The organism is Achromobacter sp. RW408, from assembly GCF_003184165.1.
GTDB lineage: Bacteria > Pseudomonadota > Gammaproteobacteria > Burkholderiales > Burkholderiaceae_B > Achromobacter > Achromobacter xylosoxidans.
The window spans coordinates 599896-654768 of record NZ_QHHO01000047.1 but is presented as its reverse complement, the minus strand read 5'-3'; the positions used below and the strand labels follow the sequence as shown (position 1 = coordinate 654768).

58 protein-coding genes and 1 tRNA gene (1 of these 59 only partly in view) are annotated in these 54873 nt (G+C 67.9%); 25 read left to right on the top strand and 34 right to left on the bottom strand.

Annotation, left to right across the window (positions count from 1 at the left end):
- On the bottom strand, positions 1-354 hold the 5' portion of the coding sequence (locus tag DK459_RS19165; RefSeq protein WP_054444337.1) for a SpoIIE family protein phosphatase. The gene continues 1650 nt to the left of window position 1, outside the view; only the first 354 of its 2004 coding nucleotides appear in the window; the start codon lies at positions 352-354; the stop codon falls past the left edge of the window.
- Positions 355-523: 169 nt separating this feature from the next.
- On the opposite strand from DK459_RS19165, the gene DK459_RS19160 reads away from it, so the two are divergent.
- Complete coding sequence (locus tag DK459_RS19160) at positions 524-2932, top strand: MFS transporter (protein ID WP_233256827.1); 2409 nt, start codon at positions 524-526, stop codon at positions 2930-2932.
- Between the two features lie 78 nt (positions 2933-3010).
- Here DK459_RS19160 and alr read toward each other — a convergent pair whose 3' ends face one another.
- Together alr and DK459_RS19150 are read right to left on the bottom strand one after the other, a co-directional pair.
- Positions 3011-4156: an alanine racemase gene (alr, locus tag DK459_RS19155; protein ID WP_110134980.1), complete on the bottom strand. Its 1146-nt coding sequence runs from the start codon at positions 4154-4156 to the stop codon at positions 3011-3013.
- A 130-nt stretch (positions 4157-4286) separates the two neighbouring features.
- Positions 4287-4718 (bottom strand): ATP-binding protein, encoded by a 432-nt coding sequence (locus DK459_RS19150; RefSeq protein WP_006388679.1) that lies wholly within the window; start codon positions 4716-4718, stop codon positions 4287-4289.
- A 196-nt stretch (positions 4719-4914) separates the two neighbouring features.
- On the opposite strand from DK459_RS19150, the gene DK459_RS19145 reads away from it, so the two are divergent.
- The gene (locus DK459_RS19145; RefSeq protein WP_006388680.1) at positions 4915-5250 is read left to right on the top strand and encodes an STAS domain-containing protein; all 336 of its coding nucleotides are present in this window, start codon (positions 4915-4917) and stop codon (positions 5248-5250) included.
- 16 nt (positions 5251-5266) lie between these two features.
- Here the strand turns inward: DK459_RS19145 and DK459_RS19140 are convergent, their stop codons facing one another.
- On the bottom strand, positions 5267-5503 hold the full coding sequence (locus DK459_RS19140; protein WP_006388681.1) for a hypothetical protein: 237 nt from the start codon (positions 5501-5503) through the stop codon (positions 5267-5269).
- 234 nt (positions 5504-5737) lie between these two features.
- Between DK459_RS19140 and DK459_RS19135 the strand changes: the two genes are divergently transcribed.
- The 3 genes from DK459_RS19135 to DK459_RS19125 all read left to right on the top strand — a co-directional run bounded on the left by DK459_RS19135 (position 5738) and on the right by DK459_RS19125 (position 8651).
- On the top strand, positions 5738-6673 hold the full coding sequence (locus DK459_RS19135; RefSeq protein ID WP_006388682.1) for a membrane protein: 936 nt from the start codon (positions 5738-5740) through the stop codon (positions 6671-6673).
- Positions 6674-6757: 84 nt separating this feature from the next.
- Positions 6758-7636: a carboxylating nicotinate-nucleotide diphosphorylase gene (gene nadC, locus DK459_RS19130; protein WP_006388683.1), complete on the top strand. Its 879-nt coding sequence runs from the start codon at positions 6758-6760 to the stop codon at positions 7634-7636.
- A 28-nt stretch (positions 7637-7664) separates the two neighbouring features.
- The gene (locus tag DK459_RS19125; RefSeq protein ID WP_110134979.1) at positions 7665-8651 is read left to right on the top strand and encodes a tripartite tricarboxylate transporter substrate binding protein; all 987 of its coding nucleotides are present in this window, start codon (positions 7665-7667) and stop codon (positions 8649-8651) included.
- Between the two features lie 75 nt (positions 8652-8726).
- On the opposite strand, the gene DK459_RS19120 is transcribed toward DK459_RS19125, so the two are convergent.
- Entirely contained in the window at positions 8727-9404 is a 678-nt protein-coding gene (locus tag DK459_RS19120) for a tellurite resistance TerB family protein (protein ID WP_020925192.1), read from the bottom strand.
- Between the two features lie 179 nt (positions 9405-9583).
- On the opposite strand from DK459_RS19120, the gene DK459_RS19115 reads away from it, so the two are divergent.
- Complete coding sequence (locus tag DK459_RS19115) at positions 9584-9982, top strand: OsmC family protein (RefSeq protein ID WP_070540354.1); 399 nt, start codon at positions 9584-9586, stop codon at positions 9980-9982.
- Between the two features lie 73 nt (positions 9983-10055).
- Here the strand turns inward: DK459_RS19115 and fabI are convergent, their stop codons facing one another.
- The 3 genes from fabI to gloB all read right to left on the bottom strand — a co-directional run bounded on the left by fabI (position 10056) and on the right by gloB (position 13214).
- On the bottom strand, positions 10056-10841 hold the full coding sequence (gene fabI, locus DK459_RS19110; protein WP_006388687.1) for an enoyl-ACP reductase FabI: 786 nt from the start codon (positions 10839-10841) through the stop codon (positions 10056-10058).
- A gap of 125 nt (positions 10842-10966) precedes the next feature.
- The gene (locus DK459_RS19105) at positions 10967-12385 is read right to left on the bottom strand and encodes a transglycosylase SLT domain-containing protein (protein ID WP_006388688.1); all 1419 of its coding nucleotides are present in this window, start codon (positions 12383-12385) and stop codon (positions 10967-10969) included.
- Between the two features lie 7 nt (positions 12386-12392).
- Entirely contained in the window at positions 12393-13214 is an 822-nt protein-coding gene (gene gloB, locus DK459_RS19100; RefSeq protein ID WP_020925188.1) for a hydroxyacylglutathione hydrolase, read from the bottom strand.
- Positions 13215-13234: 20 nt separating this feature from the next.
- Here gloB and DK459_RS19095 point away from each other — a divergent pair, with 20 nt between their 5' ends.
- From DK459_RS19095 to DK459_RS19065, 7 genes are all read left to right on the top strand, one after another.
- Positions 13235-14014 carry a class I SAM-dependent methyltransferase gene (locus DK459_RS19095; protein WP_020925187.1) on the top strand — a complete coding sequence of 260 codons (780 nt, stop codon included), beginning with the start codon at positions 13235-13237 and terminating at the stop codon, positions 14012-14014.
- A 49-nt stretch (positions 14015-14063) separates the two neighbouring features.
- Entirely contained in the window at positions 14064-14525 is a 462-nt protein-coding gene (gene rnhA / locus DK459_RS19090; protein ID WP_020925186.1) for a ribonuclease HI, read from the top strand.
- 240 nt (positions 14526-14765) lie between these two features.
- On the top strand, positions 14766-15854 hold the full coding sequence (locus DK459_RS19085; protein ID WP_006388692.1) for an efflux RND transporter periplasmic adaptor subunit: 1089 nt from the start codon (positions 14766-14768) through the stop codon (positions 15852-15854).
- A 29-nt stretch (positions 15855-15883) separates the two neighbouring features.
- Positions 15884-19000, top strand: coding sequence for an efflux RND transporter permease subunit (locus DK459_RS19080; protein ID WP_110134978.1), 3117 nt, complete (start codon positions 15884-15886; stop codon positions 18998-19000).
- A gap of 4 nt (positions 19001-19004) precedes the next feature.
- Positions 19005-19727, top strand: coding sequence for a DNA polymerase III subunit epsilon (gene dnaQ / locus DK459_RS19075; protein WP_020925183.1), 723 nt, complete (start codon positions 19005-19007; stop codon positions 19725-19727).
- Positions 19728-19787: 60 nt separating this feature from the next.
- Positions 19788-19862 (top strand) — tRNA-Val (locus DK459_RS19070).
- A 372-nt stretch (positions 19863-20234) separates the two neighbouring features.
- Positions 20235-20402, top strand: coding sequence for a hypothetical protein (locus tag DK459_RS19065; protein WP_006388695.1), 168 nt, complete (start codon positions 20235-20237; stop codon positions 20400-20402).
- A 27-nt stretch (positions 20403-20429) separates the two neighbouring features.
- Here the strand turns inward: DK459_RS19065 and DK459_RS19060 are convergent, their stop codons facing one another.
- The 5 genes from DK459_RS19060 to DK459_RS19040 form a co-directional block, all read right to left on the bottom strand.
- Positions 20430-20897 (bottom strand): YaiI/YqxD family protein, encoded by a 468-nt coding sequence (locus tag DK459_RS19060; protein WP_006388696.1) that lies wholly within the window; start codon positions 20895-20897, stop codon positions 20430-20432.
- A complete protein-coding gene (locus DK459_RS19055; RefSeq protein WP_006388697.1) occupies positions 20897-21160 on the bottom strand; it encodes a hypothetical protein in 264 nt (87 codons plus the stop codon). The genes DK459_RS19060 and DK459_RS19055 overlap by 1 nt, the downstream gene beginning before the upstream one ends.
- 42 nt (positions 21161-21202) lie before the next feature.
- The gene (locus DK459_RS19050) at positions 21203-22705 is read right to left on the bottom strand and encodes a TAXI family TRAP transporter solute-binding subunit (protein WP_053496850.1); all 1503 of its coding nucleotides are present in this window, start codon (positions 22703-22705) and stop codon (positions 21203-21205) included.
- On the bottom strand, positions 22702-23910 hold the full coding sequence (gene gltS, locus DK459_RS19045; RefSeq protein WP_006388699.1) for a sodium/glutamate symporter: 1209 nt from the start codon (positions 23908-23910) through the stop codon (positions 22702-22704). Before gltS ends, DK459_RS19050 begins: the two co-directional genes overlap by 4 nt.
- Before the next feature lie 148 nt (positions 23911-24058).
- Positions 24059-24562, bottom strand: coding sequence for a GNAT family N-acetyltransferase (locus DK459_RS19040; RefSeq protein WP_006388700.1), 504 nt, complete (start codon positions 24560-24562; stop codon positions 24059-24061).
- Between the two features lie 268 nt (positions 24563-24830).
- On the opposite strand from DK459_RS19040, the gene DK459_RS19035 reads away from it, so the two are divergent.
- Positions 24831-25883, top strand: a complete 1053-nt coding sequence (locus tag DK459_RS19035) for a glycosyltransferase family 2 protein (RefSeq protein ID WP_006388701.1) — start codon at positions 24831-24833, stop codon at positions 25881-25883.
- Positions 25883-27472 carry a glycosyltransferase family 39 protein gene (locus DK459_RS19030; RefSeq protein ID WP_053496846.1) on the top strand — a complete coding sequence of 530 codons (1590 nt, stop codon included), beginning with the start codon at positions 25883-25885 and terminating at the stop codon, positions 27470-27472. The genes DK459_RS19035 and DK459_RS19030 overlap by 1 nt, the downstream gene beginning before the upstream one ends.
- Here DK459_RS19030 and DK459_RS19025 read toward each other — a convergent pair.
- Positions 27429-27824 carry a GtrA family protein gene (locus tag DK459_RS19025; protein ID WP_006388703.1) on the bottom strand — a complete coding sequence of 132 codons (396 nt, stop codon included), beginning with the start codon at positions 27822-27824 and terminating at the stop codon, positions 27429-27431. The two genes, DK459_RS19030 and DK459_RS19025, sit on opposite strands and share 44 nt — an antisense overlap.
- A 36-nt stretch (positions 27825-27860) precedes the next feature.
- Between DK459_RS19025 and DK459_RS19020 the strand changes: the two genes are divergently transcribed.
- Complete coding sequence (locus DK459_RS19020; protein WP_110134977.1) at positions 27861-28676, top strand: ChbG/HpnK family deacetylase; 816 nt, start codon at positions 27861-27863, stop codon at positions 28674-28676.
- A 51-nt stretch (positions 28677-28727) separates the two neighbouring features.
- On the opposite strand, the gene DK459_RS19015 is transcribed toward DK459_RS19020, so the two are convergent.
- Positions 28728-29591: a LysR family transcriptional regulator gene (locus DK459_RS19015; RefSeq protein ID WP_035183741.1), complete on the bottom strand. Its 864-nt coding sequence runs from the start codon at positions 29589-29591 to the stop codon at positions 28728-28730.
- 111 nt (positions 29592-29702) lie between these two features.
- On the opposite strand from DK459_RS19015, the gene DK459_RS19010 reads away from it, so the two are divergent.
- Complete coding sequence (locus tag DK459_RS19010; RefSeq protein ID WP_006388706.1) at positions 29703-30188, top strand: multidrug/biocide efflux PACE transporter; 486 nt, start codon at positions 29703-29705, stop codon at positions 30186-30188.
- Here DK459_RS19010 and DK459_RS19005 read toward each other — a convergent pair.
- The 9 genes from DK459_RS19005 to DK459_RS18965 all read right to left on the bottom strand — a co-directional run bounded on the left by DK459_RS19005 (position 30163) and on the right by DK459_RS18965 (position 38641).
- A complete protein-coding gene (locus tag DK459_RS19005) occupies positions 30163-30813 on the bottom strand; it encodes a GntR family transcriptional regulator (protein ID WP_006388708.1) in 651 nt (216 codons plus the stop codon). The genes DK459_RS19010 and DK459_RS19005 overlap by 26 nt on opposite strands.
- Positions 30813-31778, bottom strand: coding sequence for a branched-chain amino acid ABC transporter permease (locus DK459_RS19000; protein WP_006388710.1), 966 nt, complete (start codon positions 31776-31778; stop codon positions 30813-30815). Before DK459_RS19000 ends, DK459_RS19005 begins: the two co-directional genes overlap by 1 nt.
- Before the next feature lies 1 nt (position 31779).
- A complete protein-coding gene (locus DK459_RS18995; protein WP_006388713.1) occupies positions 31780-32682 on the bottom strand; it encodes a branched-chain amino acid ABC transporter permease in 903 nt (300 codons plus the stop codon).
- Positions 32683-32794: 112 nt separating this feature from the next.
- A complete protein-coding gene (locus tag DK459_RS18990) occupies positions 32795-34000 on the bottom strand; it encodes an ABC transporter substrate-binding protein (protein ID WP_054448766.1) in 1206 nt (401 codons plus the stop codon).
- Positions 34001-34086: 86 nt separating this feature from the next.
- Positions 34087-34806, bottom strand: coding sequence for an ABC transporter ATP-binding protein (locus DK459_RS18985; RefSeq protein ID WP_049053528.1), 720 nt, complete (start codon positions 34804-34806; stop codon positions 34087-34089).
- Positions 34799-35554: an ABC transporter ATP-binding protein gene (locus tag DK459_RS18980; protein WP_006388718.1), complete on the bottom strand. Its 756-nt coding sequence runs from the start codon at positions 35552-35554 to the stop codon at positions 34799-34801. The genes DK459_RS18985 and DK459_RS18980 overlap by 8 nt, the downstream gene beginning before the upstream one ends.
- 70 nt (positions 35555-35624) lie before the next feature.
- Complete coding sequence (locus tag DK459_RS18975) at positions 35625-36536, bottom strand: dihydrodipicolinate synthase family protein (RefSeq protein ID WP_020925171.1); 912 nt, start codon at positions 36534-36536, stop codon at positions 35625-35627.
- Between the two features lie 258 nt (positions 36537-36794).
- Positions 36795-37682, bottom strand: coding sequence for an alpha/beta hydrolase (locus DK459_RS18970; RefSeq protein WP_006388720.1), 888 nt, complete (start codon positions 37680-37682; stop codon positions 36795-36797).
- A gap of 71 nt (positions 37683-37753) precedes the next feature.
- On the bottom strand, positions 37754-38641 hold the full coding sequence (locus tag DK459_RS18965) for a LysR family transcriptional regulator (protein ID WP_020925169.1): 888 nt from the start codon (positions 38639-38641) through the stop codon (positions 37754-37756).
- Positions 38642-38737: 96 nt separating this feature from the next.
- Between DK459_RS18965 and DK459_RS18960 the strand changes: the two genes are divergently transcribed.
- Positions 38738-39142, top strand: a complete 405-nt coding sequence (locus DK459_RS18960; RefSeq protein WP_024067732.1) for a CidA/LrgA family protein — start codon at positions 38738-38740, stop codon at positions 39140-39142.
- Positions 39132-39824 carry an LrgB family protein gene (locus tag DK459_RS18955; RefSeq protein WP_006388723.1) on the top strand — a complete coding sequence of 231 codons (693 nt, stop codon included), beginning with the start codon at positions 39132-39134 and terminating at the stop codon, positions 39822-39824. Before DK459_RS18960 ends, DK459_RS18955 begins: the two co-directional genes overlap by 11 nt.
- A 51-nt stretch (positions 39825-39875) precedes the next feature.
- Here the strand turns inward: DK459_RS18955 and DK459_RS18950 are convergent, their stop codons facing one another.
- Both DK459_RS18950 and DK459_RS18945 read right to left on the bottom strand, forming a co-directional pair.
- Entirely contained in the window at positions 39876-40520 is a 645-nt protein-coding gene (locus DK459_RS18950; RefSeq protein ID WP_006388724.1) for a LysE family translocator, read from the bottom strand.
- Positions 40517-41443, bottom strand: coding sequence for a DMT family transporter (locus DK459_RS18945; RefSeq protein WP_110134976.1), 927 nt, complete (start codon positions 41441-41443; stop codon positions 40517-40519). Before DK459_RS18945 ends, DK459_RS18950 begins: the two co-directional genes overlap by 4 nt.
- 172 nt (positions 41444-41615) lie before the next feature.
- Between DK459_RS18945 and DK459_RS18940 the strand changes: the two genes are divergently transcribed.
- The 4 genes from DK459_RS18940 (at position 41616) to fusA (ending at position 46358) form a co-directional block, all read left to right on the top strand.
- Positions 41616-43013 (top strand): PLP-dependent aminotransferase family protein, encoded by a 1398-nt coding sequence (locus DK459_RS18940; RefSeq protein WP_085941815.1) that lies wholly within the window; start codon positions 41616-41618, stop codon positions 43011-43013.
- A gap of 57 nt (positions 43014-43070) precedes the next feature.
- Positions 43071-43415, top strand: coding sequence for a TIGR01244 family sulfur transferase (locus tag DK459_RS18935; protein ID WP_006388727.1), 345 nt, complete (start codon positions 43071-43073; stop codon positions 43413-43415).
- 87 nt (positions 43416-43502) lie between these two features.
- Positions 43503-43967 (top strand): universal stress protein, encoded by a 465-nt coding sequence (locus DK459_RS18930; RefSeq protein ID WP_006388728.1) that lies wholly within the window; start codon positions 43503-43505, stop codon positions 43965-43967.
- 279 nt (positions 43968-44246) lie between these two features.
- Positions 44247-46358 (top strand): elongation factor G, encoded by a 2112-nt coding sequence (gene fusA / locus DK459_RS18925; protein ID WP_006388729.1) that lies wholly within the window; start codon positions 44247-44249, stop codon positions 46356-46358.
- A gap of 70 nt (positions 46359-46428) precedes the next feature.
- On the opposite strand, the gene DK459_RS18920 is transcribed toward fusA, so the two are convergent.
- On the bottom strand, positions 46429-47385 hold the full coding sequence (locus DK459_RS18920; RefSeq protein WP_233256826.1) for a DMT family transporter: 957 nt from the start codon (positions 47383-47385) through the stop codon (positions 46429-46431).
- Positions 47386-47628: 243 nt separating this feature from the next.
- Between DK459_RS18920 and DK459_RS18915 the strand changes: the two genes are divergently transcribed.
- A complete protein-coding gene (locus DK459_RS18915; RefSeq protein ID WP_006388732.1) occupies positions 47629-48099 on the top strand; it encodes an Lrp/AsnC family transcriptional regulator in 471 nt (156 codons plus the stop codon).
- A 12-nt stretch (positions 48100-48111) separates the two neighbouring features.
- Here the strand turns inward: DK459_RS18915 and DK459_RS18910 are convergent, their stop codons facing one another.
- Positions 48112-48921: an alpha/beta fold hydrolase gene (locus tag DK459_RS18910; RefSeq protein ID WP_026382459.1), complete on the bottom strand. Its 810-nt coding sequence runs from the start codon at positions 48919-48921 to the stop codon at positions 48112-48114.
- A gap of 143 nt (positions 48922-49064) precedes the next feature.
- Here DK459_RS18910 and DK459_RS18905 point away from each other — a divergent pair, with 143 nt between their 5' ends.
- Positions 49065-49562, top strand: coding sequence for a YbaK/EbsC family protein (locus tag DK459_RS18905; protein ID WP_024067738.1), 498 nt, complete (start codon positions 49065-49067; stop codon positions 49560-49562).
- A 53-nt stretch (positions 49563-49615) separates the two neighbouring features.
- Here the strand turns inward: DK459_RS18905 and DK459_RS18900 are convergent, their stop codons facing one another.
- The 6 genes from DK459_RS18900 to tolA form a co-directional block, all read right to left on the bottom strand.
- Entirely contained in the window at positions 49616-50416 is an 801-nt protein-coding gene (locus DK459_RS18900) for an ABC transporter ATP-binding protein (protein WP_024067739.1), read from the bottom strand.
- A complete protein-coding gene (locus tag DK459_RS18895) occupies positions 50413-51456 on the bottom strand; it encodes an iron ABC transporter permease (protein WP_006388736.1) in 1044 nt (347 codons plus the stop codon). Before DK459_RS18895 ends, DK459_RS18900 begins: the two co-directional genes overlap by 4 nt.
- On the bottom strand, positions 51456-52148 hold the full coding sequence (gene ybgF, locus DK459_RS18890) for a tol-pal system protein YbgF (RefSeq protein ID WP_110134974.1): 693 nt from the start codon (positions 52146-52148) through the stop codon (positions 51456-51458). The genes DK459_RS18895 and ybgF overlap by 1 nt, the downstream gene beginning before the upstream one ends.
- An 85-nt stretch (positions 52149-52233) precedes the next feature.
- Positions 52234-52734 carry a peptidoglycan-associated lipoprotein Pal gene (gene pal, locus DK459_RS18885; RefSeq protein WP_006388738.1) on the bottom strand — a complete coding sequence of 167 codons (501 nt, stop codon included), beginning with the start codon at positions 52732-52734 and terminating at the stop codon, positions 52234-52236.
- A gap of 31 nt (positions 52735-52765) precedes the next feature.
- Complete coding sequence (tolB, locus tag DK459_RS18880; RefSeq protein WP_006388739.1) at positions 52766-54088, bottom strand: Tol-Pal system beta propeller repeat protein TolB; 1323 nt, start codon at positions 54086-54088, stop codon at positions 52766-52768.
- Between the two features lie 16 nt (positions 54089-54104).
- The coding region (gene tolA, locus DK459_RS18875; protein ID WP_110134995.1) for a cell envelope integrity protein TolA at positions 54105-54873 on the bottom strand (769 nt) is incomplete at its 5' end.

Below are 54873 nucleotides of genomic sequence, written 5' to 3'. Positions count from 1 at the left end.
TTTCAGGCGATTGATCCAGGCGCGCGCCATGCCCTTGGCCGCGCCGGGCGTCATGATGCCGCGCTCGGCCATGTCGGCATAGGCGTTCAGGGCCGCGGCCACCACCGTGCCGCTCTGCATCAACTGCCGCCGGCCGCTGCGCACCGTGGAAATCTTGTCCGCCAGCAGGGCGCCCCAGCGCGCCTCGGCATCCCGCAGCACCAGTTCCATCACGTTGCTGACGGCGTGGCGCTCGCTGTTGACCACCGTGCGCGTGACATTGCGCTGGGTGGTCAGCATCACGAATGCCGCGACCGCCAGGAGCAGCGCTACGACCAGTAGAAAAATCTTGCTACGGAGCGAGCGCAACGACATGGGGGCGATAGGCGGCGGATGAGGTGAAGGCGTGAAATAAGATGCAATTTGCATTAATTGTAAATACCATTGGTGCCCGTGTGTAAATACTTTGCGGCGGCGGGGCCCCATGCGTAGCGAACCAATACAAATAGTGCTCGATGGGTTGCGTCGTCGCCCCGTGCTTGAAGTGACGTTGGCCTGTCTGGCCGTGCTGCTGCTGGCGCAGGCATTGATCGGCGCGCTCAGCCTGTCCGCGCTGAACCGGCTGGTGGTGGATACCACCGCCGACCGCGTCGAGGTGGTGGCGCGCCGCGTCGCCGGCAATATCGAAAACGGCCTGCGCCTTGGCAAGCCGCTTGAACAGTACTTCGGTCTGCGCGACACGTTGCGCGATGGGGCCGCGGGCTCGCGCGGCGTGCAGGGCGCCGCGGTGCTGCTGGCCGATGGCCAGGCGCTGGCCACGCAGGGCGAGCTGCCCGAAGGCGCGGCGCGGTTGGCGCGCACGCTGGATGCGGGCGGCCCGCTCGCGGCGGGCCTGGCGCGCCGTGGCTCCGGCGCCCTGGTCGGCGTTGCCGACGACGGGGTGACGGTGGCCGTGCCGCTGATCGCCGCGGGCGGCAAGGTGGTGGGCGCCGTGGTGCTGTCCGCCGCCAAGGACGGCGAGGCCAGTCGCCGGCTCATCATCGACAACCTGCAGGTGCTGTTGCTGGTTACGGTGCTGGTCGGATTGGGATTGGCGGCGGTCTTCAAATACGTTGTGCCGCTGACCTCGCTGGCCGCCGGCGGCCGGGCCCGTTTCGTGGTGCCGTTGCTGGCGCTGGTGCTGGCACAGGGCGTGTACGCGGCCTACACCATTTCCACTTTCCGCAGCGGCTGGCTCGACGTGACGCGCAATAACGTCGGCCTCTTGGCCGAGGGCCTGCAGCGCGACCTGAACCGGGTGCTCGGCTATGGGCTGGAAGTGGACCGGCTGCGTGGCGTCGAGGCGCCGTTCAGCCGCCTGGCCGGCACTTTCCCGGCGGTGGCGCAGATCGAACTGGCCGACCGCAACGGCCGCGTCCTCTACGGCGCCGATGCGCGCGGGGCGCTGGACGTGTCGCAGTTGCCCGTGAGCCGGCCGCAGGCCGACGACCTGACGCTGGTGCTGCCCCTCGGCGCGGCACTGGCCGATCCCAAGGCGCATGGCGACCTGGTGCTGCGCCTGTCCGGCGATGTCATCGCCGCGGGGGTGCGCGGTCGCGCGCTGGATGCCGTGACGGTGGTGGCGGTGGCGCTGGTGGCCGCGATCGAGATGCTGTTGCTGCTGGCGCTGCTGATGAACCGCGCCTTCGCCGCGCGCGCCACCCTGGCCGACGGCAGCCGCGTCGGTCCCGACGATGAATCCGAAGTGGGACGCATCGCGCGGCCGGTGATGTTCGGCTTCCTGTTCGCGTGGGCGTTGCCGCTGGGCTTCCTGCCGTTGTATGCGCGCAGCCTGCCGGCCGGTGGCCTGGACCTGCCGGCCAATCTGTTGCTGGCCCTGCCGATCTCGGTGGAAATGGGCTGTGGCCTGCTGACCTCGCTGCTGGCCGGCCGGCTGACCGACCGCAGGGGCTGGCAGGTGCCGGTGCTGGCGGGCCTGGGCGTGTCCGCCGCGGGCATGCTGGCCTGCGCCGCCGCCGCCAATCTGCTGATGTTCAGCGCCGCGCGCGGCCTGGTGGGCCTGGGCTACGGCCTGACGTGGATGGGGCTGCAGGGCTTCATCGTGACACGCAGCCCGCCGCAGTATCGTGGCCGCAACATGACCGGCGTGATCGCCGGCCTGTTCGCCGGGCACCTGTCTGGCGCCGCGGTGGGCGCGATGCTGATGGAGCAGGTGGGCTTTCGCGCCGTCTTCGCGGTGGGCGCGGTGATGCTGGCGATGCCGCTGACGGGCGTGCTGGTGCTGATGCGCCCCTACATGGATCGCGGGCGCAAGCTGGCCGCGCAGGCGGCGGGACGCGTCCCCGCGCATTTCACCGATACCTTGCGCCTGCTTTGCACGCGCGACTTCGGCCTGTTGCTGCTGGGCAGCGTGATTCCGTTCTCTATCGCCCAGGTCGGCCTGCTGTCCTTCGCCTTGCCGCTCTATCTCGAAGCCGAAGGCGTGGCCGCGTCCAGCATCGGCCGGGTGCTGATGATCTATGGCCTGTGCGTCATCTACGTCGGGCCGCTGATGGGGCGGGTGGTGGATCGCAGCAGCATCAAGAAAAGCTGGATCGTGCTGGGCGGCCTGGTGGGCAGCGCCGGCATGCTGGGCCTGTACTTCAACAGCGGCCTGCTGGCCGCCGCCGCCGCGGTGCTGCTGCTGGCGCTGGCGAGCTGCTTCGCCGGCGCGTCGCAATCGCCCTACATGCTGGCCCTGCCGGATGTGCAGCGCTACGGCGCCGCGGGCGCCACCAGCGTCATGCGGGCTGCCGACAAGCTGGGCCAAATGGCCGGTCCGCTGGTGGTCGGCGCGATGTTCGGCGCCGCCGGCATGGGCGCGGGTCTGGCCGCGACCGGCGTGATCTACCTGGGCGCGACGCTGGTGTTCCTGTTGTTCGCGCCGGCCAGGCCGCGCGAAGAAACGGCCTGACGCCAGCGACGGTACCGCCGTGGCGCGCCGCGCCGCGGCTTGCGTCGGGGAGGCGCCGCGTGTCCTGGGCGCCGTCATTCAGCGCGTGGCGCCGGCCAGCGCCACCGGCACGCGCGCGCTCAAGCCAGTCAGCAATTGCGCAGCGATGGTGCCCGCGGCCATCGCCACTTCTTCGACCGGCGGGCCGTCCGCGCCCCACAGCGTCACGGGGGAACCGATGGCGGCTTGCGGGATGGGATCCAGGTCCACCGCCATCATGTCCATGGACACGCGTCCAAGCAGGCGGGTGCGCACGCCGGCCACCATCACCGGCGTGCCGGTGGGCGCATGGCGCGGATAGCCGTCGGCATAGCCGCAGGTAACGATGCCGACGTCCATGGTCGCCGGCGCCACGAAGGCGCCGCTGTAGCCGACGCCGGCGCCGGCCCGCACGCGCTGAATGCCGACCACTTGCGAGTGCAGCGACATTGCGGGCCGCAATGCCAACTGTGCCGCGCTGCGGTCGGCGAAGGGGCTGGCGCCATACAGTGCCAGGCCGGGGCGCACCCATTGCGTGCCGGCGGCCAGGCCGGCATGTCCCAGCACGGCGGCGGAATTGCTGGTGGACACCGGGCCCGGCAATCCGCGGACCACCTCGCGGAAGTGCGCGTCGGCCTGGCCGACGCCGTCGGCTTCATCGGCGCGGGCGTAGTGGTTCAAGTGGCCGATTTCGCCGACCAGGCCGCGCGCGGCCAGCTGCCGGGCCTGTTCGAAGGCGGCGCGATAGTCGTCCGCGCAGAAGCCGGTGTGATGGATGTCTCCGGCGAAACGCAGCCAGATCGCCGGCCGCTCGCGCGCCGGCGATTGCGCCAGCCATTGCAGTTGCGCGGCGTGGGTGATGACCAGGTGCAGGTCCGGCGTGTCCAGCAACAAGGTGTCGGCGGGAGAGTACAGGCCGCCATAGACCAGCACCGGTCCATTCCATCCGAGTTGCCGGCAGGCTCGGGCTTCGTCCAGGTGCAGCACGGCCAGGCCGTCGGCGTCGCGCAGGGCCGGCAGCACGCGCGCCAGGCCGTGGCCGTAGGCGTCGGCTTTCACCGTGGCCCACAGCCGTGGCGCGTCGCTGTCCGGCAACGCGGCGCGCAAGCGCGCGAGGTTGTGGGCCACGGCGCTCGCGTCGACGCGAGCATGCAGGGGGCGGGCAAGCAATCCTTCTGGACGATAGGGAGCGTTCACGGGCGGCATCTGAGCGGGGGCCACGCGCAACCGGCGCGCAGTCTATGCATGAGTGACAGATCACCGGGTTTCGTTCGGTACTTTCTGTCTGTGCACTGCAAGTTGTCGATAGCGCGTCTTGATGGGACGCGCCGGTGAGTCACGCGGCGCGCATCACGAGGGTCAGGCGATTGCGGTCGCCGTCGCGCGTGTAGCGCAGGTCGTGCAGATAGTGCTGCATCAGCCGCACGCCATGGCCGCCGATCTCGGCGTCGTCGAGCGTGGCGGCCAATGGGGGAGGCGCTGTCTTGGTGGGATCGTACGGTCGGCCATTGTCGATTATCTCCAGCGATATCCATTCGTCATCCTGGCGGCAGGCCAGGTTGACACGGGCAGGATCGGGCGCGAGCAGGGGATCGTCGAAGGCATACGAAACGATGTTCGTCAGCGCTTCGTCCAGGCTCAAGGACAGACCGAAGCTCAGCTTGGGTGACCAGCCGTCGCGCTCGGCGATGGCCTCCAGCCATTCGATGGCGGAAGCAACGGCGCGGGCGTCGGGGAGGAGGTCAAGCGTATCGGGCTGAGAGGGCATGGTCGCCTTGCGTTCAGTGGTACACGTGCAGGTGGAAGTATGCCCGAATGCGCGCCGACGGCGTACCGGCAGGCTATGCCGCGCGCGTTTTGAAGTTTGCGTTTGGCTGCGCGGGCGCCTCGCGTATCATCTCGGCATCGCGCCGCCGCCCGCAAGCGCCGGGATCCGGGGCGCCGGTCAATTTCCGGGAACCTCTATGAATCTCGCAATCGAGAAAGTCGGGGAAGTGCTGGTTGTCTCGCCCGAAGGGCAGATCAACAGCGGCAACGCCGCGGGCATCGAAGCGGACCTGTTGTCGCACGTGGAAAAGGGCGAGCACCGCTTCGTGCTCGACATGTCGAACCTGAACTACATCTCCAGCGCCGGGCTGCGCGTGGTGCTGGTGCTGGCCAAGCGCCTGAAGCAGAGCGCCGGCGCGCTCGCACTGTGCGCGATGCAGCCGCACGTGCGCGAGGTGTTCGACATCAGCGGATTCCTGGCCATCCTGACGGTGGTCGACACGCGCCAGGAAGCGGTGGCCAAGGTCGGCTGACGACCCGCGCGGCGCCTCAGGGCTTGCGGTTTTCGTACGAGGTATCGAGCAGATCGTCCTCCGGCGTGATGATGCCGGGATCTCCGGGGGGCTCGATGGCGCGGCCCTGCCGTGGCATGCCGGCGACCGTGGGACTCTGGTCGGGCATCGGCAGGACGCCGGTGCCCTTGCGCGGGTCGACGGTGGCAGCCTTGTCCTTGGCCGGTTCCGGTTTGGTCGCGGCGGCGGAAGAATCGATGGCGGTTTTCAGCATGATGACGTCTCCGGTTGTGGGCGTCCCAGGATGGCGACGCGCCGGGGATTTCCCTTCATCTTAGGGCCGCCATCGGCCCGCGGCGCCATTTGCGTTGTCACGTTTGCAAGGGGCTGTTGCAGCGTCCTGGCCCTTATAATGCCGGGCGCGGTGCGACGTTGCCAGACCACGAATGTCCTGGCCTCGCGACCTCCTTCCACAGCGCCCGGTTTCCTTCATTTCCAGCCATCCACCTTGACCGAATCCGTCGAACGCTCCGTCCATGCCGAACTCGTCGCCGTCCTGGTCGCCGTCACCAACGGCGAGCCGCGCGTCCTGACCACCGATGACGCGCGCGCCTTGCCTGCGGGGCCTTTCGAACTCTCGCACCGTTCGCTGCAAGCGGGCTTGCGGGCGTGGGTGGAGGCGCAGACGCATCATCCCCTGGGCTACGTCGAGCAGCTCTATACCTTCGCCGACGGCGATCGTTCCGACGAGTCGGGCGCGCGGGTCATGTCTGTCAGTTATCTCGGCCTGACTCGCGAGGCGGGCGAGACCGGCGTGGCGCAGGTCGGTTGGCAGGACTGGTACCGTTATTTCCCGTGGGAAGACCGGCGCGCGGGCACGCCCTCGGTGCTGGACGAACTGATCGTGCCACGCCTGCGGGCGTGGTGTGAAGGCGCTTCCGACACCGCCATGCGCAACCGCCGTGGCCAGCGCGTTGCCATCACCTTCGGGCTCGATGGCGCAGCCTGGAACGAAGACATGGTGCTGCAGCGCTACGAGCTGCTGTTCGAGGCAGGCCTGGTGCCCGAGGCGGGGCGACGCCACGCGGCGGGGCAGGCCGCCGCGCTGCCGGGCGAGCCGATGCGCCATGACCACCGCCGCATCCTGGCCACCGGGATCGCGCGGCTGCGCGCCAAGATCAAGTACCGGCCGGTGGTGTTCGAACTCATGCCGGCGCAGTTCACGCTGCTGCAGTTGCAGCAGGCCGTCGAGGCCCTGGCCGGGCGCGGCCTGCACAAGCAGAACTTCCGGCGCCTGATCGAGCAGCAGGCGCTGGTGGAAGAGACCGGCGAAATGGCAACCGGCACGGCCGGTCGTCCGGCCAAACTGTTCCGCTTCCGCCGCGACGTGCTGCTCGAGCGCGCCATCGCCGGCAGCAAGTTGCCCGTGTCGCGCGGGCTCTGACGCTTGACAAGCTCATATACTCATCTTTAGCATAAATGCATGCGCAATTGGAGCGCGCCTTTTTTTAACCAACAAATACTCAAAATGAGCATTAATGCTGAAGCCCCGTTCGCCCGATTGACCATTCCCTCCCTGCCGGATGTCATGCTGGAGCCGCTGGTGCGCGCGGCCCTGCTCGAAGACCTGGGACGGGCCGGAGACCTGACCACCGACGCCATCGTGCCGGCCGATGCCGTGGCGCAGACGCGCCTGGTGGCGCGCCAGGATGGCGTGCTGGCCGGTCTTGACCTGGCGCGCCTGGCGTTCCGCGCATTGGACCCCGCCATGGAGTTTCGCGTGGCGCAACGCGATGGCGCCGAGCTGGCGCCCGGCACCGAAATCGCGACCATCCGCGGCAACGCCCGTGCCATGCTCAGCGCCGAGCGGGTGGCGCTGAACTTCCTGTGCCACCTGAGCGGCGTGGCCACCGCAACGGCTTCGATCGCCCGCGCCATCGCCGGCCACGGCGCCCGCGTCACCTGCACCCGCAAGACCATGCCGGGCCTGCGCGCGGTGCAGAAGTACGCGGTGCGGGTGGGCGGCGGCAGCAACCACCGCTACGGCCTGGACGACGCCGTGCTGATCAAGGACAACCACATCGCGTTGGCCGGCAGCGTCGAGACCGCGGTGCAACGGGCCCGCGCCAGCGTCGGCCACATGGTCAAGATCGAGTTGGAAGTGGACACGCTGGCGCAACTGGAAACCGCGCTGGCGCTGGGCGTGGACGTGGTGCTGCTGGACAACATGAGCCTGGACGAATTGCGCCAGGCGGTTGCCATGGCGCGCGGCCGCGCCATTACCGAAGCCTCCGGCCGCATCACGCCCGACACCGCCGCCGCGGTGGCCGCCACCGGTGTCGACCAGATCGCCGTCGGTTGGGTGACGCACAGCGCCAAGGTGCTCGATATCGGACTGGACGCCTGAGTCCGGCCTTTTGCCAGGGATACGCATCATGAAACGCGCCCTTCGATTTTGCTTGCTGCCGCTGGCCCTGGCGCTGGGTGCCTGCGGCAATCCGCCATCCGGCGATCCCGTGGCGGACGCGAACTATCCGACCCGCCCCATCACCATCGTGGTGACCTTCCCGCCTGGCGGCGGCACCGACCTGTTGGCGCGGCGGCTGGGCGCCGACCTGCAGGAACAGTTCGGCCAGCCGGTGGTGGTCGAGAACAGGCCGGGCGCCAGCGGCAACATCGGCGCCCGCGTGGTCGCCGAATCGCCGCCCGACGGCTACACCTTGTTGATGGTCAACAGTTCGTTCGCGATCAACCCCGGTGTGTACCGCAGCCTGGGATTTTCGCCCAGGCGCGACTTCACGGCGGTGATGAATGTGGCGTTCGTGCCATCCGTGTTCGTGGTGCCGGCGGCCTCGCCGCAGCGCACCCTGGATGACGCGCTCAACGCGGCCCGACTCGAGCGTCCGCTGCCGTTCGCCTCCTGCGGCAACGGCACGCCGCAGCACCTGGCGGGTGAAATGCTGGCGCGGGCCACGGGCGCGCCCTTGCAGCAGGTGCCCTACAAGGGCTGCGGTCCGGCCCTGACCGATGTGATGTCCGGCCAGGTCGGCATGGGCGTGGTCACGGCGTCCAGCGCCGCGCCCTTGATCGCGGCGGGCCGCCTGCGCGCGCTGGCGGTGACGTCGCCGCAGCGTTCTCCCTTGCTGCCGGCCGTGCCGACCGTGGCCGAGCAAGGCATCAGCGGCTACGCGCTGGACCAATGGCACGGCCTGCTGGCCCCGGCCGCCACGCCGCCGGCGGTCGTGGCGAGGCTGAACGCCACGCTGGCGCGCATCATGCTGCGGCCCGACGTGCAGGCGGCATTGCGCGAGCAGGGCTTCACGCCGACGACGAGCTCGCCAGGCGCGTTCCAGGACATGATCAACGCCGATATCGACCGCTACACGGCGCTGACTGCCGCAATCGGCCTGCATGCCGATTGACAGGACATGAAAACGGCGGGGCCGGCGGTTGTGCCGCTGGCCCCGCCGCTGCGGGCTGGCGCGACGCGCCCGCCGTCAGGCCGCCGCGCGCGCGTGCTGTTCCAGCTGTTCCTTCAGCCCCGGTTGCAGCTTGAGCTGGCGCGCCAGTTCGTCCAGGTAGGCGCGCTCCATGTAGCTCTCCTCGTCGACCACCAGCAGGCTGGCCAGGTACATTTCGGCGGCCATTTCCGGTGTCTTGGCCGACTGCGCGATCACGGCGGGATCGAGCGGGCGCGACAACTCGGTTTCGAGCCAGCGACGGTCCTGCGCATCGCTGGACAGCTTGGCCAACTCGGTTTCCAGCAGGGCGCGTTCTTCAGGCCCGATGTGACCGTCGGCCTTGGCCGCCCCGATCATCGCGGTCAGCACCGCCGTGCTGTGCTGTTCGGCCTCGGGCGCGGGCAGGCGGTCCAGCGTCTGCGGCGGGGCGGCGGGCGCGCCGGCCTGCTTGCGCTGCCAGTCGCCATAGGCGCGGTAGGCCAGGGCGCCAAGCGCGGCCATGCCGCCGTACATGGCGACCTTGCCGCCGATCTTGCGGGCCTTCTTGCTGCCCAGCAGCAGGCCCAGCGCGCCAGCGCCCAGGGCGCCGCCGCCCAACCCGGTCAGGAAGGACGATCCTTTGCCGCCCGTGGCTCCCTGCACCTTGGAACCGGCGTCGGCCAGCAGGCCCTGGCCGGATTGCAGCAATTGGTCTAGAAGTTGTCTGGCGCTCATGCGGTCTTCCTGTTGAATGCAAACGATCTTGCGGACAGCAATATCCGACCAGCGCCGAGGCTGGAAGTTCAGCTTACAGTCAGAAATGAGTGTTGCGGAAGCCCGCTAGCCGGCCGCGGATGCTACAAACGGGGCAGGAGCGGCCCGTCGTGCCGCCCGCAACGCGAGGAACCCCGCCCATGACCATCCACGTGCGCCAGAACGCGCCCAAGACCCTGCAGTTCACCGCCACGGCCGAAGGCCACGACCTGCCGCTGGACATGCCGCAGCCGCAAGGCGTGGGCCCCGATCCCCACGATTACTTCGATACGGCGCTGGGCGGCTGCAAGGCCATGACGCTGATGGTCTACGCGCAGCGCAAGGGGCTGCCGCTGGAGTCGGTGGGCGTTGACGTGGTGCGCGATGCCAGCGAGGAACGCAAGGGCGTCTATCGCCTGACCGCCAAGCTCACCTTGCATGGCGAACTGTCGGACGCGCAGATCGACGAATTGCTGGCGGTGGCCGAGAAATGCCCGATCCACAAACTGATGACCGCGGTGGACGTGCAGGTGTCCACGCTGGTGGTGCGGCCGGCCTGAGGCGCCGGCAGCCCGGGCGGAAGACCCGCCCGGCGCGCAACGGCCGGGCGGCGCGCCCGGCCCGCCAACGGAATTACTCTTCCATGCCCGGGACGATGGTCGAGAAACCGGCGTCCACGTGGGTGATTTCGCCGGTGACGCCGGCGGCCAGGTCCGACAGCATGAACGCGGCGACGTTGCCGACGTCATCGATGGTGACGTTGCGGCGCAGCGGCGCCTGGGCCTCGACGAACTTCAGGATGGCCGAGAAGTCCTTGATGCCGCTGGCGGCCAGTGTCTTGATCGGGCCGGCCGAAATGCCGTTGGCGCGGATGCCGCGCGGACCCAGCGCCGTGGCCAGGTAGCGCACGCTGGCTTCGAGCGAGGCCTTGGCCAGGCCCATGGTGTTGTAGTTGGGCACCACGCGTTCGGCGCCCAGGTAGGTCAGCGTCAGCACCGAGCCGTTGCGGCCTTCCATCAGCGGCAGCGCGGCCTTGGCCATCGCGGCGAAGCTGTAGGCGGAAATGTCATGGGCGATGCGGAAGCCTTCGCGCGACAGGCCGTCCAGGAAATTGCCGGCGATGGCTTCGCGCGGCGCGAAACCGATCGAGTGCACCAGGCCGTCCAGGCCGTCCCAGCGCTTGGCCAGCTCGGTGAAGGTGGCTTCGATCTGGCTGTCTTCGGCGACGTCGCAGGGCAGCACGATGTCGCTGCCGAACTCGGCGGCGAATTCGGCCACGCGGTCCTTGAAGCGGTCGCCGACGTAGGTGAAGGCCAGTTCGGCGCCCTGCTGATGGCAGGCGCGCGCGATGCCGTAGGCGATGGAGCGGTTCGAAAGCACCCCGGTGACCAGGATGCGTTTGCCGGCGAGAAAGCCCATGTGTGTGATTCCTTTGATTTTTTCCTGCTGGAGACCGCCTATTTTAAGGAGTTTGGCGGTTTCGCGGACAAAACAGAGCGGCGCCCTTGCGGGCGCCGCTGCATGAAGCGTATCGATCGCGGGGTCTAGCCGCGGGCGTTGGTGCCCGGCACGCGCAGCTGGGTGCCGATCTTGAGCGCGCTGCCCTTGAGGTTGTTCAGGGCGCGCAGCGCGTCCACCGAGGTGCCGTATTGCTTGGCCAGCGAGAACAGCGTGTCGCCCTGGCGCACCTTGTGGGTGCGCACGTTGGGACGGGCATTGGCCCCGCGGGCGGCGGGCGCGGCGGCCTTGCCGCGCGGCGCCGGCGTCTTGCCGGTGCTGACGGGAGCCGAATCCAGCGCGCCCACCGGCGCGGCCAGCGAGGCCAGTTGCACGCCGCCGGTGCCCGGGTCGCCCGGCACCAGCAGCGACTGGCCCGAGGCTACCTTCTGGCGCGAGCCTATGTCGTTGGTTTCGCGCAGCTTGGCTTCGGTCACGCCAAAACGCTTGGCGATCGAGGCGTAGGATTCGCCGCGGCGCGAGTGGTAGACCTTCCAGGCGCTCAGGTCGCCCTTGTAGTTGGTCAGGTTGGCGTTGAAGATCTCGACGCGGTCGGCCGGCAGCAGCAGGGTGGGGGCGTGGTCGCCGCGGATCACCGGGCGGTTGAACGACGGGTTCAGCGCCTTGAATTCGTCCAGCGGCATCTCGGCCAGCTTGGCGGCGATTTCCAGGTCGATGTCGCTGTTCTTCTGCACCGTCACGAAGTACGGCGTGTTGCCGACCGGCGGCAGCGCCACCGCGTAGCGCTGCGGGTCGGCGATGATGTTCTTGATGGCCTGCAGCTTGGGGACGTAGTTGCGGGTCTCGTCCGGCATGTTCAGGGACAGGTAGTCCGTGGGCTGGCCGGCGGCCTCGTTCTTGGCCATGGCGCGCTGCACCGAGCCTTCGCCCCAGTTGTACGAGGCCAGCGCCAGGTACCAGTCGCCCTGCATCTCGAACAGTTTTTCCAGGTAGTCCAGCGCCGCGTTGGTCGAGGCGATGGGGTCGCGGCGCTCATCGCGCCACCAGTCCTGCTTCAGGTTGAAGTGCTGGCCGGTGGCCGGCACGAACTGCCACAGGCCCGAGGCCTGGGCGCGCGACAGCGCGGTGGGGTTGTAGGCGCTTTCGACGAAAGGCAGCAGCGCCAGCTCGGTCGGCAGGCCGCGCCGGTTGATCTCGTCGACGATGAAATACAGGTACTTGCCGGCGCGCTCGGCCATGCGCTGCACCGCCTCGGGGTGGGACGCGTAGTAGTCGGTCCACTGCTGCGAGAGGTCGGTGTTCAGGTTGGGGATGGCGAAGCCGCGGCGGATGCGGTCCCAGGCGTCGACCGGCGGATTGGTCAGGTCCACCGTGCGGGACGTGTCGCGGGCGATGTAGCGCCCTTGGGAATTGGTGGTGAGGTTCTTGCTGTCGTGGGATTTGGTTCCTGCGCAACCGGCGAGGACTGCCAGCAGAAGTGGCAGAAGGAGTCGGGAGAAATTCATCGGGCGGTCACTTGAAATCGTTCTTCCATTCACGAAGGGAGGCAAAAACCTCTACCGGCGTCGGGTGGTCGTGGCCGGCCCAGTTGTCTGCGGCGCGGACGACGTCAGCTTGCTGCGTACGCAAAAACGGATTGGTCGCGCGTTCCTGGCCGATGGTCGACGGAAGCGTGGGGAGACCTTCTGCGCGTAATTGCCGGGCCCGCTGATACCACTGTTGCAGGGTGCGGTTGGCGGGTTCGACCGCCATGGCCCAGCGCAAGTTCGCTAGAGTGTACTCGTGTGCGCAAAAAACCTGTGTATCTGGCGGTAAAACAGAAAATTTTTCCAAAGAATCAGACATTTGCGCGGGAGTGCCCTCGAAAAGCCGGCCACAGCCCCCGGCAAACAGGGTGTCGCCACAGAACAGCACAGGCTGTTTTCCCGCCGCCCGCCCGGTGTAGGCGATGTGGCCGGCGGTATGTCCCGGCACGTCCAGCACGGCCAGGTCCAGGTCCAGTTCGGGCAGCACCACGCGGTCGCCTTCGACCAGCGGCACGTCGCAGCGCGGCAATTTTTCGCGCGCCGGGCCGTACACCGTGATGTCGCCGATGCGGGACAATTCGAGAACACCGCCCACATGGTCGCCATGATGGTGCGTGAGTAGAATGGCGCGCAGTCGCAGGCCTTCGCGGGCCAGCCATTGCAGCACCGGGCCGGCTTCGCCCGGGTCGACCACGGCGGCCTGGCCGTCGCGGACGATGGCCCAGATATAGTTGTCGGTGAAGGCGGGCAGGGGCAAGACCGCGGCATTGCGTTCGCGGCCGCCTGCGGGGGCGGTCAAGGCTTGCATGGGATTCGAAGGAATAAGACGTGGCAGAAGAGACTCCGCCGATTGTAGAACTGGCCGAATGGTTCCAGACTCCGCCAGGGCAATACGCCCTGGCCTGGGAGCGCGCGCAGTTCGACGCGGCGGTGGCGGACGTCTTTGGATATTACGCCTGGCAGGTCGGCCTGGCCGACCTGAACCTGCTGCGCGCCAACCGCATGCCCTTCAAGGGGTATGTCGGCACCGAAACCCCGACCGCCGAAAGCATCGCCGGCTGGCAGTCGCGCGTGGTGCTGGCGCAGCCCGAGGCGCTGCCGTTCGAATCGCAGAGCGTGGACCTGCTGATCCTGCCGCATGCCTTCGAATGCACCAGCGAGCCGCACAACGTGCTGCGCGAGGTCGAGCGCGTGCTGGTGCCGGAAGGGCGCGTGGTGATCTCCGGCTTCAACCCCTGGAGCATGTGGGGCGCGCGCACCCGCATGCCGGGCATGGAGCCCTGGCTGCCGCAACCGCCGTCGTCGCAGGTGTCGCTGCCGCGCCTGAAAGACTGGTTCAAGCTGCTGTCGCTCGAGGTCGAGCAAAGCCACTTTGGCTGCTACGCGCCGGCTTGCCGCAGCGAAAAATGGCTGCAGCGCTGGGGCTTCCTCGAATCGGCCGGCGCGCGTTGGTGGAGCGTGGGCGGCGCGGTCTACCTGGTGTCGGCGGTCAAGCGCGTGGCCGGCATGCGTATCATCGGCCCGGCCTGGAAGACCAAGCCCAAGCGGGCCCGGGCCGCGTCGGTGGTGGTCAACCGCCAGGCCGACGACGGCTTCGACCGCTCCTGAGCGGCCCGCCGCATTCACATCGAGAGTACAAGGACATACAAGCAGCACCATGCAGGACAACAACGCGAACGACCAGAAAGTGGAAATGTGGACCGACGGCGCCTGCAAGGGCAATCCCGGTCCGGGCGGCTGGGGCGTGCTGATGCGCGCCGGCGTGCACGAAAAGACCATGCACGGCGGCGAGGCCCAGACCACCAACAACCGCATGGAACTGCTGGCCGTGATCGAGGGGCTGCGCGCGCTCAAGCGTCCCTGCGCGGTCACCATCCACACCGACTCCCAGTACGTCATGAAAGGCATGACCGAATGGCTCGCCAACTGGAAGCGGCGCGGCTGGATGACGGCCGACAAGAAGCCGGTCAAGAATGCCGAGCTGTGGCAGTCCCTGGATGAGCAGGTGCGCCGTCACACCGTGTCGTGGCGCTGGGTGCGTGGCCATGCCGGCGATCCCGGCAACGAGCGCGCCGACCAATTGGCCAACCAGGGCGTCGAGTCGGTCCGACGCGGCTGAACGACCCGCCGGGGCGCCGCGGCGTCCGTCAACGGCTCCGTGTTTTCACCGATGCGGGCGCGCTGCGGCGGCCTGCCGCATCGGGAAATACCCTGGGTCGGCCGGTTTAGTGCTTTCAGTGCGCTTCAGGATTGTTCCAGGTTGTAAATCCGGTGCTAAAGTGCCAACCCTTGATCCTGTTCCTGCGGCGCCGTCCCAGCGGGGGATGCCTGGCACGCGCCGCGATACCGCCACATTCGCATGAAAAAAGCAGCATTGCTGGCCGCTATCGCGGCGGGAGTGGCCGCGGGGGCCGCTCTGGGCGTATTCGTGCCGCGCTGGCTCGCGCCGGTCGCCACGCAGGCGGCCAGCGCCGCCGCGCCCGCCCAACCCGTCTCCAAGGCGGCTCCAGTGCGGGTCGAAGTCTCCGCCGTCACGGAAATTCCGTTCGCCCGCGGCCTGTCGGCGGTGGGCAGCCTGCGCTCGGATGAGGCCGTGATGCTGCGGCCCGAAGTGGCCGGCCGGATCCAGTCGATCGAATTCAAGGAAGGCCAGCCGGTCAAGCGTGGCCAGGCGCTGATCCGCCTGGATGATTCCGTGCCGCGCGCCGAACTGGCGCAGGCCCGTGCCAACCTGGCGCTGGCGCAGAGCCACTATCGCCGCGCCGTGGCGCTGCAGGCCAAGGGCTTCGTCAGCCAGCAGGCGCGCGACGAGTCGGCCAGCACGCTCAAGGTGCAGGAGGCCGCGGTGGCGCTGGCGCAGGCGCGCCTGGACAAGATGACCATCAGCGCGCCGTTCGCCGGTTTCGCCGGCCTGCGCAGCGTGTCGGTGGGCGACTACGTCAACCAGGGCCAGGACCTGGCGCCGCTGGAAGCGATCGACCCGCTCAAGGTGGATTTCCGCGTGCCCGAGATGTATCTCAGCAAGGTCGGCGTGGGGCAGCAGCTGACGCTGCGCCTGGATGCCTTGCCAGGCCAGGAACGCCCCGGCCTGGTGTACGCGGTCAGCCCGCTGGTCGATGCGGGCGGGCGCTCCATCCTGCTGCGCGCCACCGTGGCCAACGCCGATTCGCTGCTGCGCCCGGGCATGTTCGCGCGCGTGCAGTTGCTGTTCAACCAGGACAAGGCGCTGGTCGCGCCCGAGGCGGCGCTGTCGCCGTCCGGCGAGACGCAGTACGTATACCGCGTCAAGGACGGCGTGGCCGAGCGCCGCGAAGTCACCATCGGCGAGCGCCGTGAAGGCAAGGTCGAGATCCTGACGGGCGTGGCGGCGGGCGACCAACTGGTGGTCTCCGGACTGCAGCGCGTCACCGACGGCGGCCCGGTGCAGGTCGTCAACAACGGCGCCTGACGCCACTATCCCAGCGAGCGGCGGCCTTCATGCGCATTTCGGAAACCTGTATCCAGCGGCCGGTGTTCGCATCGGTGCTGTCACTGGTCATCGTGCTGATCGGTCTGATCTCGTATTCGCGCCTGACGGTGCGGGAATATCCCAAGATCGACGAGCCCATCGTGTCGGTGGACACGACCTACAAGGGCGCCTCGCCCGAGGTGATCGAGTCGCAGGTGACCAAGCCGCTGGAAGACCAGTTGGCCGGCATCGAGGGCGTGGACGTGATGACCTCCCGCAGCCGCTCCGAGCGCAGCCTGATCAACATCAAGTTCAACCTGTCGCGCAATCCGGACGCGGCGGCGGCCGAAGTGCGCGACAAGGTCTCGCGCGCGCGCCGTTTCCTGCCCGACGAGATCGACGAGCCCATCATTGGCAAGGTCGAGGCGGATTCGCAGCCCATCATCTACATCGCGGTCGAGTCCGGCTCGTATTCGGCCATCCAGACTTCCGACTACATCAACCGCTACATCAAGACCCGCCTGTCGGTGCTGCCCGGCGCGGCCGAGGTGCGCGTGTTCGGCGAACGGCTGCCGTCCATGCGCATCTACGTCGACCGCGACAAGCTCGCGGCCTACGGCCTCACGGTGCAGGACGTCGAGTCGGCGCTGCGCAGCCAGAACGTGGAGATCCCGGCCGGCCGCATCGAGTCGCGGGCGCGCGAGTTTTCGGTGGTGTCGTCCACCGACCTGCAGACCCCGGCGCAGTTCGAGAACGTCATCGTCGCCAACGTGAAGGGTTATCCGGTGCGGCTGCGGGACGTGTCCAAGGTGGAGATCGGGGCCGCCAACGACCGCATCCTGTCGCGCTTCAACGGCAAGCCGGCCATCAACATCGGCGTCACGCGCCAGTCCACCGCCAACCCGCTGGAGCTGTCGAAGGCGGCGCGCGAGGAAGTGGCGCGGCTGAACGAGAACCTGCCCGCGGGCATGAAGCTGACCATCGCCTACGACTCGTCGGTGTTCATCGAGCGCTCCATCGACTCGGTGTTCCACACCATCGGCGAAGCCATCGTCCTGGTGGTGCTGGTGATCTTCTTCTTCCTGCGCAACCTGCGCGCCAGCATCATTCCCATCGTCACCATCCCGGTGTCGCTGGTGGGCGCTTGCGCGCTGATGTACCTGTTCGGCTTCTCGATCAACACGCTGACGCTGCTGGCCATGGTGCTGGCCATCGGTTTGGTGGTGGACGATGCCATCGTGGTGCTGGAGAACATCTTCCGCCACATCGAGGACGGCATGCCGCGCAAGGAAGCGGCGCTGCGCGGCTCGCGCGAGATCGGCTTCGCCGTGGTGGCCATGACCATGACCCTGGTGACGGTGTACGCGCCGCTGGCCTTTGCCACCGGCCGCACCGGGCGGCTGTTCATCGAGTTCGCGCTGGCGCTGGCCGGCGCGGTGCTGGTGTCCGGCTTCGTGGCGCTGACGCTGACGCCCATGATGTGCTCGGTGCTGCTGCGCCACCAGAGCAGCCACAGCCGCTGGTACAACCTGATCGAAGGCTGGCTCGACGCCATGAGCAATGGCTACCGGCGGACACTGGCGCTGGCGCTGCGCCATCGCTGGCTGGTGGTGGCGATCGGCATCGCGGTGGCGGCGGCCAGCGGCGTGCTGTTCAAGGTGGTCAAGAGCGAGCTGGCGCCGGTCGAGGACCGCGGCGTCGTGTTCGGCATCGTCAGTTCGCCGGAAGGCGCGACGCTGAACTACACGCTCGACAGCATGCTCGGCATCGAGAAGTTCTACGCCGCCATTCCCGAGGCCAGCGGCAGCCAGGTCACCGTCGGTTTTCCCACGGTCACCGACGGCACCGCGATCCTGCGCCTCAAGCCCTGGGAGGAGCGCGGCCGCCGCCAGCAGGCCATCACCCAGGAACTGCAACCGTTGTTCTCGTCGCTGCCGGGGGTGCGGGCGTTCCCGACCAATCCGCCGTCGCTGGGCCAGTCGGCGCGTTCCAAACCGGTGGAATTCATCATCATGAGCCAGGCCTCCTACGAGGAACTGGCGCGCCTGACCGAGGTGTTCCTGACGGAACTGCGCAAGTATCCCGGCCTGCTCAACCTGGACACCGACCTGCGCCTGAACACGCCCGAGTTGCGGGTGCGGGTGGACCGCGACAAGATGGCCGACGTCGGCACCAACGTCGACACCGTGGGTCGCACCCTCGAATCGATGCTGGGCGGACGCCAGGTGACCCGCTACAAGGACCAGGGCGAGCAGTACGACGTGATCGTGCAGGTCACGCCGCGCGACCGCGCCACCCCCACCGACATTTCCGGCATCCACGTGCGGGCGCGTGACGGCAGCATGGTGCAGCTGGACAACCTGGTGGCCGTGCACGAAGGCGTGTCGCCGCAGTCGCTGAACCACTTCAACCGCCTGCGCGCGGTCAAGATCGACGCCGCCGTGGCGCCGGGCTATGCGTTGGGCGAGGTGCTGACCCACATGCACCAGGTGGCGCGCGACGTGCTGCCCAATACGGTGGTGACGGACCTGGACGGCCAGTCGCGCGAGTTCCGCGATTCGTCGGCCAGCATCTACCTGGTGTTCGCCATGGCGCTGGCCTTCATCTACCTGGTGCTGGCGGCCCAGTTCGAAAGCTGGCGCAACCCCTTCATCATCATGCTGTCGGTGCCGCTGTCGATGACCGGCGCGCTGCTGGCGCTGTGGCTGACGGGCGGCACGCTGTCGATCTACAGCCAGATCGGCCTGATCACGCTGGTGGGCCTGATCACCAAGCACGGCATCCTGATCGTCGAATTCACCAACCAGCTGCGAGACGAGGGCAAGGCCCTGTTCGAGGCCGTCACCGAGGCCAGTGTGCTGCGCCTGCGGCCGATCCTGATGACCACCGGCGCCATGGTGCTGGGCACCGTGCCGCTGGCGCTGTCGTCGGGCGCGGGCGCCGAATCGCGCCAGCAGATCGGCTGGGTCCTGGTGGGCGGGCTGATGCTGGGTACACTATTGACCTTGTTCGTCGTGCCGGTGGCCTACACCCTGATCGCCACCGCACGCAGGAAACCCGGCCCGGCCGGCAGCGCAACGCATCCCCCGGCCGGCCCGGCGGATGGCCAGGCGCCGTCGACGCCAGCGGCCCAAGCGTCGGAATAGCTTTATGCGCCAGATCATCTTTGACACTGAAACCACCGGGCTGGATCCCGCCCAGGGACACCGCATCGTCGAAATCGGCTGCGTCGAACTGGTCAACCGGATGGCCACCGGCAACAACCTGCACATCTACCTGAACCCGGACCGCGACAGCGACCCCGAGGCGCTGGCGGTGCACGGCCTGACCACCGAGTTCCTGTCCGACAAGCCGCGCTTTGCGGAAGTGGCCGACGAGTTCGTCAAGTTCATCCAGGGCGCCGAGCTGATCGCGCACAACGCGGCGTTCGACGTGAAGTTCTTCAACGCCGAGCTGGCCAAGACCGGCCGCGGCCCGATCACCGAATACTGCGCGACGGTCACCGATTCGCTGTTGCACGCGCGTTCGCTGTTCCCGGGCAAGCGCAACTCGCTGGACGCGCTGTGCGACCGCTTCGGCATCTCCAACGCGCACCGCACGCTGCACGGCGCGTTGCTCGACTCGCAACTGCTGGCGGAAGTCTGGCTGGCCATGACCCGCGGCCAGGATGCGCTGCTGATCGATGTCGACGACAACGACTCGGGCGCGGGCGGCGGCGTGGTGCTGGCCAGGTTCGACGCCTCCGGCCTGCCGGTGGTGAAGGCCAGCGAAGCCGAACTGGCCGAGCACGAAACCTACCTGGCGGCGCTGGACAAGTCGGTTGGCGGCGAATGCGTGTGGCGCAAGCTGGACGCGCCGGTGGCGGCCGCTTGAAGTTTTTTCGAGGCGACTTGCACACTTTCAAAAAAGCGTGCTAATATTTCGCCTCTTTCGGGGTGGTTAGCTCAGTGGTAGAGCACTGCCTTCACACGGCAGGGGTCACTGGTTCGAACCCAGTACTACCCACCAAAGACCCTCGAAGAGCGCCGTCAGGCTGAAAAGCCGGCAGTCGCGACTCGAGACCGGTGCAAGCGCTTTGCGCAAGCGAAGACGCAAACCCGAGCGACAATGAAGCCAACCTTAGCCGGTTGGCTTTTTTGTTTTGCGCGCGGCCTTGATATGCCGCAAGCGCGACCGCCGGATTTGCGCGCCATCGTGCCCCGGGTTGTCTATGATGAAATCTGAAGTCGCAATTTCGGCCCAAAGCTCGGTCCAAAGCTCGACCCTAAGCTCGACCCAAAGCGCGTGGCCGGGCCGCGGCAACCGGATGTGGATGCAAAAGCAAGAGCAAAGGCAAACGCAGACTGAGACGCGAAACGCGTCGTTTACCGGGAGACCTTCATGCACCCCAGCACCAACACCATGTTGATCATCATCGTCACGGGCGTGGCGCTCATGCTGCTCGGGTTTGGGCTGCGGGATCGCAACATCGGCATGGGGCTGATGGGCATCGGCCTTATCACGGCCATCGGCACCATCATCTACAAGGCGTACATCACGTTCTATTGACGCGGCCGGGCGCATTGCCCGCGTCGTTCAGGCCTTGGGCGCGGCCAGCCGCGCCGCGCGCGCCAGCAGGGTGTCGAGCTGGTTGGCGAAGGCCTTGCGGTCGGATTGGCTGAACGAAGACGGTCCGCCCGTGTCCACGCCGCTCGCGCGCAATTCCTCCATCATGTCCCGCAGCGCCAGCCGTTCACGGATGGTCTCGGGCGAATAGCGTTCGCCGCGCGGGTTCAGCGCCATGGCGCCTTTTTCCAGCACCTGCGCCGCCAGCGGGATGTCGCCGGTGATCACCAGGTCGCCGGCCACCGCGCGTTCGGCGATGTGAGCGTCGGCCACGTCGAAGCCGCGCGGCACCTGCACCGCCCGGATCAGTGGCGAAGGCGGCGTATGCAGCGCCTGGTTCGCCACCAGGGTCACCGGCACCTGCCAGCGCTGCGCGGCGCGGAACAGGATGTCCTTGATGACCCCGGGGCAGGCGTCGGCGTCGACCCAGATATGCATCAGCCGAGGGCCTTCTGCAAGGCTTCGGCGATGATGTCGTTGGTGCTCAGGCCGCGTTCGGCGGCGGCCGCGCGCAGCTGGTCCGCCTGCGCCTGCGACAGCTTCAGCGGAAACGGCACCAGGCCGGCGGCCTGGTCGAGCTTGCGCTGCTCGCGGCGGTCGGGCACTTGCGAGGCGGCGCCGAAGCGGTCGGGCGTGCCGGCTTGCTTGAGTTGGCCGGCCAGTTTCAGCGCCTGGTTCTTCTGCAGATCGAATTTGTTCATGAATATTCCTGATTGGGAGCGCCATCATAAGCGCAAGCGCGGTCAGCGGGGTTTTGCGTTCTCCAGCGCGGCCAGGCCTTCCTCGGCGCCGTCGTGCAACGGCACGGTCAGGCCACGCCGGGCGTTGGCGATGTTGACCTGGGCGCCCTGGGCCGAGCCGGCGGCCAGCAGGTCCTGGCCGGTCTGGTAGACCGCCCGCACCACCTGCAGGGCCTCATCGCGCGTCAGGTCGGACGTGGTCAGCAGCAGCGCCGCGGTGCCGATGGTGGCGACCGGTTCCGATTGGTTCGGATAGGTGCCCGCCGCGATTTCCAGGGGCATCAGCGCGTTGTCCTGGGCGGCCAGCGTCTTGACCGCGGCCGGATCGAGCGGCAGCAGTTTCAGGTGGGCCTGCGTCAGGGCGTCGCGCAGGGGCGTGGCGGGAATGCCGATCACCTGCGCCGCGGCGTCGATCAGGCCGGCATTGAGCGCCGGCAGCGAAGCCGTGAAGGGCGTGGGAACCGCCTCGTAGTCGCGTCCAGGCTGCAGCCCATGCGCCGCCAGCACCGCTTCCAGCGTGGCCCGCACCGCCGAACCCTGCGCGCCGAGCGCGATCTTCTTGCCCTTGAGGTCGCGCACGCCGCGCAGCTTGGCGTCGTCGCGCACGACGATATGCACCATTTCGGGATAGAGGCTGCCCAGCGCCCGCAGGCCGGCGAACGGCCCTTGCGACGCGAACGGACCGCGGCCCTCGTACGCCAGCTTGGCGGTATCGCCCTGGGCCAGCCCGACCACGGCGTCGCCGCTGCGCAGCAGGGCGATGTTCTCGGCGCCGCCGCCGGTGATCAGCGGCGTGACGCGGATCTGGCGCGCCTGGCCCACCGCGCCCAGCGCGCGCGCGAAGGTGACGTACTCGCCCCGGTCCGGTCCGCCGGCCAGCGGATAGCCCTGCTGCATGCGCGCCAGCCGGCCATTGATGCGGGCGACCGAGCGTTCCAGTTCCTGTTGCACCACGTGCTGCGCGGTGCTGGAGGCGCTGTAGGCAACCGAATGGGTGATCTGGTCGAGCGTGTCCAGCAGCCGCTGCGTCACGGGCGGCGGCGCGCCGGTGTCCAATGAGGGCGCCTCGGCGGCCTTGAAGCCGGCGGGGGTCACCAGCGTCCAGCCTTCGCCTTCCTTGCGGTAGATGGCGCTGGCATGCGCCACGATCTGGTCGCCGGCCTGGTTGCCGCTGGATTTCACGCCGCTGATGCTGCGCGGGCCCGCGCCCAGCAGCGTTACCAGGGCGGCGGCGCCGGGTTGGTCCCAGGCGCCGAGCGCGATGTCGCGGGTCACTTCCAGCCGCAGGTCGTAATAGACCACGCGGCGGGTTTCGCCTGCCGGAGCGCTGCTGTCGGTGGCGGAGCCCATTCTCTTGAGCTGGTCGATGCGGAACAGGCCCGCGCCGTAGGTGGCGGCCAGGCCGCGTTCGACGTCGGCGCGCAGCGCGTCGGTATCGGGCGCGCGGCCGCAGGCGGCCAGGAGCAGGCACAGGGCCATAAGGAGGATGCGCTTGAGCATGGTCACATTCCTCCCACGAACGGCAGCGAGATCAACGAGGTCAGCACGATCACGTTGAGGATGTCCACCAGGAATGCGCCGGTCACCGGCACCACGATGAAGGCTTGCGGCGCGGGGCCATGGCGCCGCGTCAGCGCCTGCATGTTGGCGATGGCGGTGGCGGTGGCGCCCAGCGAGAAGCCGCAGAAGGCGGCCGACATGATGGCGGCCTCGTAGTCGCTCTTGAGCAGGCGGAACACCACCCAGGCCGAATACAGCGCGCAGAACAGCGTCTGCACCGCCAGGATCAGCGCCAGGGGCCCGGCCAGGCGCGCCACGCTGGTCAGGTCCAGCGTCATCATGGTCATGGCCAGGAACAGCGACAGGGTGATGGTGCCGATGATCTCGGTGGCGCGGTCGTCCAGTTTCAGGCCCAGACGTTCGCCGCCATTGCGGATCAGCACGCCGGTCGCCAGGCACCAGAGGAAGTTGGGCAGGCTCACCGGCGCGCCTTCCACCAGCGTGGCCAGGTAGCCGCCCGCCACCAGGCAGACGAAGGCGGCGGTCATCGAGGTGATGAACGAGGCGGCCGTCGACGGCGCCTGCGCTTCGCTCAGGTCCGGCGCCTCGTGGCCCGCCGCCGATTGGCGATCCAGGCTGCCGGCCAGCTTGTGGCGGCGCATCAGCCATTCCGCCACGGGGCCGCCGACCACGCCGCCCAGCACCAATCCTATCGTCGCCGCGGTCATGGCCAGCGCCATCACGTCCTGGATATTGTTGACGTCCGCAAAGCGGGTGGCGTAGGCCGCGCCCGTGCCGTGGCCGCCGACCAGCGTGATGGTGCCGCCCAGCAGCCCCATCAGCGGATGCATGTCCAGCAGCCAGGCCATGCCCAGCCCGACTGCGTTCTGCAGCACCAGGAACGGGATCAGCGCCAGCAGGAAGGCGATCAGCCGCGGGCCGCCCTTGGCCAGCAGTTTCAGGTTCGCCGTCAGGCCGATGCAACCGAAGAACAGCAGCAACAGGGTCGGCTTGATGCTGGTTTCCAGGGAAACGGCATGGCCGCCCCAGGTCGACAGCGCATAGGCGCCGATCGCGAACAGCAGGCCGCCGACGATCGGGTCCGGAATGCTGTAGCGCGCCAGCACGCCGATGCGGGTGGTCAGGACGCGGCCGATGGCCAGCACCAGGCAGCAGGCCAGCAGGGATTGGACGGGCGAGAGTGAAATCATGGAAACCTTCGCGCCCGCGGGCGCAGCGAAGTCAGGCTGTGGAAACCGTTGCCGCCATGTCTTTCCGGGATTGCGTTCCCATCTTAACGGGACGCCGGCGGCGCGGCATGCGCGCGGCAACGAACGAAGGCGGGGCGTGCCGCGCCGGTCAGAGCGGAAAGGCGCGCGCCATGTAGCTGGCCTGGGGCCCGTAGCCCTCGAGTTTGTCGGCCAGTTCGCGGCCGCCGGCCGGGACGGGCGCGTAGCCATGCCGCGTCCAATAACCGACCGCCGAACCCAGCGACACCAGGCTGGCGCGTTGCAACCCGGTTTGCGCGGCATGGCCGGCGGCCGTGCGCAACAGCGCCTGTCCCACGCCCAGCCCCTGGGCCGAGGGCGCCACCGCGCAATCGTGCAGGAACCAGTGGTCCGGACGCTCGGGCAGGGCGGCAAGCGGAGCGTCCAGCGTGGGCGGCAGGCCGGCGTCCCACGGGTACGACACCAGATAGCCGAGCAGGTGCGGGGAATCCGGCATCGTGTCGGCCTGCGCCACCCAGCAATGGGCTGGCGCCAGCGTCAGCCGGTTCAGGAAGAAATCAGCGCTCTCCAGCAGGAAACCCGGATAGGCGCCGGCCTGGATTGCCAGGATGCCGTCCATGTCGCCGGCCAGCATGGGGCGGACTCGATATTGCATAACCACCTTTGAAAACAAGAGCTTCGCGCATTTTACCGATGCCGCGGCCGGGGCCGCTTTACGCCCTTTCACAAATCGGGGACAGAGGTTTACGGAGCCTAAACGGCGCTTCATACATTTGGCTGCATGCCTGCCTAGAATCGCCTCGATTGCGACGAGTCCGATACCGGAAGCATTTCATGAAAATTCGACGAGGGCTTGCGCATACTGCCCGGCATAACGTCCCGCATTCCAGTTCCAGAACCTTATGCACATTCAATTCCGGTCCGAGCCCATGGGGCAGCAAGTCCTGGCCAAAGCGCTTCCCGTGGAAGCGATCTGGCGCACGGCCGCTGCCAACGTGCCTTACGACGCCTGCGTCACCTGCGTCATTCCCTGCCTGAATGAATGCGAGAACCTGCGCGTGCTGTTGCCGTTGCTGCGCAGCCGGCTGGCGGCCCTGTGCACCGGCTGGGAAATCATCGTGGCCGACGACGGCAGCACCGACGGCACCGAGGCCCTGATGGCTGAATGGACCCAATACGATGGCTTCCGCTACGTGCAGCTGTCGCGCAATTTCGGCAAGGAGGCCGCGCTCAGCGCCGGCCTGGAAAGCGCCACGGGCGACGCCATCATCTGCCTGGACGCCGACATGCAGCATCCGCCGGCCCTGATCGAGCAGATGCTGGCGCGCTGGGCCGCCGGCGCCGAAATGGTCTATGCCGTGCGCGAGACCCGCGCCGACGAATCCTGGCTCAAGCGCACCGGCGCCCGCTGGTTCTACAAGTTGCTCAGCGGCGCCCGCGGTGTCGAGGTGCCGGCCCACGCCGGCGACTTCCGTCTCATGAGCCGCAACGTGGTGGACGCGCTGAACGCGCTGCCCGAGCGCACCCGTTTCATGAAAGGCCTGTACGCCTGGGTCGGTTTCAAGGGTGAAGCGCTGCCCTATACGCCCGACGAGCGCATGCATGGCGACAGCCGTTTCGGGGGCATGCGACTGGCGCGCCTCGCGCTGGATGGATTGACGGCGTTCACGACCTGGCCGCTGCGCCTGGTCAGCCTGGTGGGCGTGCTGTTCGCGGTGCTGGCAATGGCCTATGCGAGCTATCTCGTGATCGATTACCTGGTCTCCGGCAATGCCGTGTCGGGCTGGACCACCATCGTGACGGCCGTGCTGTTCTTCGCCGGCGTCAACCTGATCTCGCTTGGCGTGGTGGGCGAGTACGTGTCGCGCATCTTCGACGAGGTCAAGGGACGGCCGTTGTTCGTGGTGCGCCGCCGCCAGGGGCGAGCCTCCCATTCCGACAAGGTCGCATCCTGATGGCCGCCGCGATGCAACGGCCGGCGCGTTCCGATTGGATCCCGCCGGCGGGATGGTTCCTGCTCGCGGTCGGCGTCTGGCTGGCGTTCCTGGCCTGGGTGCGGCCGCTGACGCTGCCTGACGAAGGCCGCTATGCCGGTGTCGCCTGGGACATGCTGCGCAGCGGTTCGCACGCCGTGCCGTTGCTCGACGGCATGCCTTATTTCCACAAGCCGCCGCTGTATTACTGGTTGACCGAACTGTCGTTCACGGTGTTCGGCGTGCATCCCTGGGCCGCGCGCCTGCCGTCGCTGCTGGCGGCATGGGCCGCCGCCGCCGCGCTGTATGGTTTCCTGCGGCGCTATCGCGATGCCGCCACCGCGACGCTGACCGTGTTGGCGCTGGCGACCCTGCCTTTCTTCTACGGCGGCGCGCAGTTCGCCAATCTCGACATGCTGGTGGCCGGCATGATCACCCTGTGCGTGCTGGCCGCGGCCGACACCGTGCTGCGCCTGGAGCGCGGCCAGGCCTATCGGTGGATGTCGCTCGCCGCCGCCGCGCTGGCGGCCCTGGCGGTGCTGGCCAAGGGGCTGATCGGTCTGGTTCTGCCCGGCGCCATCCTCTTCATCTGGCTGGTCTGGGGGCGCCGCTGGCGCGCGCTCGGGGCGCTGTTGTGGCCGCCCGCGCTGCTGGTGTTCGCGGCGGTCGCCATGCCGTGGTTCGTCCTGATGCAGGTCCGCTATCCGGGCTTCTACGACTATTTCTTCGTCTACCAGCATTTTCAGCGCTTCGCCGCCACCGGTTTCAACAACGCCCAGCCGTTCTGGTTCTACCTGCCGGTGGTGGTGGGACTGAGCCTGCCCTGGTCGCTGTGGGGCGGCGGCATCCTGCGCAAGGCGTTCTGGGCGGCGGGGCCGCAGCGCGATCTGCGGCGCCTGGCGCTGGTATGGTTCGTGGTGGTGGTGGGGTTCTTTTCACTGCCGAATTCCAAGCTGGTGGGCTATGTGTTGCCGGCGGTGCCGCCGCTTGCCTTCCTGCTGGTCGAAGTGATCGTGGCCGCGAGCCGCGACAAGGCCGACGCCCTGGCGCCGCGCCTGGTGCGCGTCTGCGCCGGGGTTGGCGCCGCGATCTGCGTGTTGGCCATCGGCATCGCCGCCCATTCGGCCCGCGGCAGCGCGGGCCCGCTGGCCGCGACGATCCGTCCGCTGGCCAAGCCCGGCGATACCTATGTGTCGCTGCACACCTATCCGTTCGACCTGGCGCTGTACGCCCAGGCGCCCAGGCCAACCTGGGTGGTGGACGACTGGCTCAATCCGGAAGTGCCGGTGCGCGACAACTGGCGCAAGGAACTCTACGACGCGGCCAGGTTCGAGCCCGAGGTGGGCAGGCAAGTGTTGATCAGTCCGCAGGAATTCCAGTCCCGCCTGTGCGCGGCGCCCGAAGGCGCGCGCTACTGGGTCTGGGGCACACGGTCGGACGCGGGCGCCTATCGGGCGTTGGCGGGCCTGGAGCCGGTCGCGAACAGCGTGAAATACGTGATCTGGCAGGTCGTGTCGGATGCCGCCTTCAAGCAGCGGGTCTGTGGCGGAACGCCCACAGCCGGCTCGTGATGAAGGTGGCCACCGCCAGCGCAATCAGGATCAGGGCCAGCAGCACGTCATAGGGAACCGACGTTACCCGCAGCAACCAGGCGTAAGCGGATTCATTGATGATGAAGCCGACGGCTGAAATGAAGAAGAAACGGCGTACTGCTATGGTCCAGGGTGTTTTCGAATGTCTGAACGTAAGCCGGTAGTGTCCGCTGAAGGAAACGACGAACGCCACCAGCCAGCCGAGCAGGTTGGCCAAGAGCGGAGCGGCGCCCAGGCCTTCGACGCAGGCGACCGCGACGCCCCAGTGGGTGGCGGCCGCTGCGCATCCGACGGCGATGAACAGGCTGACTTGTTGAAGCAGGGCGCGCATGTGGGGCGTGTCGAAGAAAGAAAGCGAGGTGAGAACTTGACCAAGCGCATCGTGGTTTGCGGTGATGATTTTGGCATGAATGCCGATATCGATGAAGGCATGATCGCGTTGGCGGGCATGCGTCGGCTGAGCGCCATCAGCTGCCTGTCGTTGGGCCCGACCTTCGTCGCCAACGCGCCGCGGCTGGCGTTGATGGACGCCGATCTCGGCCTGCATGTGAATCTGACCGAACGCCTGGGCGATGGCGATGCGGACCTGCCGTCTTTGTCCCGGCTGATCCTGCGGGCCTACACCGGCCGGCTGGACGCCGCCTGGGTCGACCTGCTCCTGGCGCGCCAGTTCGACGCCTTCGAGGCCACATTCGGACGCGCGCCGGATTACGTGGACGGGCATCAGCACGTGCACCAGTTGCCGGTGGTGCGTGATCGCCTGCTGCTGGCGCTCAAGCAGCGCTATGGCGCGCACCGGCCCTGGCTGCGCCAGACCGCGCCGGGCATGCTTTGCGGCATTCCCCTCAAGGAATCGATCAAGGCTCGCATCATCGGCGCGCTGGGCGCGGCGGAACTGGGCCGCCGGGCTGACCGCGAGGGTCTGCGCACCAACCGCCGGTTGCTGGGAGTGTATGGCTTCGACGGAGGCCGCCGGCGCTACGCCGACCTGCTGCAGAACTGGCTGTTCAACGCGCGCGATGGCGACCTGTTGATGTGCCACCCGGCCAAGGATGCCCGGGGCGGCAGCGCCATGGCGCGCCAGCGCCGTGCCGAATACGACGTGCTGGCCTGCCCCAAGCTGGGCGACTGGATGCTCGCCAACGGCGTGCGCATCTCGCGCCTGCCCTCGGGGGCGCGCTAGCGCCCTGGTAGTTGGCTGCGCCTGCGAGGCGCCTTTCAGCGTAAACAGGCCCTAGGCCCGCGTCAGGCTTTGCAGCAGCCACGCGCCGGCCGGCCCCAGCGGACGGCGCGTCGACCACACCGCGTCGACCCGGATCTGGCGCGGCCAGCCCGGCACCGCCAGTTCCACCAGCTGTCCGCGCCCGAAACGGTGCAGCATCCAGCGCGGCAACTCCGCCCAGCCGAATCCCAGCGTGGCCATTTCCAGCAACATCAGATAGCCCGGCGCCGACCAGGTGGACTGCGATGGCGCGGGGGCCTTGTCGTCCAGCTCGTAGGTGCTCAGGCGCAATTCACGTTCGGTCTTCAGGTGGTCCTTGGTCACCCCGGACAAGGTCGCCAGTGGATGGCCGCGGCCCACGCACAGCACGATTTCCGAGGCCTCGCGCAGCGTCGCGTGAGCCATGTCGGGCGGGTAGTTTTCCTGCGCCGCCATCAGCCCCAGGTGGGCGCGGCCCTGCTGCACCAGCGCCACCACGTCCTCGTATTCCGCGATCAGGCATTCGAAGCGCAACGCCGGATAGCGCTGGTCGATCTGGCTGAGCATGTTCTCAAAGGTTTCGGACTGAAACGTATCCGACAGCACCACGGTCAGGCGCGGCTCCAGCCCCGCCGACAGCTGGCTGGCGCTGCGGTTCAGGCGGTCGTTGGCCGCCAGCACCTGCAGGGCCTGGCCCAGCAGCACCTGGCCGGCCTCGGTCAAGGCCGGCTGGCGCTGGCTGCGGTCGAACAGCGTCACGTTCAGGTCGACCTCCAAATTGGCGATGGTCTCGCTGACAGTGGACTGGCTCTTGCCCAGCTTGCGGGCCGCCGCCGAAAACGTGCCCTCGGCGGCCACCTGGGCGAAGGTGGCCAGGGACTCCAGGGAGTGGCGCATGGCGGCGGGCGTTTTCATTATCGGTTTTTCCGATGGATATCATCTTTATCGTACCGGAAATATCGTCGAAAATCCCTCGGTCACTGAAACAAACGACCTCAGAGGTGGGTCATGACGCAAGCCAAGAAAACCATCAAAGAGCGCTTCATCCACGCTTTCCTGTTCGAAATCCTCGCCATCGGCCTGTGCGCGCCGGTGGCCGCCTGGGCCATGGGCAAGTCGCTGTTCGAAATGGGCGTGCTGACCGCCGTGATCGCCTGGATCGCGCTGGTCTGGAACATGATCTACAACGCCGGCTTCGACCGCCTGGAGAACCGCCTGGGCATCACCCGCAACCTGCGCGTGCGCGTGATCCACGCGTTCGGCTTCGAACTGGGGCTGATCCTCATCGTGATCCCGCTGGCCGCCTGGTGGCTGAACATCAGCCTGTGGCAGGCCTTCGTGCTGGACATCGCGCTGGTGCTGTTCTACCTGCCGTACGCCTTCTTCTACAACCTGGCGTACGACCGCGCCCGTCCGCGCGTCATGGCGTGGCTGGCGCGCGGCGCCAAGGACGCCGCGCCGGCTCCCGCTACGCGTCAATCACCTTGCGCGTAAACATCTCAAGGTAGTCCATCAGCGAATCCGCGCCCCGGATGGCCGCCGCTTCGTCGCCCGTGGCGATGCCGGCGGCCATGGCCATGTGGCGGCGCGCGCCCTCGGCGATGTCGCCCTCGTGCTGGTAGGCGTACCAGAAGCGCCGGCACTGGATGATCAGCGGTTCCACCGCGTTCACCGCCGACACGTTGCGACAGGCGCTGTGGCAGACGTGGTCGAGCAACTGGTCGGCCTGCATGTAGTCGTCCAGGTTGCCGCCCTCGGCCGCGCGCACCATCTGCGCAGCGCATTCGACGATCTGGGCGCGTTGCGCCGGCGTGGCGCGGCGCGCGGCGCTGGCGGCGATCAACTGCTCCAGCGCCCGGCGGGTCTGGATCAGGTCCATGTGGTCGGCCAGCTGGATCATCGAGACCCGCAGGCCGCGTCGCGGCTCCTGGCGGATCAGCCCGGCCGCCACCATGCGCAGCAAGGCTTCGCGCAGCGGGGTGCGGCCCAGGCCGGTCTTTTCGACCAGATCCGCCTCCACGACCGCGCTGCCCGGCTGCAATTGCAGGGTGGCGATCATGCTTTCGATCTGGTCATAGGCGACGTCGGCCGCGCGCCGTTTGGGTTCTGCTCCTGCCATCAACGGTTGTTTTCCTTCGTTTTGCGCCACTGCGTGTAGGCCAGCCATTCGCCGACGAACCCGCGCCGGAAGAACGACACGCACAACACGAAAATCAACCCGATGACGATGGTGACGACATCGCCCAGGGTGGCCAGGTAGTTCTGCAGGCTGACGACCAGCGTGGCGCCCACCACGGGGCCCCACACGGTGCCGATCCCGCCCAGCAGCGTCATCAGCAGGACTTCGGTGGAGGTGGCCAGCGACACGTCGTTCAGCGCCACCAGCTGCAGCACCAGCGCCTTGAGCGAACCGGCCAGGCCGGCCACCGAGGCCGACAGCACGAACGCCAGCAGCTTGCACCGATCCGTATCGTACCCCAGCGAAATCGCCCGCGGCGCGTTGTCGCGGATGGTCTTGAGCACCTGCCCGAAGGGCGAATGGATGACCCGGTAGACGAACAGGAACCCCAGCACGAACACGCCCAGCGCGAAGTAATACATGTTGGTGTCGGCGCTCAGGTCGACCAGGCCCAGGAACTTGCCGCGCGGAATGCCCTGCATGCCGTCCTCGCCGCGCGTCCAGCCAACCTGCACCGCCATGAAATACGCCACCTGCGACAAGGCCAGCGTGATCATCGCGAAATAGATGCCGGTGCGGCGGATCGCCAGCCAGCCAATCGCGTAACCGATGGCGGCGGCCATGGCCACGCCGCACAGCATGGCCAGTTCCGGCGGCAGGCCGGCCGCGCCGTACAGGATCATCATCTCGCCAGCGGCATAGCCGGCCCAGCCGAAGAAGGCGGCGTGGCCGAACGACACCAGGCCGGTGAAGCCGGTCAGCAGGTTGAAGGCCAGCGCGAACAGCGCGAAGCACAGCACCTTCATGACGAAGACCGGATAGACAATCTGCGGGAACCACGGAACCAGCAGCGCCGGCACCAGCAGCAGCGCCAGGATGCGGATGGAAAGAGGAAAGCGCGACACCTTATTTCTCCTTGCCGAACAGGCCCGCGGGGCGCGTCAGCAGCACCACCGCCATCACGATGAACACGACCACGGTGGACGCTTCGGGGTAGAACACCTTGGCCAGGCCCTCCAGCAGGCCCAGCGCCAGGCCGGTGACGATGGCGCCCATGATCGAGCCGAGGCCGCCGATCACCACCACCGCGAACACGATATTGAGCAGGTTGGAGCCCATCAGCGGGTTGATCTGCATGACGGGCGCGGCCAGCACGCCGGCCACGCCGGCCAGCGCCACGCCGAAGCCGTAGGTCAGGGTGATCATCACCGGCACGTTGACGCCGAAGGCCTGCAGCAGCCGGGCGTTCTCGGTGCCGGCGCGCAGCAGCGCGCCCAGGCGGGTGCGCTCGAACAGGTACCAGGTCAGCAGGCACAGCAGCAGCGAAGCCACAACCACGAAGGCGCGGTACGCCGGCAGGAACATGAAGCCCAGGTCGAAGCCGCCCTGCAGGATCTCGGGCGGCTCGTAGCCCACGCCGGATATGCCGTAGAAGTAGCGGAATCCGCCTTCCATCATCAGCGCGATGCCAAAGGTCAGCAGCAGGCCGTACAGGTGGTCCAGGTGGTAGAGCCGCTTGAGCAGTGTCTTCTCGATGACCACTCCGACCGCGCCGACAATCAACGGCGCCAGCACCAGGGCCGCCCAGAAGTTGATCTGCGCGCCCGGGCCCAGCAGTTGCGGCAGCTGGGTGAAGCCGATCCACGCCAGAAATGCCGCCATCATGAATTGGGCGCCGTGGGTGAAATTGACGATGTTGAGCAGGCCGAAGATGATGGCCAGCCCCATGCTGAGGATGGCGTAGAAGCAGCCGTTGATCAGCCCCACCAGCAGTTGGGCGAGCAGGGCGGGAAGCGAGATGTCGAACATAGTGGGCGGCGATCGGACACGGGACGCGTCGGTTTGCGGGAGGCGCGCGTTGCCGCGCGCCGCGGGCGGATCGAACCGGCGCCGGGCGCAAGCCGCCCGGCGCCAGCGGGCGTCAGGACTTGTTCAGCGCGCAGGCGGCCTGCGGTTTGGGGAAGACCTCGTCGCCCTTGAGCACCGACTTCACGTGGTAGTAGTCCCACGGCGCCTTGGACTCGGCCGGCGCCTTCACCTGCAACAGCAGCATGTCGTGCACCAGCGCGCCGTCCGCGCGCAGCTTGCCGTTGCGGATCACGGCGTCGTTGATGGTCATCTCGCGCAGCTTGGCCATGACCGCCGGCGCCTCGTCGGTGCCGGCCGCCTCGATCGCCTTCAGGTACGACAGCGTGGCCGAGTAGACGCCGGCCTGCGATGCCGTCGGCATCTTTTTGGTCTTCTCGAAGAACTTCCTGGCCCAGGCGCGCGAGGCTTCGTCGTAGTCCCAGTAGAACGCTTCGGTCAGGTACATGCCCTGCGCCTTGGCCAGGCCCATGCTGTGCACGTCCGAGATGTAGGTCAGCAGCGGCGCTACGATCTGCTTCTTGGTGATGCCGAACTCATTGGCCTGCTTGACCGCGTTGACGGTGTCGTTGCCGGCGTTGGCCAGGGCGATCACGTCGGCCTTGGAGGCCTGCGCCTTCAGCAGGAACGACGAGAAGTCGTTGCCGGGGAAGGGGTGGCGCGAGACACCGGCCACGCTGCCGCCGTTTTCCTGGATCACTTCGGTGGCGTCCTTTTCCAGCGAGTGGCCGAAGGTGTAGTCGGCGGTGATGAAGTACCAGGTCTTCTTGCCCTCCTTGACCAGCGCGCGCGCCGTGCCGGCCGCCAGCGCATAGGTGTTGGTGGTCCACTGCGCGTTCAGCGGCGAGCACTTCTCGCCCAGGATCGCGGTCGACAGGCCGGCGGACGGCATGGTCACGCGGTTCTTCTGGCGCGCGATTTCCATCACGGCCAGCGCGGTCGACGCGGTGGGGAAGTCGGTGATCATGTCGACCTTGCCCTGGTCGAACCATTCGCGCGCCAGGTTGGCGGCGACGTCGGGCTTGTTCTGGTGGTCGGCGGCCACCACCTCGACCGGCTTGCCCAGCACCTTGTTGCCCATTTCCTCGGCCGCCATGCGCGCCGCGACCACCGAGCCGTTGCCGGCCAGGTCGGAATAGACGCCCGACAGGTCGGTCAGCACGCCGACCTTGACGATGCCGTCGCTGATGCCGGCCTCGGCGTGGGCGACGCCCGCCAGGCCAATGGCGCACAGCGCCGCTGCGATTCGATTCAATTTCATCTGACTACGCTCCGTATGGGAATGGGGGGACTGCGGTCGGAAGCACCACGGGAACTGCAACGACGGGGAACTGCGCGCGACGGCCCTCAGATGCCGAGCAGGGCGTTGAGCCGGTCCTGCGACCGCTCGACTTCGGCCCGCTCGATCACGGCGGCCACCTGGCCATGCTCGATGACGTAATGGCGGTCGGCCAGGTGCCGGGCGAAGCGGAAGTTCTGCTCGACCAGCACGGTGGTGTAGCCGCGCTCCTGCAATTGCCGGATCACCCGGCCCAGCGCCTGCACGATGACGGGCGCCAGGCCTTCGGTGATTTCATCGAGCAGCAGCAGGCGGGCGCCGGTGCGCAGGATGCGCGCCATCGCCAGCATCTGCTGCTCGCCGCCCGACAGCCGGGTGCCGGGGCTGTGGGCGCGTTCCTTCAGGTTGGGGAACATCGTGTAGATCTCGTCCACCGACATGCCGTCCGGCCCCACCGTGGGCAGCAGCATGAGGTTTTCCTCGGCGGTCAGCGAGGCATAGATGCCGCGCTCTTCGGGGCAGTAGCCGATGCCCTGGCGCGCGATCTTGTGCGGCGGCAGGCCGATGGTTTCCTGGCCTTGCACCTTGATGGAGCCGCTGCGCCGGCCCACCAGGCCCAGCACCGACTTCAGGGTCGAACTGCGGCCGGCGCCATTGCGGCCCAGCAGCGTGATGCACTCGCCCGCCTTCACGTCCAGGTCGATGCCGTGCAGGATGTGCGATTCGCCATACCAGGCGTGCAGGTCGCGGATCTCCAGCATGGACCGCGCCGGGGTCTCGTCATTCATCTTCCGCTCCCATGTACGCTTCGCGCACCGCGGGGTTCGCGGACACCTCGGCGTACGGACCCTCGGCCAGGATCTCGCCGCGTTGCAGGACGGTGATGGTGTCGCAGATGTCGGCCACCACCTTCATGTTGTGTTCCACCATCAGGATGCTGCGACCGGCCGAGACCTGCTTGATCAGGTGCTTGACGCGGTCCACGTCCTCGTGGCCCATGCCTTGCGTCGGCTCATCCAGCAACAGCAGTTCGGGCTCCAGCGCCAGCGTGGTGGCGATCTCCAGCGTGCGCTTGCGGCCGTAGGGCAGGTCGCCGGCGGCCACGTCCAGCTGCGCGCGCAGGCCGACCTGGTCGAGCAGTTCCTCGACCCGCGCATGCAGCCGCTCCAGCGAGCGCTCCGAACGCCAGAAGCAATAGTCCACGCCCAGCTTGCGCTGCAAGGCCACGCGCACGTTCTCGCGCACCGACAGCTGCGGGAACACCGCTGAAATCTGGAACGAGCGCACGATGCCGCGCCGCGCCGTCTGCGCCGGCCGTTCGCCGGTGATGTCGACGCCGTCGTAGACGATCTCGCCGCGGGTCGGGATGTGGAACTTGGTGAGCAGGTTGAAGACCGTGGTTTTGCCGGCCCCGTTGGGACCGATCAGCGCATGGATCGCGCCGCGCCTGACGCTCAGGTTGACGTCGTTGACCGCCACGAAGCCGCGGAATTCCTTGGTGAGGCCCCGGGTCTGAAGGATGATGTCGCTGTGCATGGTGTCCGAGAGGCTGGCGGGAGGACGGCGCGCCTGGCGGGCGCGCCTGTCCTGCTTCGGGCTGGGTCGTTTACTTCGACTGGTATTGCCGCGGCCGCTTGGCCAGCGCCGCTTCGATGATGCCGGCGCAGCGCTCGCGCTCGGCGCCCACCAGCGGCAGGCGCGGACGGCGCACGTGCTCGTTGCCGACGCCGGCGAGGGTCTCGGCCAGCTTGATGTTCTGCACCAGCTTGGTCGACACGTCCAGGTGCAGCAGCGGCGTGAACCACTGGTACAGCGCCAGCGCTTCCTGCCATTTGCCGGCTTTCATCAGGTCATACAGCGCCACGGTCTCGCGCGGGAAGGCGGTCACCAGGCCGGCCAGCAGGCCGTCGGCGCCCAGCGCCAGGGCTTCGAACGACAGGTCGTCGACGCCGATGAACAGCTGGTAGCGGTCGCCCAGCTTGTTGCGCAGGTCGGTCACGCGGCGGATGTCGTCGCTGCTTTCCTTGATCGCCACCAGCCAGGGGCAATCGGCCAGCTCGGCCATGTGCTCGGGCTTGAGGTCGACGCGGTAGGCGACCGGGTTGTTGTAGATCATGCAGGGCTTGGCGGCGGCCTCGGCCATGGTGCGGATGCTCTGCATCGCCTCGCGCGCATCGGCCACGTAGATGAGCGACGGCATCAGCATGAAGCCGTCCACGCCCAGCTCGACCGCGGCCTTGATGAAGCGCAGCGCCTCGCGGGTGCTGGTCTCCGACACGTTGGCCAGCACCGGGATGCGGCCGCCGCTGACTTCCACGGCGCAACGCGTCACCGCCAGCTTTTCCTCCAGCGTCAGGGTGCTGGCTTCACCCAGCGAACCGCAGGTGACGAGGCCATGCACGCCGTTGTCGATCAGGAAGCCGAAATGCTTGCGCATCGCTTCGAAGTCGAGGGTTTCGTCGGCATGGAACTTACTGGTTACGGCAGGAAAGACGCCCTGCCAACGCACGTTACTCAACTGGATTCTCCTCGGATGGCCGGCGCCGCGAAGGAAGGGCGGCGGGTGGGAGAAAGTCTAATATCCGCTAAATATATTTAGAAGATATTTTGATATGGGAGTTTCCCGAGAGCGGGTTTCCCCGGGGAGAACCGTGCGGGCGCCTTATCAGGCGCAGGGGGAGTGGGCCGGGAAGGGAACCGGCGAACGCCGGGCGCGCCTGCCCGACCCGGGAAGGATTCGACGGATGGCCCCGCCCCTGGTCGCGGGGCGCGAGGGTCAGCCGGCCTTGCGTTGATAGGCGCGACTGGCGTCGCGCATGAAGGTCTTCACGGCGTCGTCGTACTGTTCGCCGCTGCGGAACGCGCCCGAATGCGTCGCGCCCTCGATCTTGACCAGCCGCTTCAGTTCGGGCGCCACCCCCCGGGCGGCGGCGTAGAGTTCGTCGCTCATCGTGTGGGGCACCACGCGATCCGCGGTGCCATGCATGAACAGCATCGGCGTGTGCAGTTGCGCCAGCGTCTGCACCGAGTCGAACGGTTGCGTGACCAACAGGCTGGCGCCGGGCACGCGGCCCCACTTCATGGTGGCCAGCATCGCGCTGATGCTGGTGAAACTGGATTCGACGATCAGCCCGGCGAAGTCCGGTTGCTCCGGGCGCGCCGCCAGGTTGATGGCGATGGCGCCGCCCAGGCTGTGTCCGTAGATGAAGCGGCGCGCCGGGTCCGGTTGCAGGCGGGCCAATTCCTTCAAGCCCGCCATGGCGTCCTCCAGCGCGCTGGCCTCGGACGGCAGGCGCGGCGTCGACGCGCCGAACCCGCGATAGTCGATGGCCAGCACCGAATAGCCCTTGCGCGTCCAGCCGTCGATGCGGAAGGCGCTGCCGTTCAGGTTCCAGCGCGCGCCATGCAGGTACAGGACTGTGGGCGCGTTGGCTTGCGGGCTTTGCCAGTACCAGGCCCGCACCTTGTCGCCATTGGCCAGCGCTAGGTCGTAGACCTGCGTGCCCTTGGCTGGCTCGCGCCACCAGGTCTGAGGTTCGGATTGCGGCGAAAAAATGGTCTGGCGCTGCCAGGAGTCAAGCTGCGAACAGCCGACCACGCTGGCGGCGGCGAGCACGGCGGCGCCGAACAGGCGGCGGACGGTGAAGCGGGGCAGGGCGGGCATGATCAATGAAACCCGCGCCGACGGGCGCGGTCGCGCCGCCAGCATACAACGCGGATTGTTGGCGCATCGCTTCAAGCCGTGTCCGGATGCATCTCGCGCGCCAGCGCCAGCCAGGCCTGCGCCGCGGGCGACAGGTAACCGCCACGCCGCCACACCAGTCCCATCTCCCAATCCGTATGGGCATCGCGCAACGGCACCAGCGCCACGCCCGCGTGCCGTTCTTCCTCCGCCTTGACGCGCGGCAGGAAGGCCACGCCCAGCCCGGCGCTGACCAGCGCCACGATGAAGTCGATCTGGCCGCTCCTCGCGGCGATGGCCGGCGCAAAGCCGGCGCGCCGGCAAGCCTCCTGGATGATGCGGTTCAGGGCGAAGCCGGTCTCGAACAGGATGAAGGGGGAGTCGCGCAATTGGTCGAGGCCGACGGTGGCGGCCCGGGCGTGCGGGTGATCGGCCGGCAGCAACGCCACCAGCGGCTCGCGCGCCACCGGTTGCCAGTCGAAATTGTCGGAGTCCGGGCGCAGCGACGCCGCCAGCTCGATCCCGCCGGCCATCACCATTTCTTCGAGCCGGTGGCCGCCGTGTTCCAGCAGGCTGATCTCGATGTGCGGATAGCGGCTGCGAAAGCGCGCGAACATCGGCGCGAACAGCGTGCTGCTGCCCAGCGGCGGCAGGCCCAGCCGCAGCACGCCGCGCTTGAGGCCGCGCAGCTCGTCCAGTTCGGCGTACAGATCGTCGCGCTCGGCCAACATCTTCACGGCGCGCCGGTAGACGATTTCACCGGCCTCGGTCAGCCGGGGCGGCTGCGCCTGGCGGTCGAGCAACGGCATGCCGATCTCGTCTTCCAGCTGGCGCACGGCCTTGCTAACCGTGGGCTGGGTGGCGAAAACCGCTTTCGCGGCCTGGGAGAATCCGCCCTGGCGGACCACTTCCACCAGCGCGCGCAAGGGGCGCAGATCCATGGGGGTATGCCTGTTTGGAATGGGATGAATTCGACAAATTCATTTTATCTATGGCCGCGCCGAGCGTAAAACGTTTCCTGTCCGCTGGAAATTCCCATGTCTCGCCCTCGCTATCCCATCGTCCTGCGCAGCCTGCTGCGCCGCAGCCGCGTGCTGCAGATCGTCCTGCTGATCCTGTTTTCCCTGCTCGGCCAGGTACTGGCCAACGCCGCCGGCCTGCCCATACCGGGCGGTGTCATCGGCATGGTGCTGGTGCTGGCCCTGCTGGCCGCCGGCCTGTTGCGGGTGCGCAATGTGCACCGAGGCGCCAGCTGGCTGCTGGGCGAGATGCTGCTGTTCTTCGTGCCCGCGGTGATGTCGCTGCTGGACCATCGCGAATTCCTCGGCGTGCTGGGCGCGAAACTGCTGGCCGTGATCCTGCTGGGCACGGCCCTGGTCATGGTCGGCACCGCGCTGACGATCGACCTTTGCTACCGCTGGATGAACCGCCATGCGGGCTGAATTCAATCTGCTGTTCTGGCCGCTGGCCACGGTGCTGGCCTATGTCTGCGCGCGCCTGTTCTATCGCCGCTATGCCTATTGGTGGACGTCCACGCTGGTGGTGGCGCCAGCCTTGTTGCTGATGCTGGCGTTGCTGCTGCATACCGGCTATCGCGACTACATGTCCGGCTCCCACTGGCTGATGATGATGCTGGGGCCGGTCATCGTTGCGTTTGCGCTGCCGCTGTACGAGCAGCGCGCGCTGATCCGGCGCTATTGGCCGGTGCTGGTGGCCGGCGTGGCGGTGGGCAGCGCTATCGCCGGCGCCAGCGCCTGGCTGCTGGGCAGCCTGCTGGACCTGCCGCCGGACCTGCGGCTGAGCCTGTTGCCGCGTTCGGTGGCCACGCCGTTCGCGGTGGCGGTGTCGTCGCACGTCGGCGGCGTGCCCGACCTGACGGCGGTGTTCGTCATTGTCACGGGGGTGTTCGGCGCGGCCATCGGCCAGTTCATGCGGCGCTGGCTGCCGCTGCGCTCGGCCCTGGCGCGCGGCGCGCTGTTCGGGATGGGCGCGCATGGCGCCGGCACCGCCAAGGCGCGCGAGCTGGCGGCCGAAGAGGGCGCGGTGGCGGGCCTGGTGATGGTGATGGCAGGCCTGTTCAACGTGCTCGTCACGCCCGTCGTGGTGGTCGCCCTGCTGGCCTGACGCCAGGGCCGTTGCGTCAAGAACAGCGCGGCGCGCCGGCCACCGGCCATGTCAGTGCAGCGCTTCCAGCGCCACCGGATACAGCGAAGCCACCAGCAGCAAGGCCATGGTGATGTTGAAGGCCCGGATCGCCCAGGGTTTGTGCAGCACCCGGCGCAGCGCGGTGCCGAAGGTGACCCAGATGCCGATGCTGGGCAGGTTGACGAGGCCGCAGACCAGCGTGGCGATCACCAGGTTGGCGAAGAAGCCGGCCTGCGGCGTGTAGGTGGCGATGATGCCCACCGCCATCACCCAGGCCTTGGGGTTGACCCACTGGAAGGCCGCTGCCTGCAGGAAGGTCATCGGCTTGCCGCGCACCGCGCCTTCCTCCACGCCGCCGGAGTTGGCGATCTTCCAGGCCAGGTACAGCAGGTAGGCGGCGCCCACGTACTTCAGCACGGTGTACAGCACCGGCGCCTGCTGGAAAACCGAGCCGAGCCCGATGCCCACCAGGAAGATCATCAGCGTGAATCCCAGGTTCACGCCCAGCAGGTGCGGCATGCTGCGACGGAAGCCGAAGTTCAGGCCGGATGCGGCCAGCATGACGTTGTTCGGCCCGGGCGTGATCGAGCTGACCAGCGCGAACAGCGCCAGGGGGCCCAGCAGGGACAGGGAAGCGAGCGGCACATCGGCCAGGCTGGAAGGGAACAGCGTCATTTCTTGACTCCAACGATCGCGCGGCGTCCGCCGGCGATCACAACGATAACGGCGGCGGCGAACAGGAAGGTGACCATGTCCACCGATTCGCCAAAGAACAGGGTGGCGGCCAGTACCGTCAGGAACGGTTGCAACAGCTGAATCTGCCCGACACGGGCAATGCCACCCGCGGCCAGGCCGCGATACCAGGCGAAAAACCCCAGGAACATCGAGCCAAATGCCAGGTAGGCGCTGGCCCAGATGACGTCGGCCCCAGGCCAGTGCGCCTGTTGCGCGGCCATCCAGCCCACCGGTACGACCAGCACCGGGGCGCTGATCACCAGCGCCCAGCAGATGGTGCGCCAGCCGCCCAGCGTGCGCGAGGCGCGCGCGCCTTCGGCATAACCCATGCCGCCCAGCAGCACGGCCAGCAACAGCCAGAAATCGCCCATCATCAGGCTGCCCTGGCCCTCGCGCAGCGCAAATGCGCATACCAGCGCGGCGCCCACCATGGCCCAGCCCCAGAACGCCGGCGAGGGCCGTTCGCCGCTGCGCCAGGCCGCGAAAACCGCCGTGGACAGGGGCAGCAGGCCGTTGAACACCGCGCCGTGCGAAGACGCCACGGTCTGCATCGCCAGCGACGACGCCAGCGGCCAGCCCACCACGATGCCGATCGCGGCCAGGATGACGCCGGGCCATTCGCGGCGATCGGGCCGCCGGCTGCGTGTCAGCCACAACAGCGCCAGGGCCGGCACGGCCGCCAGCAGGGCCCGGCCCAGGCCCACCAGCAACGGCGGCAGCTCGGCGACGGCGACGCGGGTCATCGGCAGAGTCAGCGAGAACACCACCACCCCCAGCAGGCCGTAGCCATAGCCTTCCCAGGAGGAGGCCGCGGACGCGGCGGGAGCGACCTGGGGCGAGGGATACAGCACGGAACGGCTCATCGGTGGACATCCGGAAGAAGGGGCGGTCCACAGGGCTTGCGGGTTGGCGCCATTGCTGTCACTCTACGCATAGTCATCGGTACAGTACCGGTACACTTTTGCATGTCACTTTAACCACTGGCCTGGTGAAATCCCCATGACAGTTGTCTCCCCCTCCATGCCCTGGCAGCCGGTGCGCCAGGCCGACGCCACCTTGGTGGCGCAACTGGCCGACGGCCTGGCCCGCCGTATCGACGAGCAGGGCCTGCGTCCCGGCACCCGCCTGCCCTCCATCCGCAAGATGGCCGAGCAATCCGGCGTCAGCCGGTTTACGGTGGTGGAGGCTTACGACCGGCTGGTGGCGCGCGGCCTGGTGCAGTCGCGCCGCGGCGCCGGTTTCTTCGTGCGGGCCCGCAACGGCCCGCTGGCCGCGGCCGCCGCGGTTCCCGAAAGCCAGGGTTTCACGCCGCCCGCGCGGGTGGATATCGCCTGGCTCTTGCGCAGCATGTTCCGTGAAGGTGGCGGCCCCGGCATGCCGGGCGGCGCCGGCCTGTTGCCGGCCGACTGGCTGGATCCGGACATGGTGGCGAGCGCGGTGCGCGCCGTCGGGCGGTCGGTGCGTGGCCATCTGGTGTCCTACGGGCATCCGCAGGGATTTTCGCCGCTGCGCCAGCAGATCGCGGCGTCGCTGCAGAGCGAAGGCGTGCCGGCCCATCCCGATCGCAACCTGCTCACCACCAACGGCGTCACGCACGGCCTGGACCTGATTGCCCGCCTGCTGGTGCAGCCCGGCGACACCGTGCTGGTCGAGGATCCGGCGTGGTTCGTCATCTTCGGCCGGCTGGCCGCGTTCGGCGCGCGGCTGATCGGCGTGCCGCGCGGTCCCGATGGTCCCGACATCGCGCAGCTGGAGCAACTGGCGGCGCAGCACAAGCCCAGGCTCTTCATTGTCAACAGCGCGGTGCACAACCCCACCGGCCATACCCTGTCGGCCGGCGCCGCCTACGACATCCTGCGCATCGCCGAGCGCCACGATTTCATGGTGGTGGAAGACGACACGTATGGCGATCTGCACCCCGGCGGCGCCATGAAGCTGGCGGTGCTCGATCGCCTGAACCGCGTGATCCTGGTCAGCGGCTATTCAAAGATGCTGGCCGCCAGCCTGCGGGTCGGCTACCTGGCCGCCAATCCCGACATCCTGCAGAAACTGGCCGACCTGAAAATGCTGGCGGGCCTGACCTCGCCCGAACTGGGCGAACGGGTGGTGCACCGGGTACTGATGGAAGGCCAGTACCGGCGTCATATCGAGCGTGTGCGCCAGCGGGTGGACGAAGCCCGCCAGCGCTGCCTGAAAGGCCTGTTGAAGCTGGGCCTGACGGTCCCTCACGAGCCGCAGGCAGGCATGTTCGTCTGGGCCGACTGCGGCCGCGACAGCGAGGTGCTGGCCCGCGCCGCCGCCGACCGCGGCATGCTGCTGGCGCCGGGCACGCTGTTCTCGCCATCGCAGGCGCCATCCACCATGTTGCGTTTTTCGGTGTCGATGGCGGACGAACGCGGGGCCTGGAGCGTATTGGAAAAACTGTTCGGCTGAAACGGCACCTGCAATAATAGGATCCAGCCCTCTCTACCTCGCCATCAAGGAATCGCCATGTCCGCACCGATAAAGCCCCTGACCGACAATTTCGCCGTCGCCCCGCAACTGGGGCCCGACGACATGGCCGACGTGGCGGCCGCCGGCTACAAGAGCGTCATCATCAACCGTCCCGATTTCGAGGGCGGCCCCGACCAGCCGACCGCCGCCGATGTGTCCAAGGCCGCCGCTGCCGCCGGTCTGAAAATCGAATACCAGCCGGTCGTCGGCAGCGCCATGACCGCCGCCGACGTGGTCCGCTTCGCCGAACTGCTGCGCACGCTGCCGGGCCCGGTGCTGGCGTACTGCCGCACCGGGACGCGTTGCACCAACCTGTTCGCTGCCGCCCAGCAACTGGGTTGACGCGCATCAAGGACCCCGGGTTCGCTTGATGTGAACCTGGCGGGTTTCCGGTAGCATGGAACTTCCTCTCAAACAGGAGCAGGCAAGATGTTCAAGAAGATCCTGATTCCCACCGACGGCTCGCCGCTGTCGGCCCAAGCCGCCAACGCCGGCATTTCCTTCGCGCGCTCGGTGGGCGCTGACGTCGTCGCCCTCTACGTGACGCAGCCGTTCGCCGCCACCATCGGTTTCGACGGCATGGCCGCGGCCTACGCCATCACCGACGAAGACTACGAGAAAGCCTCGGCCGAACAGGCCGACAAGTACCTCAAGCAGATCACCGATCGCGCCGACACCGCCGGGGTGAAGTCCGAGGCGCGCGCCGTGTCCAACTTCAACGTGGCCGACGGCATCGTCCAGGCCGCCGCCGACGCCGGTTGCGACCTGATCTTCATCGGCAGCCACGGCCGCAGCGGCCTGTCGCGCCTGCTGCTGGGCAGCGTCACCGCCAAGGTGCTGTCGCTGGCCAGCACCGCCGTGCTGGTGTACCGCGTCAAGGAAGAAAAGAAGTAACACCGCTGCCCGCCGCCGGTGTCAGGCCGCCGTCAGGCCCGCCGGCGCCGACGCATGCCAGGCCCCTCCCGCCGAGGGGCTTTTTCTTGTCCGCGCCATTCCCTATGGCGCTTATGGCTAAAGCTTGTAAACCGGCTCGCGGCGCGTAATATTCACGGATAGTGCGGGCGCGGTTTCGCAATCCCCGAGCACACCTCTCAACGCGGCATGGCGCCCGCCGCGGCAGTATCCGGTCGGACCTGCCGCCCATTCCTGGTGATTACTGCAAGGAACGAGGCCATGACTCGCAAGACGCCTATCGAGCTATACCGGAACATCGGCATCAGCGCCCACATCGACGCGGGCAAGACGACGACCACCGAGCGCATCCTCTTCTATACCGGTATCACCCACAAGATCGGCGAAGTGCACAATGGCGCCGCCGTGATGGACTGGATGGAACAGGAACAGGAACGTGGCATTACGATCACGTCCGCCGCCACCACCGCCTTCTGGAAAGGCATGGCCGGCAACTATCCCGAACACCGCATCAACATCATCGACACGCCGGGCCACGTCGACTTCACCATCGAGGTCGAGCGCTCCATGCGCGTGCTGGATGGCGCGGTCATGGTCTATGACGCGGTCGGCGGCGTGCAGCCGCAATCCGAGACCGTCTGGCGCCAGGCCAACAAGTACCGCGTGCCGCGGCTGGCCTTCGTCAACAAGATGGACCGCGTCGGCGCGGACTTCCTGCGCGTGCAGCGCCAGATCAGCGAACGCCTCAAGGGCGACGCCGTGCCGGTGCAGTTGCCGGTGGGCGCGGAAGACGGCTTCGAGGGCGTGATCGACCTGGTCAAGATGAAGGCCATCATCTGGGACGACGCCAGCCAGGGCGTGCGCTTCGAGTATCGCGACATTCCGGCGGCGCTGCAGGCGCAGGCGCAGGAGTGGCACGACAAGATGGTCGAGAAGGCCGCCGAGGCGAACGAGGCGCTGCTGGAGAAATACCTGGGCGGCGAGGCGCTGACCGAAGCCGAGATCAAGCAGGGCCTGCGCCAGCGCACGGTCGCCAACGAGATCGTGCCGATGCTGTGCGGCAGCGCCTTCAAGAACAAGGGCGTGCAGGCCATGCTGGACGCGGTCATCGACTACCTGCCGTCGCCGGTCGACGTGCCCGCCATCAAGGGCCACGACGAGCGCGACCACGAGATCGAGCGCCATCCCACCGACAAGGAACCGTTCTCGGCGCTGGCCTTCAAGATCATGACCGACCCGTTCGTGGGTCAGCTGGTGTTCTTCCGCGTCTACTCCGGGGTGGTCAAGTCCGGCGACTCGGTCTACAACCCGGTCAAGGAAAAGAAGGAACGCCTGGGCCGCATCCTGCAGATGCATGCCAACGAGCGGCGCGAAATCACCGAGGTCTACGCCGGCGACATCGCCGCCGCGGTGGGCGTCAAGGACGTCACCACGGGCGACACGCTGACCGACCCGGCGCACGTCATCGTGCTGGAGCGCATGGTGTTCCCCGAGCCGGTCATCTCGCAGGCGGTCGAGCCCAAGACCAAGGCCGACCAGGAAAAGATGGGCATCGCCCTGGGCCGGCTGGCGCAGGAAGATCCCTCGTTCCGCGTGCGCACCGACGAGGAGTCCGGCCAGACCATCATTTCCGGCATGGGCGAGCTGCACCTGGAAATCCTGGTCGACCGCATGAAGCGCGAGTTCGGCGTCGAGGCCACGGTGGGCAAGCCGCAGGTGGCCTATCGCGAGACCATCCGCAAGACCTGTGACGAGGTCGAAGGCAAGTTCGTCAAGCAGTCGGGCGGCCGCGGCCAATACGGCCACGTGGTGCTCAAGCTCGAGCCGCAGGAGCCGGGCAAGGGCTACGAATTCGTCGACGCCATCAAGGGCGGCGTGGTGCCGCGCGAGTTCATCCCGGCGGTCGACAAGGGCATCCGCGAGGCGCTCAACGCCGGCGTGCTGGCGGGCTACCCGGTGGTCGACGTCAAGGCGACACTGTTCTTCGGCTCGTACCACGACGTGGATTCGAACGAGAACGCCTTCAAGATGGCCGGTTCGATGGCCTTCAAGGAAGGCATGCGGCGCGCCGATCCGGTGCTGCTGGAGCCGATGATGCAGGTCGAGGTGGAAACGCCCGAGGACTTCACCGGCAACGTCATGGGCGATCTGTCGTCACGCCGCGGCATGGTGCAGGGCATGGAAGACATCGCCGGGGGCGGCGGCAAGGTGGTGCGCGCCGAGGTGCCGCTGGCCGAGATGTTCGGCTACTCCACCTCGCTGCGCTCGCTGACACAGGGCCGAGCCACCTACACGATGGAGTTCAAGCACTACGCCGAAGCGCCGCGCCAGGTGGCGCAGGAAGTGATCGCGGCCCAGGGCACGGGCCGCTGAATCCGGAATCGCTCGTGCCAAGGGCCACCCGTGCGGTGGCCCTTTTTTTCTCGCGCTTCAGGCCAGCACTTCAGGCCGGCGCGGCGGCGCCGGCCGTCGTCGTCCGCATGCGCAAGGACGCCAGTTTCACGCCCGACAGGATCATCACGAAGCCATAGGCATGGAATAGCTGCGGCGCCTCGCCCAGCAGCGGCCAGGCCAGCAACGCCGCATACACCGGCACCAGGAACATGGACAGGCCCGCGGTGGCGGGGCCGGCGCGGCTGATCAGCTGGCCGTAGACGTAGTACGCGCCCAGGCTCGGCACGACCGCCAGGAACAGCAGCACCGCCGCCAGGCGCGGATCGCTCCAGGGGGGAGTGGCGCCGGCGGCGGCCTCGATCCCGGCGAAGGGCGCCAGCGCGATCGCGCCGCCCAGCATCATCGCCGCCAGCCGCGCGCCGTCCGGCACGGCCGGCAGCGTCAGGCGCTTCTGCAGCACCGTATAGAACGCCCAGCCGGTGGCGGCCAGCAGCACCCACAGGTCGCCCTGGCCGAACGCCAGCCGCGCCAGCGCCCAGGCGTCGCCGCGCGTCAGTACCACCAGCACGCCGCCCAGCGCCAGCGCCAGCCCGGCGGCGCGCAGCGGCGAGAGAGGCTTGCGCCAGATGATCGCTTCCAGCAGCGCCACCAGGATCGGGCTGCACGAGAAGATCAGGGCGATGTTGGTGGCGCTGGTGCTCTGGGCGCCGATGTACTGCGGCGCCACCGCCACGCCCATGCCCAGCACCGCCAGCGGCAGCAGCGTCGGCAGGCCGCGCCACAGCGCCTGGCGATGCCGCAGCAAGGCCGGCGCGGCCAGCGGCAACAGGATCAGGAAGGCGATCAGCCAGCGGCCGAAGGCCAGGAAAACGGGGGGGAGGGCGGCGTCGTGGGCCCAGCGGGCGGCCACCATGTTGGAGGCGAATAGCGCCGGCGCGGCCAGGAGCATGGCTGTGCCGGACAGGCCCAGGCCGGTTCTTGCGGGTACTGCTGCTGCGTGAGACATGATTTCCCGCCGCGCGGATCGGCGCGCGGCAACTGCGGTGGACTACACCGGCGCCAAGGCCGGGTTGTGCCGCGGCGCAGGCGCTGGATCCGACGGGCGGGGTAATGCCCGTCTTGCTGGAAAGTCTACGACCGGGTCGGGAAAATAGGTTTCCTGTTTCTCGCCATTTTCGCAGAGATGGAGGAATATATATCCTATAAAATTAAGTTTTACAGGGATGTTCTCTTCTGCGGATTCTCAGCCGTGTCCACCCCGCCCAAAATCGACGAAACCGACCGCAAGATCCTGCGCGCGCTGCGCACCGATGGCCGCCTCACCAACCTGAAACTGGCCGAGCAGGTGGGCCTGTCGCCCACGCCCTGCTGGAACCGGGTCAAGGCCCTGGAGGACGCGGGCGTGATCGAGGGCTACGCGGCGCTGTTGAACCAGAAGGCGCTGGGCCTGCCCGACACGGTGATGATCGAGGTCACGCTCGAACACCACGACGACGACACGCTGGCGCGCTTCGGCGAGGCGATCACGCGCCTGCCGCAGGTAGTGGAGGCGTTCCTGGTGACGGGCGAATACGACTACCTGATCAAGGTCGCGGTGGCGGGCACCGAAGGCTATGAGGAATTCCTGCGCAAGCGGCTCTACAAGCTGCCCGGCGTGCGCCACAGCCGCTCGACCTTCGTGCTCAAGCGCCTCAAGCACACGCCGTCGGTCGAACCCTGACGGCGCGCGGGGTCAGCCGCGCAGGAACGATTCGATGGCGCCATTGAAGGCGCGCGGGTTGCCCAGGTTCATGCCGTGCGACGAGCCGGCGATGTCGACGCGCCGCGCCTGGGGCAGCCACTGCGCCAGCGCGTCGAGTACCGCCGGGTAGGGCGCGGGGCTGAGCGCGCCGCCGATCAGCAGCGTCGGCAGGGCCAGCGAACCGATCTGTTCCGGGCTCAGGGTGGCGGGCGTTTCGCGGGCCTGGCCGAACAGCGTGCCGGCGTTGTCGCGCACCATCTCCTTGAACCAGGGCACCATGCGCTGCCAGGTGTCCGGCCCTGTCACGGTGTCGACGAACAGCGCCAGGCCCTCTTCGAGCGCGCCGTCGCGGATCAATTCCAGCGCGCGCTGACGGAAGCCGCCGCGCAGATCGTTGTCTCCGGGCAGCGGCAGGCCCGGGTCGGCCAGCGTCAGGCTGCGCAGCGCGTCGGGGCGCGCCAGCGCCGCCTCCAGCGCCACGCGGCCGCCGCGCGAATGGCCCACCAGGTGGGCCGGCTGGCCCGCGACCTGGTCGATGAAGGCCAGCACGTCGGCGCCATGCTGCGCCACCGAAAACCCCTCGCCTTCGCCATCCCAGGTTTCGGGCCAGTAGCGCCGCAGGCACACCGCCAGCACCCGGAACGAGCGGCCCAGCGGCGCCATCTGCGACTTCCAGTAGCGACAGTCCGACAGCGAGCCATGCACCAGCACCAGGGGCTCGCCCTCGCCGTATTCGGTGTAGGACATGGCATAGCCGCCGATGTCGGCGGTTTGCAGGGGCAGGACGGGTTCTGAACGCATCGGATCGGGGTTGGGAAAGCCAGGCGGGCATTCTAGCCGGTTCGCTCCCCCGTCCACGGCACGCCCGCGCCCGCGGCGGGGGCATTGGCGGGGGCTGATAAACTCGTTTCCCGATCTTTTTTCCCTTGAACGGAGTTCGCCAGATGTCCCCCGCCACCCCCGCCGATATTCCCGAGTCCGCCCAACGCGTCGCCCGACTGCTCGCCGAAATGGGTCATGACAAGCCGGTGGTGGTGCTACCGCAGACCGGCAAAACCTCGGCGGAAGCGGCCGCGGGGCTGGGCTGCGAAGTGGCCCAGATCGCCAAGTCGATCATCTTCCGCCGGGCCGCGGACGATGCGCCGGTGCTGGTCATCGCCAGCGGCGTCAATCGCGTCGATGAGGCCAAGGTCGCGCAGCAGGTCGGCGCCCTGGCCAAGGCCGACGCCAAGTTCGTGCGCGACATGACCGGCTACGCCATCGGCGGCGTCTGCCCCATCGGCCACGCGGTCAAGCCGGTCATGCTGCTCGACCAGGACCTGTTCCAGTACGACAGCCTGTGGGCGGCGGCGGGGCACCCGCACGCCGTGTTCAACCTGACGCCGCAGCAGTTGGCCGCCATGACCGGCGCGCCGGTTGCGGACGTCGCGCAGCGCGCCTAGCGTTGCCTGTCCGCCGGACCGCCGGCCTCAGGGTCCCGCGCGGGACGTAGCGGTCAGTGCGGACGCGCTTCCAGGTCGTCGATCAGCACCTGGAGCCGTCCGCGCGAGCAGGCTTCGACCCGGCCCTGCACTCCATATACAGCCGCCAGCGACGCTGGCGTGATTACCTCGGCAGGCGCGCCGGCGGCAGCCAGCCTGCCGCCATGGATCATCACCGCGCGGTCGGCATGCTGCAGGGCCACGTTCAGGTCGTGCAGCACGATCACCGTGATCAGCCCGTGCTGCGCGGTTTCCTGCCGCAGCAGCCGCATCACATGGAACTGGTAGTTCAGGTCCAGCGCCGACAGCGGCTCGTCCAACAGCAGCACGCGCGGACGGCGCACCAGCGCCTGCGCCAGCCCCACCAGCTGCTTCTGTCCGCCCGACAGGGCGTCCATGTAGCACAGCGCCAGGTGAGCGATGCCCAGCCGCTCCAGCAGCCGGTCGATCTCGTGCAGATCCGCCGGCGGTCCTTCGGCCTGGCTGGCGCGGGCGGCCACCAGCACCGATTCGAACACCCGCAGGTGCACGGCGGCAGGCAGGCTTTGCGGCAGGTAGACAAGATGGCGCGCGCGGGTCGCGAAATCCATCCGCGTCAGATCGAGATGGTCCAGCCGCGCCTGGCCGGCGCGCGCCTTCACCAGGCCAGCCAGCGCCTTGAGCAGCGTCGATTTGCCGCTACCGTTGGGACCCAGCAGGGCCGTGACTTCACCCGCGTCCAGCCGGGGCAGCGACAGATCGTGCAGCACGTCCGTGCCGCCATAGCCGGAGGTGATGCCTTCGATCGCCAGCGCCGGCTGCGGGGCCGCCGTCATGGCAGCCTCCGGCGCAGCACTACCGCCACGAAGAACGGAATGCCGATCAGCGAAGTGACGATGCCCACCGGCACGATCACGCCTGGCGCCAGGTTCTTGGAGGCGACCGAGGCCAGCGACAGGATCACGCCGCCGACCAGCGCGCTGCCCGGCAGGAAGAAGCGATGATCCTCGCCCACCAGGCGGCGGGCGATGTGCGGCGCGATCAGGCCAATGAAGCCGATGGTGCCGACGAACGCCACCGCCAGCGCCGACAGCAGGCTGACGCGCGCCAGCGCCGTCACGCGCACGCGGCGCACGTCCACGCCGAAGCTGGCGGCGCGTTCCTCGCCCAGCCGCAGGGCGGTCAGCTTCCAGGACTGGCGCAACGCCAACGGCAATGCCACGGCGAAGGCCAGTCCAAGCGTGGCCACGGTGGTCCAGCTCGAGCGCGCCAGGCTGCCCATGGTCCAGAACACCAGGTTTTGCAGCGCCTCGGCGCTGGCGGTGAACTGCACCAGCGACACCAGCGCGTTGAAAGTGAACACCATGGCGATGCCGAACAGCACCACGCCCGACGTGTTCATGCCGCCGCGCCGCGCCACGCCGTCCAGCATCAGGGCGGCAAGCAGGGCGAACAGGAAGGCATTGCCGGCGATCAGCCAGCCGTCGGGGATGCCGGGCACGCCCAGGTGCAGCACGATGGCCAGCGACGCGCCGAAGGCGGCCGCCGACGACACGCCCAACGTGAATGGGCTGGCCAGGGGATTGTTCAGGATGGTCTGCATTTCCGCGCCCGCCAGGCCCAGCGCCATGCCGACCAGCGCGGCCATTAGCGCGTAGGGCAGCCGGATATCCCAGACGATGACGCGCAGCGTCGGATCGGCCGACGCCGGCGCGCTCAGCGTGCGCCACAGCTCGCCCCAGCCCAGGCCCGAGGGACCGAGCGTGAAATCGAGCAGCAGCCCAATGCAAATCGCCGCCAGCAGCAGGGCGATGAGCCCTGCCCGGCGGCGCAGGATGTGCCGGTAGGCGGCGACCGCGGTTGCGGCTTCCGCCATTACTGCAGCAGTTGCAGGCGGCTCTTGGCCGTGTTGGCGGCCGGCGTGGTCGGGTAGTCGCGGACGATGCGCTGCAACGTGGTCTTGGCGCCGGCGCGGTTGTTCATCTCGATCTGGCTGCCGGCGATGACCAGCAGGGCGTCAGGGGCGCGGGCGTTGTCGGGCGCCTTCTGCACCATGGCGTTCAGTTGTTCGATGGCGCCCTTGAAGTCCTTCAGCGCGTAGCGGCTGCTGCCCAGGTAGAACTGGGCGCTGGGCGCGAGCTGGCTGGCGGGGTAGAGCGCGGTGAAGGCGGCCAGCGATTCGGACGCTTCCTTGTACTGGCCCTTGCGGAACAGGTCGATGGCGCCGTCGTAGGCGGCCTGCTCCTGCGGATCGCCGGCCGTCGCGCCCGGCGGGTTGGCGCCGCCGGCGGCGCCGCCCGGCTTGTTGGCGCTGGGCTGTTGGCGCGACACCAGTTCGAGCTGGTCGCGCAACTGGGCGACTTCCTGCTGCAGGGCCTGGATCTGGTCGGCCAATTGCAGCTTGGCGCGTTGGCTCTGCTCGTTCTGCTGCTGCACCTGCTGGCGCAAATCCAGGATGGCCTTGCGGGCCTCGTCATCGGAGAAAGCGTGGGCGGGGGTCGCCAGGGCCGCCAGCACCAGGCCAGTGGCCGCCATCAAGGGACGCAGGGACAGAACGTAATCGCGCATGAAAATTCCCGGGGATAAAAACAAACGTCGGGACGGCCGGCTGACCGTCCCGACGCGTGGTGGGGCACTTAACTATACGAAAAGCTTAACGCTGATAAACGATATCGGCGCGGCGGTTTTCCGCAAAGTCGGCTTCCGACGAGCCAGTCGCCTTCGGCTTTTCTTTACCGAAGCTGATGGTTTCGATCTGGTTGTCGCTGACGCCCAGCAGGGTCATCATGCGACGCACGGCGTCGGCACGGCGCTGGCCCAGGGCCAGGTTGTATTCGGCGCCGCCGCGTTCGTCGGTGTTGCCTTCGATCTTGATTTTCTGCTGCTGGTGCGAAGCCAGGTAACGGGCGTGGGTTTCCACCAAGCCGCGGTACTGGTCGGACACCGTGTAGCTGTCGAAGTCAAAGTATACCGAGCGCTGTTGCGCCAGGATGCTTTGGGGGTTGAAGGGATCAAGGATCTGGCCGGAGGCCGAGGATCCTTGGCCAGCGCCTCCGCCCTGACCCGCTTTATCGTCGAGAGGGACGGAGCTGCAAGCTGCCAGGGTGGCGGCCAGAGCGGCGATGGTTAGGCTTTTGGCAATGCGCGACTTCATGATAGTTCCTTTGCAAAGAGAGTCACACGTGTTATCGGGTAAATGGGCCCCAAGTCGGTTCACGTATTTCCCCGTTCAGTACCGAAAGCGTCTGCCGTACGCGACCATCGCTCGAAACACCTGCAAGCACGCTACGTCCGTTTTGGATCGCGGCGTAGAGGACTTGCATGCCGTTCGGCGCGAAGCTTGGCGACTGATCGTCACGACCATCGGTCAACAAGTTCTCCGAGCCGGAGGACAGGTTCAACGATGCGATTCGAAACGCGCCGTCGCGTCTGGCAACGTACAGCAGCGTCGATCCATCGGGGGAAATTCGGGGTGAGATGTTGTAACCACCATTAAACGTGAGGCGGCGAGCATCGCCACCGTCCAGGCCGGTTTGGTAAATTTGCGGCCCGCCGCTGCGGTCACTGGTAAAGATAATGGAACGGCCGTCCGGCGTAAAGCTCGGCTCGGTGTCAATCCCGGGAGAACGCGTAACTCGCTTCATATTCGAGCCGCCGGCCGCGCTAACGATGTAAATTTGCGACAGACCGTCACGCGTCAGGGCCACGGCAAGCTGGGTGCCATCGGGCGACCAGCCCGGGGCGCTGTTGTTGCCCTTGAAGTTGGCGACCGGCACGCGGGCGCTGGTGGCCAGGGTGTGCACGTACACCACCGGCTTGCCGGATTCGAAGCTCACGTACGCCAGCTTGGAACCATCGGGCGACCAGGACGGCGAGATGATCGGCTCGCGCGAACGCAGGGCGACCTGCGGATTCTGGCCGTCGGCGTCAGCCACCTGCAGTTCGTAGGTGGCGCCTTGCTTGAGCACGTAGGCGATGCGGGTCGAGAACACGCCGCGCACGCCGGTGATCTTTTCATAGATGCGGTCGGCGATCTGGTGGGCGACGCGGCGCAGTTCCTGCTCGGTGCCGGAGAACGCGACGCCATCCAGCTGGCCCTTCTTGACCGTGTCGGCCAGGCGGTAGCGCACGTCGTAGCGGCCGTCGTTGCCGCGCACGATGCTGCCGTAGGCGATGAAGTCGGCGCCCTTGGCGCGCCAGTCGTCATGGGCGATGGGCGAATCGACGTTCAGGCCCGAACCGGCGGCGCTGATCAGGCGGAACTGGCCGGTGCGGGTCAGGTCGGCGCGAATCACTTCGGCCAGGGCGCGGCCATGGGCGTCGTCCACCGCGAAATCGGCGATGGCAACGGGGTATTGGGTGGCGCCGGTGCCGGAAATGTCGACACGCAGCTGGGCCTGGGCGGGCTTGAGGGCCATCAGGCAGGCCAGCGCCAGCAGCAACAGGCCGAATCCATACGATCGCCAGAGAACGAGGGGGGAAGCTCGTCGGCTATGGGCGGGAGTCATAATCAGCAATCTCCTGTCAATCATACATTCTGTACACAACGTCAATGATGGGCTCGTAGCGGCCGGTCGAAGGCTTGGGGAAGGGGTTGCAGCGGCGGATGCCGGTCTCGACCGCGCGGTCGAAGCCCGCGTTGCCGGAGGAACTGGTCAACGTGACCCCGTTAACCTTCCCGTCAGAACCTAACTGTACCCGGTATTGGGCCGTCGGATTGTCCGAGCCGCTGCGCGGCGGCGGCGGGTAGGCCACGCCGGGTTGCACGCAGGCGCGCACCTTGGCGCCATAGCCGCTGTCGCGCCCGCCACCGGCCTGGTTGCGGTCGGCGGTGCCGCCGGGAATGCCGGCCGCGCCCAGGGCGTCGTTGCGGAACGCATCCTTCAGGGCCTTGTCGGCCGCGGCCTTCTTGGCGGCTTCTTCCTTGGCCTTCTTTTCGGCGGCGGCTTTTTCAGCGGCGGCTTTGTCGGCCGCGGCCTTTTCAGCGGCGGCCTTCTCGGCAGCCGCCTTTTCAGCCGCTGCCTTCTTGGCGGCGTCTTCCTTGGCCTTCTTTTCGGCAGCGGCCTTGTCCGCAGCCGCCTTCTCCGCCGCAGCCTTGTCGGCGGCGGCCTTCTCGGCCGCCTGGCGTTCCTGTTCGAGGCGCTTCTTTTCCTTCAGCTCGGCCTGCTTGCGCTCTTCCTCCAGGCGCGCCTTTTCCTTGGCGGCCTCGGCGGCCTGGCGGGCCTGTTCTTCCTTCTCTTTCTTCTTCTTGGCTTCCTGCAGCGCGATCTCGGGATCGACCTCGTCGGCCTTG

Bases quoted from the DNA above. Each gene is read 5' to 3' on its own strand.
- alr (WP_110134980.1), bottom strand. From the start codon at position 4,156: ATGCCGCCCGTGAACGCTCCCTATCGTCCAGAAGGATTGCTTGCCCGC.
- DK459_RS19150 (WP_006388679.1), bottom strand. From the start codon at position 4,718: ATGCCCTCTCAGCCCGATACGCTTGACCTCCTCCCCGACGCCCGCGCC.
- DK459_RS19145 (WP_006388680.1), top strand. From the start codon at position 4,915: ATGAATCTCGCAATCGAGAAAGTCGGGGAAGTGCTGGTTGTCTCGCCC.
- DK459_RS19140 (WP_006388681.1), bottom strand. From the start codon at position 5,503: ATGCTGAAAACCGCCATCGATTCTTCCGCCGCCGCGACCAAACCGGAA.
- nadC (WP_006388683.1), top strand. From the start codon at position 6,758: ATGAGCATTAATGCTGAAGCCCCGTTCGCCCGATTGACCATTCCCTCC.
- DK459_RS19125 (WP_110134979.1), top strand. From the start codon at position 7,665: ATGAAACGCGCCCTTCGATTTTGCTTGCTGCCGCTGGCCCTGGCGCTG.
- DK459_RS19120 (WP_020925192.1), bottom strand. From the start codon at position 9,404: ATGAGCGCCAGACAACTTCTAGACCAATTGCTGCAATCCGGCCAGGGC.
- DK459_RS19115 (WP_070540354.1), top strand. From the start codon at position 9,584: ATGACCATCCACGTGCGCCAGAACGCGCCCAAGACCCTGCAGTTCACC.
- fabI (WP_006388687.1), bottom strand. From the start codon at position 10,841: ATGGGCTTTCTCGCCGGCAAACGCATCCTGGTCACCGGGGTGCTTTCG.
- DK459_RS19105 (WP_006388688.1), bottom strand. From the start codon at position 12,385: ATGAATTTCTCCCGACTCCTTCTGCCACTTCTGCTGGCAGTCCTCGCC.
- gloB (WP_020925188.1), bottom strand. From the start codon at position 13,214: ATGCAAGCCTTGACCGCCCCCGCAGGCGGCCGCGAACGCAATGCCGCG.
- rnhA (WP_020925186.1), top strand. From the start codon at position 14,064: ATGCAGGACAACAACGCGAACGACCAGAAAGTGGAAATGTGGACCGAC.
- DK459_RS19085 (WP_006388692.1), top strand. From the start codon at position 14,766: ATGAAAAAAGCAGCATTGCTGGCCGCTATCGCGGCGGGAGTGGCCGCG.
- DK459_RS19080 (WP_110134978.1), top strand. From the start codon at position 15,884: ATGCGCATTTCGGAAACCTGTATCCAGCGGCCGGTGTTCGCATCGGTG.
- dnaQ (WP_020925183.1), top strand. From the start codon at position 19,005: ATGCGCCAGATCATCTTTGACACTGAAACCACCGGGCTGGATCCCGCC.
- DK459_RS19065 (WP_006388695.1), top strand. From the start codon at position 20,235: ATGCACCCCAGCACCAACACCATGTTGATCATCATCGTCACGGGCGTG.
- DK459_RS19060 (WP_006388696.1), bottom strand. From the start codon at position 20,897: ATGCATATCTGGGTCGACGCCGACGCCTGCCCCGGGGTCATCAAGGAC.
- DK459_RS19055 (WP_006388697.1), bottom strand. From the start codon at position 21,160: ATGAACAAATTCGATCTGCAGAAGAACCAGGCGCTGAAACTGGCCGGC.
- gltS (WP_006388699.1), bottom strand. From the start codon at position 23,910: ATGATTTCACTCTCGCCCGTCCAATCCCTGCTGGCCTGCTGCCTGGTG.
- DK459_RS19040 (WP_006388700.1), bottom strand. From the start codon at position 24,562: ATGCTGGCCGGCGACATGGACGGCATCCTGGCAATCCAGGCCGGCGCC.
- DK459_RS19035 (WP_006388701.1), top strand. From the start codon at position 24,831: ATGCACATTCAATTCCGGTCCGAGCCCATGGGGCAGCAAGTCCTGGCC.
- DK459_RS19030 (WP_053496846.1), top strand. From the start codon at position 25,883: ATGGCCGCCGCGATGCAACGGCCGGCGCGTTCCGATTGGATCCCGCCG.
- DK459_RS19025 (WP_006388703.1), bottom strand. From the start codon at position 27,824: ATGCGCGCCCTGCTTCAACAAGTCAGCCTGTTCATCGCCGTCGGATGC.
- DK459_RS19015 (WP_035183741.1), bottom strand. From the start codon at position 29,591: ATGCGCCACTCCCTGGAGTCCCTGGCCACCTTCGCCCAGGTGGCCGCC.
- DK459_RS19010 (WP_006388706.1), top strand. From the start codon at position 29,703: ATGACGCAAGCCAAGAAAACCATCAAAGAGCGCTTCATCCACGCTTTC.
- DK459_RS19005 (WP_006388708.1), bottom strand. From the start codon at position 30,813: ATGGCAGGAGCAGAACCCAAACGGCGCGCGGCCGACGTCGCCTATGAC.
- DK459_RS18995 (WP_006388713.1), bottom strand. From the start codon at position 32,682: ATGTTCGACATCTCGCTTCCCGCCCTGCTCGCCCAACTGCTGGTGGGG.
- DK459_RS18990 (WP_054448766.1), bottom strand. From the start codon at position 34,000: ATGAAATTGAATCGAATCGCAGCGGCGCTGTGCGCCATTGGCCTGGCG.
- DK459_RS18985 (WP_049053528.1), bottom strand. From the start codon at position 34,806: ATGAATGACGAGACCCCGGCGCGGTCCATGCTGGAGATCCGCGACCTG.
- DK459_RS18980 (WP_006388718.1), bottom strand. From the start codon at position 35,554: ATGCACAGCGACATCATCCTTCAGACCCGGGGCCTCACCAAGGAATTC.
- DK459_RS18970 (WP_006388720.1), bottom strand. From the start codon at position 37,682: ATGCCCGCCCTGCCCCGCTTCACCGTCCGCCGCCTGTTCGGCGCCGCC.
- DK459_RS18965 (WP_020925169.1), bottom strand. From the start codon at position 38,641: ATGGATCTGCGCCCCTTGCGCGCGCTGGTGGAAGTGGTCCGCCAGGGC.
- DK459_RS18960 (WP_024067732.1), top strand. From the start codon at position 38,738: ATGTCTCGCCCTCGCTATCCCATCGTCCTGCGCAGCCTGCTGCGCCGC.
- DK459_RS18955 (WP_006388723.1), top strand. From the start codon at position 39,132: ATGCGGGCTGAATTCAATCTGCTGTTCTGGCCGCTGGCCACGGTGCTG.
- DK459_RS18950 (WP_006388724.1), bottom strand. From the start codon at position 40,520: ATGACGCTGTTCCCTTCCAGCCTGGCCGATGTGCCGCTCGCTTCCCTG.
- DK459_RS18945 (WP_110134976.1), bottom strand. From the start codon at position 41,443: ATGAGCCGTTCCGTGCTGTATCCCTCGCCCCAGGTCGCTCCCGCCGCG.
- DK459_RS18935 (WP_006388727.1), top strand. From the start codon at position 43,071: ATGTCCGCACCGATAAAGCCCCTGACCGACAATTTCGCCGTCGCCCCG.
- DK459_RS18930 (WP_006388728.1), top strand. From the start codon at position 43,503: ATGTTCAAGAAGATCCTGATTCCCACCGACGGCTCGCCGCTGTCGGCC.
- fusA (WP_006388729.1), top strand. From the start codon at position 44,247: ATGACTCGCAAGACGCCTATCGAGCTATACCGGAACATCGGCATCAGC.
- DK459_RS18920 (WP_233256826.1), bottom strand. From the start codon at position 47,385: ATGTCTCACGCAGCAGCAGTACCCGCAAGAACCGGCCTGGGCCTGTCC.
- DK459_RS18910 (WP_026382459.1), bottom strand. From the start codon at position 48,921: ATGCGTTCAGAACCCGTCCTGCCCCTGCAAACCGCCGACATCGGCGGC.
- DK459_RS18905 (WP_024067738.1), top strand. From the start codon at position 49,065: ATGTCCCCCGCCACCCCCGCCGATATTCCCGAGTCCGCCCAACGCGTC.
- DK459_RS18900 (WP_024067739.1), bottom strand. From the start codon at position 50,416: ATGACGGCGGCCCCGCAGCCGGCGCTGGCGATCGAAGGCATCACCTCC.
- DK459_RS18895 (WP_006388736.1), bottom strand. From the start codon at position 51,456: ATGGCGGAAGCCGCAACCGCGGTCGCCGCCTACCGGCACATCCTGCGC.
- ybgF (WP_110134974.1), bottom strand. From the start codon at position 52,148: ATGCGCGATTACGTTCTGTCCCTGCGTCCCTTGATGGCGGCCACTGGC.
- pal (WP_006388738.1), bottom strand. From the start codon at position 52,734: ATGAAGTCGCGCATTGCCAAAAGCCTAACCATCGCCGCTCTGGCCGCC.
- tolB (WP_006388739.1), bottom strand. From the start codon at position 54,088: ATGACTCCCGCCCATAGCCGACGAGCTTCCCCCCTCGTTCTCTGGCGA.